Below are 56,876 nucleotides of genomic sequence, written 5' to 3' on the forward strand. Positions count from 1 at the left end.
GCGTGCGAGATCCGGGTCATCTCGCGCAGCGCGCCCTCGGGCAGGACCTGCTTGCCGTACTTGAGTTCCAGGGCGGCGACGACCGGGAAGAGGTTGGCGTTGCCGACGCGCTCGCCGTAGCCGTTGGCCGTGCACTGGACGTGGGTGGCGCCCGCGTCGACGGCGGCGAGGGTGTTGGCGACCGCGCAGCCGGTGTCGTCCTGGGCGTGGATGCCGAGCCGGGCGCCGGTGTCGGCGAGGACGGTGGAGACGACGGCCTGGACCTGGGCGGGCAGCATGCCGCCGTTGGTGTCACAGAGGATGACGACGGACGCGCCGGCCTCCGACGCGGCCCGTACGACGGCCTTCGCGTACTCGGGGTTGGCGCGGTAGCCGTCGAAGAAGTGCTCGCAGTCGACGAAGACCCGGCGGCCCTGCTCACGCAGGTACGACACCGTGTCGCGGACCATCTCCAGGTTCTCGTCCAGCGTGGTGCGCAGCGCCAGTTCCACATGCCGGTCGTGGGACTTCGCGACCAGGGTGATCACCTCGGCGCCCGAGTCCAGGAGCGCCTTGACCTGCGGGTCCTCGCTCGCCTTGGCGCCCGCGCGGCGGGTGGCACCGAAGGCGACGAGCTGGGCGTGCCGGAAGTCGATCTCCTGCCGGGCACGGGCGAAGAACTCGGTGTCCCGCGGGTTGGCGCCGGGCCAGCCGCCCTCGATGAAGCCCACGCCGAAGTCGTCCAGGTGCCGTGCGATGGCCAGCTTGTCCGCGACGGTGAGGTTGATTCCCTCGCGCTGCGCGCCGTCGCGCAAGGTGGTGTCGAAGACGTGGAACGAATCGTCGAGCTCGCTGGTTGCGGTCATGGTGTTCAAGGCTCCTGCTGTTGGATCCCGTCGGATCACGGTCGTTACCGGAATGACCGGCTCCACCGTCCCCAATGATCCCTCGCGCTTTGCTCCCGGCTGAAGGTGGGCCAGAAAAGCGAAAAACCTCTCGCGGGTGCGAGAGGTCTGCGCGCGGGTCGAGGACGACGGTGTCCACCCGTACCTGGTCGTACGTGGCGGTCACTGCGGACCGGCGCGCCTGCTGCCAATAATCATGGCGAACGAGAGCACGGGGGCAGTCTGGCACAACCCGCCCCCGTGTTCACTGTCCGTCTCAGGATGCGAGCACTGTGCTGATCACGGCAGGCGTCGTACGAAGCCGTCGTAGAAGCCGTTGGTGTCGCCCGCGACGAGTTGGCTCGACTCGCTGCCGAGGCCGATGCGGTGGGCGCCCGCGCTCACCGCGTAGACGGCGACGGACGCGTCCGTGACTGGTCCGCCCGCGACGGACTCGCTGACCAGCCGGGTGGAGCCGGTGCGCAGGTCGCGGAGGTAGACGTTGTCGGGCCCGAGGCGGCCGCCGGCCGGCCGCGGCTGCGCCTGATAGGTCACGTAGCGGCCGTCCGGGCTGAGCACGGGCTCGCTGATCCCGTCCTCGCCCGCGGGGCCGGCCTTGACCCGGCGGGTGACGTCCTGGCGCAGGTCGCGGACGTAGACCGTGGAGCCGGTGCCGGGGTCCTCGCCCGGGACCAGTTCCTCGTCGCCCCAGTAGGAGAAGGCGATGGTGCGGCCGTCCGCGGAGAGCGAGGCGGGCAGCGCGTACCGCTGGGCAGGGGTGCCGTCCGGCTTGACGTTGACCTGTTCCTCGGTGCCGGTGCGGCGGTCGTGCACCCAGGTGCGGCCGTAGGAGCTGCGCGGCACCAGCTGGGTGTACGCCACATAGCGGCCGTTGTCGCTCAGGCCCTGCAGCAGGGAGGGGTTGTCCGGGCGGTCCCGGTTGCTGATCCGCTCCACGGTTCCGGTACGGCGGTCGAGGAGGTAGACGATCCCGAAGAGGTCGCGGGGGTTGGTCTCCATCCGGTCGGCCTTGGCGTTGAAGGCGATGTAGCGGGCGTTCGGTGTCATCGTGGCGTTGCCGGTGAAGGCGGAGCCCCCGTCGAGGGCGACGCTGATCCGCTCGGTGCGGCCGGTGCGGCGGTCGTGCAGATAGATGTCCTGGGCCGCCTCGTTCGTGGGCGGGTGGTCCCAGTGGACCAGGTTTCTGGCGTTGGAGCTGAACAGCACGTACCGGCCGTCGGCGCTGATGGCCCGCGCCTCCGAATCGCCGCCGGCCGCCTGGGCGCCGTCCGAGGCGACATCGACCCGCTCGACCGTCCCCTTGCGCAGGTCGCGCACGAAGACGTCCGCGCTGCGGTTGGTGTCGCCGGGCACCAGATTGGAGGCGTACGCCGTGAAGAGAGCGAACCGGCCGTCCGCGCTGAACTGCGGTCCGTACGCGTTCGCGTCGGCCTGCTCCCCCGTCGCCGACAGCGTGACCCGCTCGGTCGCGGGCCTGGCAGCCGCTGCCCCGGACGAGGAGGTCGCCGTCAACGCGACCATGGCTCCCGCGACCACCGCGACGGACATCCCCCGCATGACTCTGAGCACGATTCCCCCTGTGTTCCCCGTTGTGTTCCCCGTGTGACGCTTGTCCCCGGCCCAGCGCCAAGGGCTCCTTTCGAGGCAAACGCACCACACGGCACAGCGTCAATCCCCCGAATTGAGTACAACCGGGGCACAGGCTCAGACGTCCGCGAGCAGGCTCTCGTCCAGGAACTCCCGTACGTGGCCGAGAACTTGCGTCCGGTCCGTCCCGCGCAGCCCGATCGCCACATGAATGGAGAAGCCGTCCAGCAGGGCCCGCAGCCGGGTCGCGTAACGCTCGGGGTCGACGCGGCGGAACTCCCCGCGCGACACCCCCTCCGCGATCAGCGCCACCAGGTCGCGGTGCCAGACGCCCTCGATGGCGGCCTGCCGGTCGCGGGCGTCCTCGTCGGCGTTCTGCGAACGGTTCCAGACCTCGAGCCAGAGGGTCCAGTGCGGGTCGCGGTGGCCGTCGGGGACATACAGGTCGACGTAGGCGTCGAGCCGCTCGCGGGCCGTGCCGCCGCGCGCCAGCAGCCGTCCCCGCGCGGCGCCCAGCCGGCCCTCGCTCCACTCCAGGGCCTGCAGCAGCAGCTCGTCCTTGGTGCGGAAGTAGTAGAGGAGGTGCCCGCTGCTCATCCCGACCTCGCGACCGAGCGCCGCCATGGTGAGCTTCTCCAGACCGCGCTCGGCGATCATCTCCATCGCGGCCGCCAGGACGTCCTCGCGGGGCGGGGCGGGGGTGCGTCGGCGGGTGGTCACGGGGCCGCCTCCACGCGCACGGCATCCGGGACGAGCCGTGTCTCGTAGCGGCTGCAGCAGTCGGCGGCCACGATGGCCACCTCGGCCCCGCACCCGCAGACGTGGTTGACCCCGTCCTCCCCGGTCGGACCGCAGCAGCCGATGAGGCGCCGGTAGTCGGAGTGGGGCGCGATGCCCAGGACGTCGTCCGGGTGCAGGACATACGTGCCGCGCGGCCCGGCGGAGACCAGGGCGCCCCGCTCGTCGGACATCCACTTGCCGCCGGGCACCACCCCGTCGTACTCCTGCGCGGGGTCGGCCGGTACGAACGGCGCCCCGAAGGGCAGCGGGTCGACGACGTAGGTCCCGCGGGGGACGCTCGGCGGGCCGTGCCGCCTGCCGTCGGGGCCCGGGAGCCCGTCCCAGCCGGGGTACTCGGGCATCTCGTCCAGTTGCCGGACGGGCTCGGTCAGCCGGCTTCCGCAGGCGGCGCAGATCAGCACGTTCACCCGTACGTTCTACCTGACGGTCCTGCCCCGCGGGCCGTCAGCGGACCTTCGGCTGCTGCTGGGTGATGCAGTGGATGCCGCCGCCGCCCGCGAAGATGGTCCGGGCGTCCACCAGGGTCACCGTCCGCTCCGGGAAGAGCCGGCGGAAGATCCCGGCGGCGATCTCGTCGCGCGGGTCGTCGAAGCCGCAGAGCACGACGCCGCCGTTGCAGAGGTAGTGGTTGATGTAGGAGTAGTCGGCCCAGTGCCCGTCGGCCTCCAGCACGGTGGGCGCCGGGACCTCGACGACCTCCAGGCTGCGGCCCCGCGCGTCCGTCTGCGCCCTCAGCAGCCCGATGACCTCCTTCGTCACCTCGTGGTCCGGGTGCGCCGGGTCCGGCTGCGCGTGCGCGACCACGACACCGGGGCGCGCGAACGCGGCGACGATGTCGACATGGCCGAGGGTGCCGAAGCCGTGCGGGGGGTAGTCGCCGGTGAGGCCGCGGGGCAGCCAGATCGCCTTGCGGGTGCCGAGCTGGGCGTGGATCTCCGCCTCGACCTGCTGCTTCGTCCAGTCCGGGTTGCGCTCGGGGCCGAGCTGCACGGTCTCTATGAGCAGGACCGTCCCCTCGCCGTCGACGTGGATCGCACCGCCCTCGTTGACCAGCTTCGAGGCGTACGTCCTCGCGCCCGCGAGGTCCGAGACATACGCGGCGATCTTCGCGTCGTGCTCCCAGCGGGCCCAGCCCTGGGCGCCCCAGCCGTTGAACGTCCAGTCCACGGCGGCGAGTTCACGTCCGTTCGTGAGGAACGTGGGCCCGATGTCCCGCATCCACGCGTCGTCCAGCTCACGCTCGACCGTGTCGACGTCCGGGCCCAGCAGCGCCTGCGCGTGCGCCGACTGCCCCGGCCCGCACACCACCGTCACCGGCTCGAAGCGGCGGACCGCACGGGCGACCGACGCCCAGGCGGCGCGCGAGGCGGCGAGGTCCTCCGGATCGTCGAAGGTCGTGTTGGGCCCCGGCCACGCCATCCAGGTGCGCTCGTGCGGGGCCCATTCGGCGGGCATGCGGAAGCCGTCGGCAGTAGCAGCCATGGAGGCAGTCCTTTTCAAAAGTGTGTCACTTTTCGCGGAAGTGTCACAGAAAGTAGAGGCGGTTCAGGGAGACGGAGTCGGCCGGCTGCGAGCGGACCGGCTCTCCGTCGAGGGTGACCAGACCGGTCCGCTGGTCGACGTCCACCGCTCCGGTACGGGAGTTGAGCCGCAGGTCGGCCGGTCCGATGCCGCGGGTGCCGCGCACGGCGACCCTTCTGCGCCGGGTCGGCATGGTGTCGTTGCCCTGGTCCAGGGCGGCCTGCGCGACGAAGGCGACGGAGATCTCGGCGGGCGTCGCCCCGTGCGCCCCGAACTGCGGTCCGAGGACCAGCGGTTCACAGGTGTCCGTCGCCGCGTTCGGGTCGCCGACCACGCCGTACGCCGGGAAGCCGGACTTGAGGACGAGCTGCGGCTTCGCCCCGAAGTACTCCGGCCGCCACAGCACGATGTCGGCGAGCTTGCCCACCTCGATCGACCCGACCTCGTGCGAGAGCCCGTGGGCGATCGCCGGGTTGATGGTCAGCTTGGCCATGTAGCGCAGGACGCGCTCGTTGTCGTGCTCCTCCGGGGCGCCGAACTCGGCCTTCATCTTCCCGGCCATGGCGAAGGTACGGCGGACGGTCTCGCCGGCCCGGCCCATGCCCTGCGCGTCGGACGAGGTGATGCCGATGGCGCCCAGGTCGTGCAGCACGTCCTCGGCGCCCATGGTCCCGGCGCGGATGCGGTCACGGGCCATGGCGGCGTCGCCCGGCAGGTCCGTCTTCAGGTCGTGGACGGAGACGATCATGCCGTAGTGCTCGGCGACGGCGTCCCGCCCGAAGGGGAGGGTCGGGTTGGTGGAGGAGCCGATGACGTTCGGGACACCCGCCATCTTCAGGACGTTCGGGACGTGCCCGCCGCCGCACCCCTCGATGTGGAAGGCGTGGATGGTCCGGCCCTCCAGCACCCGCAGGGTGTCCTCCACCGACAGGCACTCGTTCAACCCGTCGCTGTGCAGGGCCACTTGGACGTCGTGCTCCTCGGCGACGCGCAAGGCCGTGTCCAGGGCGCGCGTATGGGCGCCCATGTCCTCGTGCACCTTGAAGCCGCTCGCGCCGCCCTCGGCCAACGCCTCCACCAGGGGCGCGGAGTGCGAGGACGAACCGCGCCCCAGGAAGCCGATGTTGACCGGCCAGGCGTCGAAGGCGTTGAAGGCGTGCCGCAGCGCCCACGGCGAGTTGACGCCGACCCCCCACACGGGCCCGAACTCCTGCCCGATGATCGTGGTCACGCCGGACGCCAGCGAGGCCTCCATGATCCGCGGCGACAGCAGATGGACGTGCGTGTCCACGGCACCGGCGGTGGCGATGAGCCCCTCACCGGACACGATCGAGGTGCCCGTGCCGACGACGACGTCGACCCCGTCGAGGGTGTCGGGGTTCCCGGCGCGCCCGATCGAGCAGATCCGTCCCTCCCGGATGCCGATCGACACCTTCCGGATCCCCTGCACGGCATCGATCACCACCACATTGCTGATGACGACGTCACAGGTCTCCCGGACGGCCGCCGCCTTGAGGTGCAGCCCGTCGCGGGCGGTCTTGCCGAAGCCGGCGAGGAACTCGTCGCCGTACCGCTGGGAATCGGACTCCACGCGGACGGTCAGCCCGGAGTCGCCGAGCCGGACCCGGTCGCCGGCGCGGGGCCCGTGGGTGGCGGCATAGGCCCGGGGGTCGATGCTCGCGTAGGAATCGTTGCTCATCGGTCTGCTCCCAGATATCCGCAGGCGGCGGCCCTGCGCAGGGCCTCTTCCTTCGCCCCCGGCGCGTCCAGCGCCCCGTCGACGAGCCCCGCGAACCCGATCGCGACCCGATCGCCCCCGATCGGCACCAGCCCGACCTCGACGCTCTCCCCCGGCCCGAACCGCACCGACGACCCGGCGGGCACGGCGAGCCGCATCCCATAGGCCTGTTCGCGTACGAAGTCGAGGCGCGGGTTGGCCTCGAAGAAGTGGAAGTGGGAGGTGACCGAGACGGGCACGGTGGCGGTGTTGGTCACCGTCAGCCGCACGGCCGCCTCGGGCTCGGCATGCTCGGGCCCGGGCAGCAGCGCGCCCGGCGCCTGCTCCCCCAGCCCGCCCCCGCCGATCGGATCGCTCACCACCGCGAGCCGCGAACCGTCGTCGAAGACGGCCTCGACATGCACCTCGGTGACGACGTCCGCGACACCGGGCAGCACATCGTCCGGGCCGAGGACGGACCGGGCGCGCTCGATGGCCTCGGCGAGCCGGGCGCCGTCGCGGGCGGCCTCGCAGACGGTGTCCGCTATGAGCGCGGTGGCCTCGGGCACGTTGAGCCGAAGGCCCCGGGCGCGCCGCGCCCGGGCCAGCTCGGCGGCCCCGAAGAGCAGCAGCCGGTCGCGTTCGGTCGGTGTCAGCCGCATATCCATCCCTCCATTTAGAGCGACACTCTAAACGCGGGGTTGCCAAGGGGGAAGGTCTTGACGCCTACAGCGTCACGGGTCACATTGAGTGCCGCTCTAACCGCCGCTCACCAACCGAAAGGGCCGCCATGCCGATCTCGATAGAACAGCGCGGAGTGGACACCATCCCCGAAGAGGAACGCACCAGCGGGCCCCGCGACCTCGTCTCGATCCTGCTGGGCTCCAACCTCTGTCTGGGCGTGATCATCTTCGGCTGGCTGCCGCCGTCGTTCGGCCTGGACTGGTGGTCGTCGCTGAGCTCGATCGTGGTCGGCACCGTGGCGGGCACGGCCCTGACGGCGCCCCTGGCCCTGATCTCGCTGCGCACCGCGACGAACCTCTCCACCTCCTCCGGCGCCCAGTTCGGCGTGCGCGGGCGGCTGGTCGGCTCGGTGGTCGGTCTGCTCCTCGCCCTCGGCTACACGGCGCTGACCGTGTGGATCGGCGGGGACGTGATGGTCGGCGTGCTCAGGCGGCTGTTCGGGCTGCCGGTGGACGGAGTGGCGTACGCCCTGGTCTACGCCGTCCTCGCCGGGGCGACGGTCGCCGGCGCCGTGTACGGGTACCGGGTGCTGCTGGCCATGTCCCGGGTCCTGGCGATCGGCATGACGGCGCTGCTGGCACTGGGCGTCATCGCCTACGCCCCGCACTTCAGCACCTCGGCGATCCCGGAGACGGGCGGCTATCTGCTGGGCGGCTACTGGCCGACCTGGTTCCTGGCGACGGTGGCCGCGGGACTGTCCGGCCCGATCGCCTTCATCACCCTGCTCGGCGACTACACCCGCTACATCTCCCCGGCCCGCCACTCCTCCCGCCGGGTCCTGCACGCGACCTGGCTCGGCCTGATCCTGGGCCTGCTGGTCCCCCAGCTCTTCGGCACCTTCACGGCGTACGCGGCCCGCGCGGCGGCGGACTACGCGGGCCCGCTGGTGACGGCGTCCCCCGCCTGGTACCTGATCCCGCTCCTGCTCTCCGCCTCCGCGGGCTCGGTCGGCAACGCGGGTCTGATGCTGTACTCCATGGGCCTCGACCTGGACGCGATCCTGCCGCGGGCGTCCCGCGCCCGGGCCACCTACACCGTCGCGATCGTCGCCACGGCCTGCGTCTTCATCGGCCACTACACCTGGAACGCCCAGTCCGCGATGACGTCCTTCGTCCTCCTCCTGACGGCCATCGGCACCCCGTGGGCGGTCATCACCCTGATCGGCTTCGTGCGCTGCCGCGGGGTGTACGACGCTGACGCCCTGCAGGTCTTCAACCGCCGCGCCCGGGGCGGGATCTACTGGTACCGGGCGGGCTGGAACGTGCGCGCGACGGTGTCCTGGGCGGTGGGCGCCGGGTGCGGCCTGCTGGGGGTGTCACTGCCGTCGTACCAGGGCCCACTGCTGTCGCTGACGGGCGGGGTGGACTGCAGCTTCGTGCTGTCGGGGCTGGTGGGCGGCGTGACGTACTCGGTGCTGCATCCGAGGGTGCTTTTCAAGCCCCGGCCGGCCACCCCAGCCCGTCCGGCGTTTGAGGACGAGGCCGTTCAGGCCGAAACGGGGGGCCTGGGGGGCAGAGCCCCCCAGTAGGGCCCCTAGGCGAGAGGGTGCATCCAACCGTGCTTGTCCTCGGCCGTCCCACGCTGGATGTTCAGCAGCGCCTCACGAAGGCGGAGCGTCACCTCGCCCGGCTCGCCACCCGCCTGCTGCCACTCGGCGCTCTCGCGCTTGACGGTGCCGACCGGGGTGATCACGGCGGCGGTACCGCAGGCGAAGACCTCGGTCAGCGTGCCGTTCTCGGCGTCGCGCTGCCACTGGTCGATGGAGACGCGGCCCTCCTCGGACTCGTAGCCGAGGTCGCGGGCGACGGTCAGGAGCGAGTCACGCGTGACGCCCTCCAGGATGGAGCCCGTCAGCGAGGGCGTGATGATCTTGTCTCCGTACACGAAGTACAGGTTCATGCCGCCGAGTTCCTCGACCCACTTGTGCTCGACCGCGTCGAGGTAGCAGACCTGGTCGCAGCCCTTGGCGGCGGCCTCGGCCTGGGCGAGCAGGGAGGCCGCGTAGTTGCCGCCCGTCTTCGCGTCACCCATGCCGCCGGGGACGGCGCGGACGCGGTCCTCGGAGAGCCAGATGGAGACCGGCCTGACGCCGCCGGGGAAGTAGGCACCGGCCGGGGAGGCGATGACCAGGAAGAGGTACTCGTTGGCGGGCTTCACGCCCAGGCCGACCTCGGTCGCGATCATGAACGGGCGCAGATAGAGGGACTCCTCGCCGCCGTGCGCGGGCACCCATGCCTTGTCCTGCTGGACGAGGACGTCACAGGCCTCGATGAACGTCTCGACCGGAAGCTCGGGCATGCCGAGGCGGTGCGCCGAGCGCTGGAAGCGGCGGGCGTTCATCTCGGGGCGGAAGGTGGCGACCGAGCCGTCCGGGCGGCGGTAGGCCTTGAGGCCCTCGAAGATCTCCTGGGCGTAGTGCAGGGTCATGTTCGCCGGGTCGAGCGAGAGCGGGCCGTACGGGACGAGCTGGCCGTCGTGCCAGCCGCGGCCCTCGGTCCACTTGATCGTCACCATGTGGTCGGTGAAGTGGCGGCCGAACCCGGGGTTCGCCAGGATCGCCTCGCGCTCCGCGTCGGAGAGCGGCGAGGCCGAGGGCTTGAGCTCGATCGTGGGCGTCGTCATGAGTGGTTGTCCTTCACCGGTTGTGTGTGACGGGCCGCGCTCACGTCCGTACGGCCGGTGGCCAGTGCTAGGACGTCCGAGCATTCCCTCAATCCGCGGCTCCGCGTCCGATTATCGCAAGGCGGGGGACCGTGGAAGAAACGGCGTGAAATGCGGCCCAGGGGATGATGGTGGCACCCGGCGGGGACACAGCGGAAGCCGCCGGGTGCTGATGCGACCCGGCGGCTTCGAATGGGGGTCCCCCCGCTCGAGCGAAGTCGAGAGTGGGGGATTCGAGGAGCGCGGGGTCAGCCGGCTACTCGTACGGCCAGCGCGTCACCGATCTCCGACGTGGAGCGCGCGGGCTTGCCGGTGCGCTCCGCGAGGTCGGCGGAGACCGCCTCCTCGATGCGGGCGGCCTCGGCCTCGTAGCCGAGGTGGCGCAGGAGCAGCGCGACGGACAGGACCGTGGCGGAGGGGTCGGCCTTGCCCTGGCCCGCGATGTCGGGAGCCGAACCGTGCACGGGCTCGAACATCGAGGGGAACTCGCCGGACGGGTTGATGTTCCCGCTCGCGGCGACGCCGATGCCGCCGGAGACGGCCGCGGCGAGGTCGGTGATGATGTCGCCGAAGAGGTTGTCGGTGACGATCACGTCGAAGCGCGCCGGGTCGGTGACCAGGTAGATGGTCGCCGCGTCGACGTGGATGTAGTCGGTGGTGACCTCGGGGAACTCCTCGGCCACCTTGTTGAAGATGTTCGTCCACAGGTGACCCGCGAAGGTCAGCACGTTGTTCTTGTGGACCAGCGTGAGCTTCTTGCGGGGGCGGGCCTGGGCGCGGGCGAAGGCGTCGCGGACCACGCGCTCGACACCGAAGGCCGTGTTCACGGAGACCTCGGTGGCGACCTCGTGCTCGGTGCCCTTGCGGATGGTGCCGCCGTTGCCGGTGTACGGGCCCTCGGTGCCCTCGCGGACCACGACGAAGTCGATGCTCGGCTCGCCGGCCAGCGGGGTGGCCACACCCGGCAGGAGCTTCGACGGACGCAGGTTGACGTGGTGGTCGAAGGCGAAGCGGAGCTTGAGCAGGAAGCCGCGCTCCAGGACGCCGGAGGGGACACTCGGGTCGCCGATCGCGCCGAGCAGAATGGCGTCGTGCTTCTTCAGCGCGTCGAGGTCGGCGTCGGTGAGGGTCTCACCGGTGGCGTGGTAGCGCTTGGCTCCGAAGTCGTACTCCTTGGTCTCCAGCTTCACATCCTGCGGAAGGACGGCGGAGAGGACCTTCAGACCTTCGGCCACGACCTCCTGGCCGATGCCGTCACCGGGAATCACTGCGAGATTGATGCTGCGAGACATGTCGGCACCCTACTCCCCGTCCCATGGGATGACACCGGCAGTCCGCCATACGGACATCCGATCGGGCGGCGGCGCCGTTCCGACACCCTCCATTCACCCGTACGCATGGCGGGCGTTGGGATTCGCTGGGAAATTCCCTCTCATGGAGATACCCGACTTCGGCATCCCGCCGCAGCTCGCAAGCCGGATGAGCATGGCCGAGCAGCACGAGTACCTGCGTACGAAGCTGACGCGGCGCCGCACGCTGGTGACGGCGGGCGCGGTGGCGGCGGGCGGGGTGCTGGCCGGCTGCGGCGGCGGACCGGGAGCGCCGGGCACGAGGAGCTCGGCGCCCGCGACCCCGACGGTGCACGGCTCGGTCGTCTCGCCCTTCGGTCGGCATCTGGCCTTCGGCGCCGACCCGAAGTCACAGATGCGGGTCTCCTGGCAGGTCCCGCTGGCGGTGCGGAAGCCATACGTCCGCATCGGCCTCGAGCCCGACGGCCTGAGCCGGAAGATCGAGGCCGAGGTCCGCGATCTGCACACGCCGGGCGTGACGGGCGTGCGTGCGGCGCTGGAGCAGTACTACCTCCACGCTGCCCTGGACGGCCTGCGCCCCGGCACGACGTACTACTACGGCGTGGGCCACGAGGGCTTCGATCCGGCGGATCCGAAGCACCGCTCGACGATCGGCACCTTCCGCACGGCGCCGGCGTCCCCGGAGAAGTTCGTGTTCACGGCCTTCGGTGACCAGGGGGTCAGCCAGGCAGCGGCCGCCAACGACCACGTCATCCTGCGCCAGAAGCCCGCCTTCCACCTGCACGCGGGTGACATCTGCTACGCCGACACCAATGGCCGGGGCGAGAAGTCGGACGGCTACGACCCCGCGTTCTGGGACCTGTTCCTCAAGCAGAACGAGCCGGTGGCGAGGTCGGTGCCGTGGATGGTGACGACCGGCAACCACGACATGGAGGCCTGGTACTCACCGGAGGGCTACGGCGGCCAGCTGGCCCGCTTCTCCCTCCCGGACAGCGGCTTCGACGCGCGCACGGCGCCCGGGGTGTACGCGTTCACGTACGGCAACGTCGGCTTCGTGGCACTGGACGCGAACGACGTCTCGTACGAGATCCCCGCCAACTTCGGCTACAGCGGCGGCAGGCAGACGAAGTGGCTGGACGAGAAGCTGGCCGAGCTGCGGTCGGCGAAGGGCGTCGACTTCGTCGTCGTCTTCTTCCACCACTGCGCCTACTCGACCTCCGCGCACGCCTCCGACGGCGGGGTACGGGCTCAGTGGCTGCCGGTGTTCGCCAGGCACCAGGTGGACCTGGTGATCAACGGCCACAACCATGTCTACGAGCGGACGGACGCCATCAGGAACGGCGGGGTCGGCAGGCCGGTCCCCATCGGCGCGTCGACCGACCCGACACGGGACGGGACCGTGTACGTCACGGCGGGCGGCGGCGGCCGTGATCTGTACGGCTTCCCGGCGGGCGTGAAGGAGAGCTACGAGGGACACGTCACGCACCACGACTCCGTCGACACCTTCCAGTGGACGAAGTCGATGGCCTCCGCGGCGGAGACCGTGGAGTGGTCACGGGTGCGCTACCGGGGCTTCTCGCTGCTCACGGTGGAGGCGGAGAGCGGTGCGAGGCCCACCCTGAAGGTGTCGGCGCTCACGGACAGCGGCGAGCGCATCGATCACTTCGAGGTGCGGCGCGGGGTGTGAGTCCGCGCCGCACCTCATACGGGTGCGGCTCCCGGCTCAGTGGTGATGCCCGGCTCAGTGGCCGGTCGAACCACCGTTGTCCCTGCGGTCCAGGGCGCGCTGGAGGGCGGCTGCGGCGTTCTTGCGGTCGGACTCGCTCGTACGGGAGATGTGACGGACTCGGCGGCGTGCGGTCGTCTCGGCCATGGGAAATCGACTCCTTCGACATCCGGGAGTGCGGAAAGGGGTTACGAGACGCCGGATGGGGCGGGGAGCGGCGCCGCAGGGGTTGCCTGCACGGGGCGCACTCACGACCGCCATTCGCTTGGTCGAGCGAGACGTTCGGCTCCTACAAAAGTAAGCGAGCGGGCCCGGTCTGTCTCCACAATTACTCGGACTTCCTACTATCTGAGACGGTGGATGGGGTCACACGGCTCTGATCAGGTGTAATGTCGTTTTTTGCCGGATTCCAACCGAGGGAAGGGTGAGGTCATGCCCGACACGGTCAAGGCACTTCTCGAGGGCGGCCCGCAGGATCTGCCCGCACGGATCGTCCCGGTCGACACCTCCGGACCGGACCTGAAGATCGAGCTCCGGAACGGCTACGAGCACTTCAGGGTGACCTCGCGTCACGCGAACACCCCGGAAGGCAGCCTGCCGGTGTACGAGTGGTGGGAGCGGACGGAGATGCCCGGCTAGGCCGTCGCCGGCCCGACCGCCTCCCGGAAGCCTTTCGGGTCGTCCGTCCACACCATGTGCCCCGCGTCCGGCAGGATCACCCGGCGCACGCGGGGCAGGGCGCTTTCCAGGGAGTCCACGGCGCAGCGGGGGCGGATGTCCCGGGCGCCGTCGAGGATCAGGACCGGCAGGTCGAGGGCGCGGCAGGCGTCGTAGAGCTCCGGCGTGCCCCAACTGCGCCTGCGTTCCTGGTTGAGGGCCCTGCCGCACTCGTGGTTGATCCCGAGCCAGGGGTCGGCCATCCGTTCGGCGCGCGCCGGCGCCCGCTCCTGGTCCTGGAACTCGGCCGACCACTGGAGGACCGCCGACTCCCGGTCCTCGTCGTCGGATCGCACCGGCCGGTCGTCCAACTCCCGCCAGCGGGCAAGGCGTTCGGGCTGCTCGCCGAGGCGGGCGAGGAGGTTGGCCAGGAAGGCGGGGTGCCAGTCGCAGTCCGGTCCGATGCCCGTGCCGGCCACGTACACGAGCGCGCTCACCCGCTCCGGGTGCGCCAGGGCGTAGCTCAGCGCGAGCTGCGCGCCCCACGAGTGGCCCAGCAGCCGTATCCGCTCCAGACCGAAGTGCCGTCGTACGGCGTCGAGATCGGCGACGAAGCGGTCGAGCGTCCAGGGACCGGCGACCTCCCGCTCCGAACGCCCGCAGCCCCGCTGGTCCCAGCGGACCACCGGGGTCAGGTCGGCGAGCAGCTCCGCCAGGTCCTCGAAGTAGTCCCACAGGCCCGGCCCGCCGTGGCAGAGCACCAGGGGATCGCCAATGCCCGACCGCGCGGCCCACAGACGTACGCCGTCGTCGGCCACCACGGTCGGGCTCTCGTTCTGCGTCACCGTCATGAGGGGCAGTCTGCCCCGGCGGCGGGTCAGCCCATGTGCGGGTACGTGTAGTCCGTCGGCGGGACCAGCGTCTCCTTGATCGCGCGGGTCAGGGTCCAGCGCATCAGGTTCTGCGGGGCGCCGGCCTTGTCGTTGGTGCCGGAGGCGCGGCCGCCGCCGAAGGGCTGCTGGCCGACGACGGCGCCGGTCGACTTGTCGTTGATGTAGAAGTTGCCGGCCGCGTAGCGGAGCCTGTCCATCGTGTACGCGGCCGCCGCGCGGTCGCCCGAGATGACCGAGCCGGTCAGCGCGTAGTCGGACACCGACTCCATCTGGGTCAGCATCTCCTCGTACTTGTCGTCCTCGTAGACGTACACGGCGAGGAACGGGCCGAAGTACTCGGTGCGGAAGACCTCGTTCTCCGGGTCGTCGCACTCGACGACCGTCGGACGGACGAAGTAGCCGACCGAGTCGTCATAGCTGCCGCCCGCGACGATCGTGCAGGCCGGGTCGGACTTCGCGCGGTCGATGGCGGCCTTGTTCTTGGCGAAGGAGCGCTCGTCGATGACGGCGCCGACGAAGTTGGTGAGGTCGGTGACGTCACCCATGGTCAGATAGTCCACCTCGGCGGCGAACTCCTCCTTGAAACCGGAGTTCCAGATGGAGGCGGGGATGTAGGCGCGGGAGGTCGCGCTGCACTTCTGGCCCTGGTACTCGAAGGCACCGCGGGTGAGCGCCGTCTTCAGGACCGCGCGGTCGGCGCTGGGGTGCGCGACCAGGAAGTCCTTGCCGCCGGTCTCGCCGACCAGGCGCGGGTAGGAGCGATACTTCTCGATGTTGTTGCCGACCGTCTTCCACAGGTACTGGAAGGTCTTGGTCGAGCCGGTGAAGTGGATGCCGGCCAGGTCGCGGTGCTCGAGCGCCACCTTGGAGACCTCGATGCCGTCACCGGTGACGAGGTTGATGACGCCCTTGGGCAGACCCGCCTCCTCCAGCAGCTGCATCAGCAGGACGGCCGCGTGGGTCTGGGTCGGGGACGGCTTCCAGACGACGACGTTGCCCATAAGCGCGGGGGCGGTGGGCAGATTGCCCGCGATCGCGGTGAAGTTGAACGGCGTGATCGCGTAGACGAAGCCCTCCAGCGGGCGGTGGTCGAGGCGGTTCCAGACACCCGGGGAGTTGGCCGGGGGCTGCTCGGCCAGGATCTGGCGGGCGTAGGCGACGTTGAAGCGCCAGAAGTCGATCAGCTCGCAGGGACAGTCGATCTCGGCCTGCTGGGCGGTCTTCGACTGACCGAGCATGGTGGACGCCGCGAGGGTCTCGCGCCACGGGCCGGACAGCAGCTCGGCCGCGCGCAGGATGATCGCGGCACGGTCGTCGAAGGACATCGCGCGCCAGGCGGGCGCGGCGGCGAGGGCCGCGTCGATGGCGTCCTGCGCGTCCTGCTGGGTGGCGTTGGCGTACGTGCCCAGGCGGGCCTTGTGGTTGTGCGGCTGCACGACGTCGAACCGCTCGCCGCCGCCCATCCGCTTCTCGCCGCCGATCGTCATCGGCAGGTCGACCGGGTTCTCGGCCAGCTCCTTGAGCTTGGCCTCGAGCCGGGCGCGCTCGGGCGAACCGGGGGCGTAGCCGTGCACCGGCTCGTTGACGGGGGTGGGGACCTGGGTCACAGCGTCCATGGGATCCGTAACTCCTTGATGTTGAGCGGGTGTTGCGAGCGGGGGTGCGGGCTCAGCCCTTGCTGATCATGCTTCGCACGAAGAACCGCAAGTTGGCGGGCTTCTCCGCAAGCCTTCGCATGAAGTAGCCGTACCAGTCGGTGCCATAGGCGGTGTAGACGCGCATGCGGTGGCCCTCGGCGGCCAGCCGCAGGTGCTCGTCGCTGCGGATGCCGTAGAGCATCTGGAACTCGTACTCGTCGAGCTTGCGCCCGGCCCTGCGGGCGAGTTCCTGCGCTATGGAGATGAGGCGCGGGTCGTGGGACCCGATCATCGGATACCCCTCGCCCTGCATCAGAGTCCTCAGGACCCGGACGTACGCCTTGTCGATCTCCTGCTTCTGCTGGTACGCGACCTCGGCGGGCTCCTTGTACGCGCCCTTCACCAGCCGCACCCGGCTGCCGACCGCGGCGAGACGGCGGGCGTCGGCCTCGGTACGGAACAGATAGGCCTGGATGACGCAGCCGGTCTGCGGGAAGTCCTTCCGCAGCTCCTCGTGGATGGCGAACATCGAGTCGAGGGTGGTGTGGTCCTCGGCGTCGAGCGTGACCGTCGTACCGATGGCGGCGGCGGCCTCGACGACGGGCCGGACGTTGGCGAGGGCCAGCTCGTGGCCGCCGTCCAGCGCTTGCCCGAACATCGACAGTTTGACGGACATCTCGACCCGCTCACCGAGGCCGAGGTCGCTCAGCCGGTCGATCAGCGTCAGGTAGGCGTCGCGGGCCGCGGCGGCCTGCTCGGGGGTGGTGATGTCCTCGCCGACGACGTCCATCGTCAGCTCCAGGCCGCGACCGGTGAGGTCCTTGATGATCGGCAGGATGTCGTCGACGGTCTCACCGGGGATGAAGCGGTCGACGACCTGCTTGGTCACCGGGGCCGCCGAGATCAGGCGTCGCATCCGGTCGCTGCGCGACGCGGCAAGAATCACGGGACCCAGCACGGGGCACCTCCACAAACCAGCAGATAGAACCACCGTGAAACCTAAGGATCCCTCCGATCCTCAGCCATCGACAGCTGTCACGCATCCGTGCCGCAGATCTCAGACAGATGTATGAAGCGGGCTCGGAAATGCGGGAGAATGCCCGAGTGACGTCCGAAAGTTTCAGGCACGCGGGTGACTACCAGGAGCTGGTCGACGAGATCTCCGAGCTCCTCGGCGCCCCCGCGACCCTGGAGAACCGGGACTTCGAGCTGATCGCCTTCGGTGCCTACGACAGTGAGGGCGACCTCGACGCCTCCGCGCTGGACCCCGTGCGCACCCGCTCGATCCTGACGCGGCGCTCCACGTCCGCGGTCCGTTCGTGGTTCGAGGGCTTCGGCATCACCCGGGCGACGGGCCCGGTCCGTATCCCGCCGACGCCCGAGGCGGGCGTGTACCGGGGACGCATCTGCCTTCCGGTGCGCCATCGGGGTGTCGTCCTCGGCTATGTCTGGCTGCTGGACTCCGACCCGGGCCCGACCGAGCGGCAGCTGACCGCGGCCATGGAGGTGGCGGCCCGCATCGGCGCGCTGCTGGCGGACGAGGCGCAGCACGGCGCCGACCTCACCCGGGAGCTGCGGGCCGTGCTCACCGCCGAGCGCGGCTGGCCGCAGGACATGGCGGTGGCGGAGCTGCGCACCGCGCTGGGCCCGCGCGCGGACGGCCTGCACACGGTGGTCTGCGTGACCCCCTGGCCGTCCGCCGACCCGGACGACGCCCCTTCCGTGCGTACGGTGCCGGGGGCGACGGCGCTGTGCACGGTGCCGTGGGGCGCGGCCTCCCACTCCCTCGCCCTGCTGGTACGGCTGCGCTCGGCGGACGTCCTGACGCCGGCCACCTCGGCGGCGGGGCGGCTGCTGGAGCGGGCGCGGCAGCTGGAACGGGGCGGCACGGCGGCGTGCGGCATCGCGGCCGCGCGCACCGGGCTCGCGGAGCTGGCGACGGCCTGGCGCGAGGCCCTGGCGGCGGCGCGGGCCGCGCTGGCGGAGCCCCGGCTCGGCCCGGTCGCCGAGTGGGCCCACATCGGCCCGTTCCGTCTGCTGACGGCGCTGCCCCCGGAAGTGGCCCACGACCCCGCCGTACACACCCTGCTTTCCCCTGCCCACCGCGAACTCGCCCGCACCGCCGAGATCTACCTGGACTGCGCGGGCCAGGCCGCCCGCACGGCCGCCGAGTTGGGCATCCACCGCCAGACCCTGTACTACCGCCTGTCCCGCGTGGAGAAGCTGACGGGCCTCGACCTGGACGACGGCGAGGACCGGCTGCTGCTGCACATGGCGTTGAAGGGAGCGCGGTTGTAGGAGAGCACGGTTGTTGCCGTGCCCCTGCGGGAAGACGGTGAACCCCGGTCGGGCACCGGGTCAGCCCTCCTTGACGCCCGCGATCACGCGGCGCAGGCCCTCGGTGAGCTGCTCGGCGCTGGTCGCCGAGTCGGGGTCGAAGAGCCACTGCACCATGAGGCCGTTGAGCAGCGTCTGGTAGAAGCGGCCCTCGGTGTCGACGGTCTCCTTGTCCAGCTCGCCCTCCGGGACGCCGTTGAACATGGGCACGATCCCCGAGCGGCCCTGCTCCTGCGCCTCGGCCAGCAGCTTGCGCACCTCCGGGAGCCGGTCCCCCTGGAAGATGAGCTCGAAGCTCAGCAGCCAGATCGCACGCGTCTCGGGCAGCGAGCCGATGATGTTCGCCCACACCTCCTGGAAGCGTTCCAGCGAGCCGGGGGCCGCCGCCACCTCGCCGCCCGCGCCCCACCCGGGATCGAAGTCGTCACCGGCCCCCTCCACCAGGGAGACATAGGCCTGCACCAGCAGCGCGTCCTTCGACCCGTAGTGGTAGCCGATCGACGCCAGGTTGGTCCCCGACTCCTTGACGATGTCCCGCGCGGTCGTGCGCAGGAACCCCTTCTCCAGCAGGCAGCGCTTGGCGCCCTCGAGCAGATCCTCACGATGTCCCATGTCCGCCACCCTACCGCCGATCCATACAGCCGTCCTAGACGCATGAATTATACAATCGTTCTAGACAACCGTTTAAGACGCTCGTACAGTCACTGCCATGACGAACTCGACGGGCACCACCACCACTGCGGCCGGCGTCCTGGCCGGCCGCCGCGAATGGACCGCACTGGGCGTGCTGATGCTCCCGCTGCTGCTGGTCTCCATGGACGTCTCGGTCCTCTACTTCGCCGTCCCGGCGATCAGCGCCGACCTCGAGCCGAGCGGCACCCAGCAGCTGTGGATCTTCGACATCTACGCCTTCGTCCTGGCCGGCCTGCTGATGACGATGGGCTCGCTGGGCGACCGCATCGGCCGCCGCAAGCTCCTCCTGATCGGCGCGGCGGCCTTCGGCGTCGCCTCCCTGGTCGCGGCGTACGCGAACAGCGCCGAGACCCTGATCGCGGCTCGCGCGGTGCTCGGCATCGGCGGCGCGACCCTGATGCCGTCGACGATGGCGCTGATCCGCACGATGTTCACCGACCCCGGCCAGCGCGCGAAGGCGATCGGCATGTGGTCCGGCGTGATGACGGCCGGCATCGCGCTCGGCTCGGTGATGAGCGGTGTGCTGGTCCAGTACTTCTGGTGGGGCTCGGTCTTCCTGGTCAACCTGCCCGCGATGGCACTGCTGCTGGTCCTCGGCCCGTTCCTGCTGCCGGAGTCACGCGACCCGAACCCCGGCCGCTTCGACTGGCTGAGCGTCCCGCTGTCGATGGCCGCGGTGCTCCCCGTCATCTACGGCCTCAAGGAGATCCCGTCCGAGGGCTGGAACGTCCGCTACGTCGTCTCGATCACCGCAGGCCTGCTCTTCGCGGCCCTCTTCGTGCACCGTCAGCGCACCGCGGCATCGCCGATGATCGACCCGGCCCTGTTCCGCGGCCGCGGCTTCGCCCCGTCCGTGGTCCTCAACCTCGTCGCCTCGTTCGCCATGCTGGGCTCCGCGTTCTTCACCACGCAGTACCTGCAGTCGGTGCTCGACAAGAGCGCGCTGGAGGCGGCCCTGTGGGCGCTGCTCCCCTCGGTGCCGATCGGCATGGCTGCGCCGATGGCGACCGCGCTGGTCCAGAAGGGTGTCGACCGCGCCTACGTCGTCACCGCGGGCTTCGCCATCGGCGCGGCCGGCTACGCCCTGCTGGCCTTCGCGGACACGGACTCCCTCGTCCTGGTCCTCATCGCCTGCGGCGTCCTCGCCTCCGGCATCGTCATGGTCATCTCCCAGATCACGGACCTGGCGATGAGCAGCGCCCCGGTGGAGCGGGCGGGCTCGGCGTCCTCCCTGATGGAGACGGGCGCGGAGTTCGGCGGCGCGCTGGGCATGGCGGTCCTCGGCTCCATCGGTACGGCGATCTACCGCCACGACATTCCGGCTTCGGCCCCGGCCGCGGCACACGAAACCCTGGGCGGCGCGCTGGCGGTCGCCGGTCAGCTGCCGGGGCGCGCGGGAGACGCCCTGGCGACGGCGGCCCGCGAGGCGTTCACCAGCGGGATGCAGGGCGCGGCGATCGCGGGCACCGTACTGCTGGCGGGGGCAGCAGTGCTGGCGGTACGGGCGCTACGGGGGATTCAGGTGGCCGACAAGTAGGGCGACGCGAAGGGGCCGGACCGACTCACGTCGGTCCGGCCCCTTCGCGTTCTGCTCTGTCAGACCAGGTTCACGGAACGGGCGAACGTCGCCCCGATCTCCGCCTCGACCTCGACCAGCACCGCGGGGGGTACCGTGTCGTCGACGGTCAGCACGGCCAGCGCCTCGCCACCGGCCACGGCACGCGAGACCTGCATACCGGCGATGTTGATCCCCGCCTCGCCGAAGATGCGGCCCACCGTGCCGACGACACCGGGACGGTCCTCGTACCGCAGCACGACCATGTGGTCGGCAAGGGCGAGGTCGACGTCGTACTCGCCCACGGCCACGATCTTCTGCAGGTGCTTCGGGCCGGCCAGCGTGCCGGACACCGACACCTCGTCGCCGCCCGAGAGCGTGCCGCGCACGGTGACGACATTGCGGTGGTCGGCCGACTCCGAGCTGGTGGTCAGCCGCACCTCGACGCCGCGCTCCTGCGCGAACAGCGGGGCGTTGACGTACGACACGGTCTCGTCGACGACGTCCTCGAAGACACCCTTGAGCGCGCTGAGCTCCAGCACCTTCACGTCGTGCTGGGTGATCTCGCCGTACACCTCGACGTCGAGGCGGACCGCGACCTCGCCCGCGAGCGCGGTGAAGATGCGGCCGAGGCGCTCCGCGAGCGGGAGGCCCGGCTTGACGTCCTCGGCGATGACACCGCCCTGGACGTTCACCGCGTCCGGCACGAGCTCACCGGCGAGGGCGAGGCGCACCGAGCGGGCGACGGCGATACCGGCCTTCTCCTGCGCCTCGTCGGTGGAGGCGCCCAGGTGCGGGGTGGCGACGACCTGGTCGAACTCGAACAGCGGGGAGTCCGTGCAGGGCTCCTTCGCGTACACGTCGAGACCGGCGCCGGCGACCCGGCCCTCCTTGAGGGCGGAGTACAGCGCCTCCTCGTCGACGATCCCGCCGCGCGCGGCGTTGACGATGCGCACGCTCGGCTTGACCTTGCGCAGCGCCTCGTCGCCGATGAGGCCGACGGTCTCGGGGGTCTTGGGCAGGTGGACGGTGATGAAGTCGGAGACCTCGAGCAGCTCGTCCAGCGACAGCACCTTGACGCCCATCTGCGCGGCGCGCGCGGGCTGGATGTACGGGTCGTAGGCGACGACCTTCATGCCGAACCCGGACATGCGCTGGGCGACCAGCGCACCGATCCGGCCGAGACCGACGACACCGAGGGTCTTCTCGGCGAGCTCGACACCCGTGTACTTGCTGCGCTTCCACTCGCCGTTCTTCAGCGCGGCGTTGGCCTGCGGGATGTGGCGGGCGGTGGCGACGATGAGACCGCAGGCGAGTTCGGCGGCGGTCACGATGTTCGAGGTGGGGGCGTTGACGACCATCACGCCGGCCTTGGTGGCGGCGGAGACGTCCACGTTGTCCAGGCCGACGCCGGCTCGTGCGACGACCTTCAGCTTGTTCGCGGCGGCGATCGCCTCGGCGTCCACCTTGGTGGCCGAGCGGATCAGGATCGCGTCGACGTCGGCGATGGCCGGGAGCAGTTCGGCTCGGTCCGCTCCGTTGCAGTGCCGGATCTCGAAGTCGGGGCCAAGCGCGTCCACGGTCGCGGGCGACAGCTCTTCAGCGATGAGTACGACAGGTTTCGAGCTCACGTGAGTCCTCACAAGTCCAATGCGGACGGCCGTCCCGACGGCCGCAGGCGGTGGAGGGTACTGGCCGCGTGGAAGACGCACGACGCTGTGGGCCTGACGCGTATGTACTACGGCAGTGTAGTGGCGCGGCGCTGGTCGTCCTGCGCCTCTGCGGAAGGATCACCCGTCCGTGATTCGACGGGCTGGACAACGGGGCCGGAGCAGTCCGCTCCGGCCCCGTCCCCTGAGGCTTACGCCTCCTCGTCGACCCAGCTCATCAGCTTGCGCAGCTGCTTGCCGGTGGTCTCCAGCAGGGACTCGGCATCCTTCTGCTTGTACTCGTTGTACTTCTTCAGACCGCCGTGGTACTCGGCCATCCACTCACGCGCGAAGGTGCCGTCCTGGATCTCGGCGAGGACCTTCTTCATCTCGGCCTTGGTGGCGTCGGTGATGATCCGCGGGCCGGTGACGTAGTCGCCCCACTCGGCGGTCTCGGAGACCGACCAGCGCATCTTCTCCAGGCCACCCTCGTACATGAGGTCCACGATCAGCTTCAGCTCGTGCAGGCACTCGAAGTACGCGATCTCCGGCTGGTAGCCCGCCTCGGTCAGCGTCTCGAAACCGGCCTTCACCAGCGCGGCCGTACCACCACAGAGAACGGCCTGCTCACCGAAGAGGTCGGTCTCGGTCTCCTCGGTGAAGGTGGTCTTGATGACGCCGGCGCGGGTGCCGCCGATGCCCTTGGCGTACGACAGCGCCAGCGCGAAGGCGCCTCCGGTAGCGTCCTGCTCGACGGCCGCGATGCACGGGACGCCGCGGCCCTCCTCGTACTGGCGGCGCACCAGGTGACCCGGGCCCTTCGGGGCGACCATGCAGACGTCGACGCCCGCCGGGGGCTTGATGAAGTCGAAGCGGATGTTCAGGCCGTGGCCGAAGAACAGCGCGTCGCCGTCGCTCAGGTTGTCCTTGATGGACTCCTCGTAGACCTGGGCCTGGATCGGGTCCGGCACCAGGATCATGATGACGTCGGCCTCAGCGGCGGCCTCCGACGGCGTCACCACGCGCAGGCCCTGCTCCTCGGCCTTCGCCTTGGACTTGGAGCCCTCGTGCAGACCGACACGGACGTCGACACCCGAGTCACGCAGCGACAGCGCGTGGGCGTGGCCCTGGCTGCCGTAACCGATGACCGCGACCTTGCGGCCCTGGATGATGGACAGGTCGGCGTCGGCGTCGTAGAACAGCTCGGCCACTTTGGGTTCTCTCCTTGAGTGCAGATGTTGCGTCCCACCGTATGACGGCGGGCTGAAGTGAAGTTCCGGGGTCTCGGTATACGGGCGGCCGGTGTCACCCGGCCGCCCCAACACGTCGTTACGCCGACCGGTCGAGAGCGCGCAGCGACCGGTCCGTGATCGAGCGGGCGCCGCGGCCGATCGCGATCGTGCCGGACTGGACGAGCTCCTTGATGCCGTACGGCTCCAGCATCTTGAGCATGGCGGACAGCTTGTCGCTGCTGCCCGTGGCCTCGATGGTGACGGCCTCCGGGGAGACGTCGACGGTCTTGGCGCGGAACAGCTGGACGATCTCGACGATCTGGGAGCGCGTCTCGTTGTCGGCGCGCACCTTCACCAGGACGAGTTCGCGCTGGACGGCCTGGGCCGGCTCCAGCTCGACGATCTTCAGCACGTTGACGAGCTTGTTGAGCTGCTTGGTCACCTGCTCGAGCGGCAGGTCCTCGACGTTCACCACGATGGTGATGCGGGAGATGTCGGGGTGCTCGGTGACGCCGACCGCGAGCGAGTCGATGTTGAAGCCGCGGCGGGAGAACAGGGCGGCGATCCGGGCCAGGATGCCCGGGGTGTTCTCCACCAGGACGGAGAGCGTGTGCTTGGACATGGTCTGGTTGCGTCTCTCTCGCTCAGTCGTCTTCGTTGTCGCCGAAGTCGGGGCGGACGTCCCGTGCGGCCATGATCGTGTCGTTGGAGGTGCCGGCGGCGACCATCGGCCACACCATCGCGTCCTCATGGACGATGAAGTCGATGACGACGGGGCGGTCGTTGATGGAGTTCGCCTCTTCGATGACCTTGTCGAGGTCGGCCGGGTCCTCGCAGCGGATGGCGTAGCAGCCCATGGCCTCCGACAGCTTCACGAAGTCGGGGACGCGGGTGCCGGCGCTGGGCTGCTTGCCGTCGGCCTCGGGGCCGGAGTGCAGCACGGTGTTGGAGTAGCGCTGGTTGTAGAAGAGGGTCTGCCACTGGCGGACCATCCCGAGGGCGCCGTTGTTGATGATGGCGACCTTGATCGGGATGTTGTTCAGGGCGCAGGTGGTGAGCTCCTGATTGGTCATCTGGAAGCAGCCGTCGCCGTCGATCGCCCAGACCGTCCGGTCGGGGGCGCCGGCCTTGGCGCCCATCGCGGCCGGGACCGCGTAGCCCATCGTTCCGGCGCCGCCGGAGTTCAGCCAGGTGGCGGGCTTCTCGTACTGGATGTAGTGCGCGGCCCACATCTGGTGCTGGCCCACGCCCGCGGCGAAGATCGTGCCCTCCGGTGCGAGCTGTCCGACGCGCTCGATGACCTGCTGCGGCGAGAGCTGGCCGTTCTCGGGGTGCTCGTAGCCCAGCGGGTAGGTCTCGCGCCAGCGGTTGAGGTCCTTCCACCAGGCGCTGTAGTCGCCCTGGTGGCCCTCGCTGTGCTCCTTCTGGACCGCCTGGATCAGGTCGGCGAGGACCTCGCGCGCGTCCCCGACGATCGGCACGTCCGCGGCGCGGTTCTTGCCGATCTCGGCCGGGTCGATGTCGGCGTGGACGATCTTGGCGTACGGGGCGAAGCTGTCCAGCTTGCCGGTGACGCGGTCGTCGAAGCGGGCTCCGAGGGCGACGATCAGGTCGGCCTTCTGCAGCGCGGTGACGGCGGTGACCGCACCGTGCATGCCCGGCATTCCCACGTGCAGCGGGTGGCTGTCGGGGAATGCGCCGAGCGCCATCAGTGTGGTGGTGACGGGCGCTCCGGTGAGCTCGGCGAGAACCTTGAGCTCGGCGGTGGCGTGTGCCTTGATGACACCGCCGCCGACGTAGAGGACGGGCCGCTTCGCGGAGGTGATGAGCTTGGCGGCCTCGCGGATCTGCTTGGCGTGCGGCTTGGTCACCGGGCGGTAGCCGGGCAGATCCATGACCGGCGGCCAGGAGAAGGTCGTCTGCGCCTGCAGCGCGTCCTTCGCGATGTCGACCAGGACCGGGCCGGGCCGGCCGGTGGAGGCGATGTGGAAGGCCTGCGCGATGACGCGCGGGATGTCCTCCGCCTTGGTGACCAGGAAGTTGTGCTTGGTGATCGGCATGGTGATGCCGACGATGTCCGCCTCCTGGAAGGCGTCCGTGCCGATCGCCTTGGACGCGACCTGGCCGGTGATCGCCACGAGCGGCACCGAGTCCATGTGCGCGTCGGCGATCGGGGTCACCAGGTTGGTGGCGCCCGGTCCCGAGGTCGCCATGCAGACGCCGACCTTGCCGGTGGCCTGCGCGTAACCCGTGGCCGCGTGGCCGGCCCCCTGCTCGTGGCGGACCAGGACGTGGCGCACCCGGGTGGAGTCCATCATCGGGTCGTACGCGGGAAGGATGGCACCGCCGGGAATGCCGAATACCGTGTCGGCCCCGACCTCCTCGAGAGAGCGGATGAGGGACTTCGCACCCGTGACGTGCTCGGGTGCGGACTGCTGTCCTCCGGATCGGGGCCGCGGCTGCGGATGGGCCCCGGTGGCCTGCTCGGTCATCGTCAGTCTCTTCTCGATGCTGAGGGTTTTTGCGAGGTTTGTACGGTGTTCGGCTGCTGCACGAAAAGTGCCTGTGCAACAAAAAACCCCTCGTGCCGTAAGGCAAGCGAGGGGAGCGCGCCGGGTGGAGATCGCTGAGCGGTGGTGGGCTCAGCGTCAGCCGACGCGCTTTCCAAGTACGAGAATTCGGGTGCGCATGGCACAGACCCTCCCCCCGGCACGCACCACGTGTCAAGTGGGTGGGACGGGAGTCTCATTATGTGAGCGCAGGGCACTTCCGCCTCCCAGAACGGCGGGTACACCACTGGTGTACACCCCTCCGCCACCGCCCGCGAACGCGGGCTCGATCGGGCCGTGCGGCACCGGGTAGTGGCCGGATCCGAGCGCTCGCCGGAGCCGGTACTCGTCCAGCGGGCCGGAGAAGGCCATGCCCTGTCCGTGGGTGCAGCCCATCGCGCGCAGGGCGACGACCTGTTCGGGCAGGTCCACACCCTCGGCCACGGACTGCAGCCCGAGGTCGGTCGCGATCCGCAGCAGTCCACTGGTGATCTTGTGCAGCCGCGCCGACTCGACGACGCCCTCGACCAGGCCGCGATCGAGTTTCAGCACGTCGACGGGGAGTCTGCGCAGCGCCGTGATCGCCGCGTGGCCGCTGCCGAAGCCGTCCAGGGCGATCCGGACACCGAGCCTGCGCAGGGCGGCCAGGCGTCGCTCCAGTTCGTCCAGGGAGACCCGTGGGTCGGTGTCGGACAGCTCGATCACCAGGGACCCGGAGGGCAGTCCGTGCCGGGTCAGCAGGGCCTCGATCGAGGCGAGCGGCATCGAGCGGTCGAGCAGTCGCCGGGCGCTCATCGGGACCGCGACGGGCACCGACAGCCCCGTGCCCGTGCGCTCGGCGGCCTGTTCCACGGCCTCCTCCAGCATCCAGCGGCCGAGTTCGGCGGTCTTGTCGCTGTCCTCGGCGACCCGCAGGAACTCGGCAGGGGTGAACAGCACCCCCTGCGAGGACCGCCAGCGCGCCTGGGCCTCGACCGATGCGATCCGGCCGTCCTCCAGACAGACGACGGGCTGGTGCAGCAGCGTGAACTCGCCGTCGTGCAGTGCGGCACGCAGCCGCGTGGCCAGCTCCGCCTTGCGTACGACGTCCTGCTGCATCTGCGGGGCGTACAGCTCGACGCGGCCCTTGCCGGCCGCCTTGGCGCGGTACATGGCGAGGTCGGCGTTGCGCAGCAGCTCGCCCGCGCCGAGGCCGGACTCGGCGAAGGCGACGCCGATGGAGGCCGCCACCCGGACATCGTTGCCGTCGATGAGGTACGGCTGCGAGAGCGTGATCCTCAGGCGGTCGGCGAGCTCCAGGATGTGCCGTTCGCGCGCGGAGCGGTCCCGGGTGCCGTCCCCCACGATCAGGGCCGCGAACTCGTCGCCGCCGAGCCGGGAGGCGGTGTCCCCGTGCCGGACCGCGTCCTGCAGTCTGCGGGCGGCCTGGACGAGCAGCTCGTCCCCGGCCTGGTGCCCGATCGTGTCGTTGACGGCCTTGAAGCCGTCGAGATCGATGAAGAGGACGGCCGTCCCGCGCAGGGACACCCGGTCGGCGGCCCGGCGGCCGGACAGGGCCTGCTGGACGCGCTTGGTGAACAGGGCGCGGTTGGGCAGGTCGGTGAGCGGGTCGTGCTCGGCGTTGTGCTGCAGCTGGGCCTGCAGGCGCACTCTCTCGGTCACGTCCCGGCTGTTGAAGATCAGGCCGCCGTGGTGGCGGTTGACCGTGGACTCGACGTTGAGCCAGCCGCCGTCACCGGACCGGAAGCGGCACTCGATGCGCGTAGTGGCTTCCTCGATCGGGCTGGCGGCGAGGAAGCGGCGCACCTCGTGCACCACACAGCCCAGGTCCTCCGGGTGGATGAGATTGGCCAGTTCCGTACCCACGAGGTCCTCGGCGGGCCGTCCGTAGACCCCGGCGGCGGCCGGGGAGACGTAGCGGAGGATGCCGTTGGGCGCGGCGATCATGATGACGTCGCTGGAGCCCTGCACCAGGGAGCGGAAGTGGTTCTCCTTCTGGGCCAGTTCCTGGGTGAGGGTGATGTTGTCGAGCAGCATGATGCCCTGGCGCACCACGAGGGCGAGCACCACCGTGCCGCCGGTCAGCAGCACGACGCGGTCGACCCGGTGGCCGTTCAGGACGGTGTAGAGGATCCCGAGCGTGCACACGGCTGCCGCGAGATAGGGCGTGAGCGCGGCCAGGGAGCCGGCGATGGGCCGGGCGGCCGGATACCGGCTGTGATCACCTGCCTGCGGTGCCGGGTGATGCTGGTGCGCGCCGCCCCGCTGGCCCGGCACGTGTTCGTGCACCACGCGTGTGTGCCCGTCGAGGTCGCAGCGGTCCGCTCCGGGCTGCTGCCCCTGCCGGGGCGCGGCCCAGGGGGCGTACGCGAGGAGCAGGGAGCCGGCGAACCAGCCCGCGTCGAGCAACTGGCCCGAGTGGTAGCTGTTGTGCAGCAGCGGCGAGGTGAACAGGGCGTCGCACATCACCGTCAGCGCCAGCGCGCCGATGGCGGTGTTGACCGCCGTGCGGTTCACCGCGGAGCGCCTGAAGTGCAGCGCGAGGACCATGCTGACCAGGGCGATGTCCAGCAGCGGATAGGCGAGCGACAGCGCGGTGTGCGCAACGCTCGGCCCGTCGAACTTGGCCGCCTGGGCGAGCGCGAGGCTCCACGACAGCGTGAGCAGCGAGCCGCCGATCAGCCAGGCGTCGAGCGCGAGGCACACCCAGCCGGCCTTGGTCACCGGCCGCTTGGCGAGCACCAGGAGCCCCACGATCGCGGGCGGCGCGAAGCACAGGAAGAACAGGTCGGCATAGCTGGGAGTGGGCACCTGCTCCCCCAGGACGACCTCGTACCACCCCCAGACGCCGTTGCCCAGGGCGGCCATGGCCGAGGAGAGGGCGAACAGCAGCCAGGCGGGTCGAAAGCGGACACGGCGGCCACGGGCGTACACGAACAGCGACACCGCGGCGGTGCCGGCCGCGGCGCTCAGTCCGAAGTCACCCATGATCAGCGAGAGTTCTTCCGAACCCCAGCCGAACGCGGAACCGACGGCGTATCCCGCGCAGACGAGGGCCAGAACGAGTTGGGGGACCAGGCCGGGTCCGCGGCCGGCGGCCGGCGGACGGGGCAGCAGCGTCCCCGGCGAGGACTGCACCCGCACCGCTGCGCCGAGGGTGGTCGTGGGGGGCATGGGCGAGCTCACCGGGCCCACCCGGTCCGCATCGCTCCCAGGTCCCGCGGCACCCGGTGCGCTGGGTGCGCATGCTCCCGGCGGCTGTGCCTGCGGTGGTGATGGCTGTGACGGCAGCCGTGACTGCCGTGGTGACCGCGTCTGCGCGCGGCCGTACGCCAGAGTCGCCTCCGGCGGCCCCGTCGCGTCGGATCGCTCGCCCATAGGCCGTGCATCGCCCGTCGCCCCCCTCACAGTCTGAATGTCCATCCCCGGCGCCGAACGGTGCGGCGCAGCCCCTGCTCGGGACGATACACCAGTCCCGTCACTCAGGGACATAGTTCCTCTACGCTCCGTGACGACCAGCGGGAATGTGAGCACGGACCGCGTCCGCAAGGTTGCGGAGGGTACCGGAAGCGGATGACACGCCCGTTGCGCCCGTCACGCGGGGCGCGCACGGGATGCTCAAGCCGTCGGGATCACGCGCCGTTCGCGCCTGTCGTAAGGATCACGTTGCGCAGCGGCTCCCGGTTCACGAACCGGGTCAACTGGTCCACCAGCAGTCGCTTGGCGCGGGGCAGGAACGCGGACGTGGGGCCGCCGACATGGGGGCTGATCAGGACGCCGGGCGCGCGCCACAGGGGGTGTTCGCGGGGCAGCGGCTCCGGGTCCGTGACGTCCAGGGCGGCGGTGATGCGGCCGGTTTCCACCTCGGTGAGGAGGGCCTTGGTGTCGACGACGGGACCGCGGGAGACATTCACCAGGAGAGCGCCGTCCTTCATCCGCGCGAGGAAGTCGGCGCCGGCCAGGCCGCGAGTGGCCTCGGTGAGGGGCGTGACGAGGACGACGACGTCCGCTTGTGGCAGCAGGGCGGGCAGATCGGTGAGCGGATGCACCGGGCCGCGCGCCGTGGTGCGCTCAGAGCGCGCGACGCGCGCCACCCGCGCCACCTCGAACGGAACGAGCCGGTCCTCGATGGCGGATCCGATCGCCCCGTAACCGACGATGAGGACGTTCTTGTCGGCCAGCGCGGGCCGGACACCGCCGAGCCACTCCCCGCGGCCCTGGGCGCGCACGAAGTCGGGGACGCCGCGCAGCGAAGCGAGGATCAGGGTGAGCGCGAGCTCCGCGGTGCTCGTCTCGTGCACCCCGCGCGCGTTGCACACCTGTACGCCGGGGCGCAGGTGCTTCAGCCCAGGCTCCAGGCTGTCGATTCCGGCCGTGAGGGTCTGTACGACCTGTACGCCGCTCAATGCGGGCAGCGGACGTACGCCCACGTCACCGGGCTTCATGTAGGGGACGACGTAGAAGACGCAGTCGGCGGGATCCGCGGGGAAGTCCTCGGCGCCGTCCCAGAAGCGGTAGTTGGGGCCTTCGGGAAGCCCCTCGATGGTGTCGGGCGGGATGGCAAGCCACACGTCAGCAGTCATGTCAGGAGGCTATGTCAGGGCCACGGCAGTGCAGAGGTTAGGTTGGGGGGCCAGGAGAGGGAGGGTCACGAGCAGGTGGAGCGCAGGACGATCGGCGCGGGGGCACTCGCGGTGGGGGCCGTCGGACTCGGGTGCATGCCGATGAGCTGGGCGTACAGCGGGTCGCGGCAGCGGGGCGACGCGTCGCTCAGGGCGGTGCACCGGGCGCTGGACGTGGGCTCGACGCTCCTGGACACGGCCGACATGTACGGACCGTTCACCAACGAGCTGCTGGTGGGGCGGGTGTTGAAGGAGCGCCGCCGGGACGCCTTCGTGTCGACGAAGGTCGGCCTGCTGGTGGGCGAGCAGCACATCGTGGCCAACGGCCGCCCCGGCTATGTGAAGCGCGCCTGCGACGCGTCCCTGAGGCGCCTGCAGACGGACGTCATCGACCTCTACCAGCTGCACCGCGAGGACCCGGAGGTCCCGGTGGAGGAGACGTGGGGAGCGATGGCGGAGCTCGTCCGGGCCGGAAAGGTACGGGCGTTGGGGTGGTGCGCGGTGGGCGCCCGCGGCGGCCGGCGCTCCGGCGGCCGACTGCACGACGCGACGATCAGGCAACTCCAGCGCGTCCAGCAGGTGTTCCCGGTGAGCGCGGTGGAGGCCGAGCTGTCGGTGTGGTCGCCGGAGGCGCTGGAGTCGCTGCTGCCGTGGTGCGAGGCGCGTGCCGTCGGCTTCCTGGCGGCGATGCCGCTCGGCAACGGCTTCCTGACCGGCACGCTCACCCCGGGACAGGGCTTCGAGCCGGACGACGTGCGCGCCCGCCACCCCCGTTTCACCGCGGAGATGATGGCCGCGAACCAGCCGATCGTGGCCGGCCTGCGCCGGGTCGCGGCCCGGCACGGCGACGAGGTCACGCCCGCCCAGGTGGCCCTGGCCTGGGTGCTGGCCCAGGGGCGGCACGTGGTCCCGGTCCCGGGCACCAAACACGAGCACTGGGCAACGGAGAACGCCGCGTCCGCGGCCCTCCGCCTGAGCCCGGAGGACCTCGCCGAGGTGGCGGGACTGCCGGGGGCGCGGGGGTCCTGGGACTGAAGCCGGCGGTGGCGCCCCCACCGCAACCGGCAACCGGCCGACCGCACACGATCTGCAACAGATCGCAGCTCACCACGGCCACGGGCGCGCGGGGATCCCGGGACCGACGGCAGCGGTCGTGAGACCGGAAGCGGGCGGGCGGCCGCGGCGACGGAGATTCGGGATTCGGGGACCGGGAACCTGTGAGGCGCGGGCGGAGTAGGACAAGGAGAGCCTGCCGCTGGACCGCCGCCCGAAGGGACCAAGATCGTGCTACGACGAGCTGTGCCGGCCGTGCTGGCCACGACCGCGCTCCTGCTGACGGCGGGCTGTTCCTCCGGCGGAGGGCCGGGGGGCGGAGGTGACCGTACGGGGCCGGGGAGCACTGCCGCGACCTCGTCCTCGTCGCAGCAGGCCGCCGAACAGGCCCCGCCCGCCAAGGGCTCCGTCAAGGTGCTGCGCACGGTCGCCACGGGCCTGAAGACCCCGTGGGGCCTCGCCCGGCTGCCCGGCGGGGGCCTGCTCGTCTCCTCCCGGGACGAGGGGACGATCACGAAGGTCGACGAGAAGACCGGCAGCAGGACGGAGCTGGGCAAGGTCTCCGGAGTCTCACCCGCCGGAGAGGGCGGCCTCCTCGGCATCGCGCTCTCCCCGGACTTCGCCGCGGACCACATGATCTACGCGTACTTCACCTCGGCCTCGGACAACCGCATCGTCCGCCTGCTGTACGACGCGAGGAAGCCGGCCGGCGAACAGCTGGGCGCGCCGGACACGATCTTCAAGGGCATCCCCAAGGGCCACATCCACAACGGCGGCCGGATCGCCTTCGGCCCGGACAGGATGCTGTACGCGGGCACGGGCGAGAGCGGGAACCGGGGCCTGGCCCAGGACAGGAACTCCCTGGGCGGCAAGATCCTCCGTCTCACCCCAGAAGGCGACCCGGCTCCCGGCAACCCCTTCCCGGGCTCCCCCGTCTACTCCTACGGTCACCGCAACGTCCAGGGCCTGGCCTGGGACCCCGAACAGCGCTTGCTCGCCTCGGAGTTCGGCCAGGACACCTGGGACGAGCTGAACGCGATCAAGCCGGGCGGCAACTACGGCTGGCCGAACGCCGAGGGCAGGTCGTCCGACCCCAAGTACCAGGACCCGCTGGCCCAGTGGCATACGGACGACGCCTCCCCCAGCGGCATCGCCTACGCCGAGGGCTCGATCTGGATGGCGGCTCTGAAGGGCGAGCGCCTGTGGCGCATCCCCCTGAAGGGCACGGCGGCCTCGGCCGATCCGCAGCCGTTCCTGCGGGGCGAGTACGGCCGTCTGCGCACCGTGGTTTCGGCCGGCGGCGACAAGCTGTGGCTGACGACGAGCAACACGGACGGACGAGGAGACCCGAAGTCCGGCGACGACCGAATCCTGGAGCTGCGGGTCGGCTGAGAGTTCACTCCTCGGCAGCGTCCGTCCCGTCCTCCTGGCGAGGCGGCCGTACGACGACCTTCCCGGACTCGAGGTCTATCGGCCCCCGTCCGGGGTCGTTGTCACCGACGTCCTCGCGGGTCAGTTCCAGCCTCTTCTTCTCGTCACGGGTGTGTTTGCGGCCGGGTGCGAAGAGTTCCTCGAAGACGTTGAACATCGCTTTCCCTTCAGCTGCTGCGTCATCCGGCGATCAGCCGGTCGCCATCCCCCGGCGGGAAGAGTCCCCGTCGATGCGCCACCGCCGCCGCCTCTCCTCTTCCTGAGACGCCGAGCTTGCCCAGAATGTTCGACACATGGACGCTGGCGGTCTTCGGGGAGATGAAGAGTTCCTCGGCTATCTGGCGGTTGGTGCGGCCGGCGGCGACCAGGCGCAGGACGTCGCGTTCCCGTCCGGTGAGGCCGAGCGCCTCCGCGGGGTCGGCGGGCTCGGCGGGCCTCCGGTCGGGGACGCGCTTCAGGGCGAGGCGGGCCCGCTGGGCCAGCAGGGCGACGGCGTCGGCAAGGGGGCGGGCGCCGAGGTGGTCGGCCACGGCGTGGGCCAGACGCAGCAGTTCGGCGGCGCGGTCGCGCTCGTCGTCGCCGCCCGAGGCGAGAAGAGCCTCGGCCAGCCGGTGGCGGACGCGGGCGAGGTCGTAGGGGCGGTCCAGGGCTTCGAAGGCGGTGACCACGTCCGACCAGGTGTCGGTGGTGTCGCGGCCCTCGGCGCGGGCGAGTTCGGCGCGGACCCACTGCTCGTGGGCGAGCCAGATGGGGGTGTCGGTGGTGGTCTTCTTGACGGCCTCGCGGAGCCGTTCGAGGGCGTCGGCGCGGCCCTGTGCCGCCGCGGGCAGGGTCCGGGCGTCGGCCTCGGCGGTGGCGGCGGCCAGCAGCAGGGGCCAGCCGTAGCGCTGGGTGCCGGGCGGGATGTCGGAGACCAGGGCGCGCGCGAGTTCGGCCCGGGCGTCGAGGAGGCGACCCTCGCCGGCGGCCACGCCGATCTCGATGCGGGAGAGGGGCAGGGTCTGCTGCGGCATGGGATCGTGGGTGCCCAAGTAGCTTCGGGCGGCGGCGAGTTGGCGGGCGGCCTCGGGCAGGTCGCCACGGCCGAGGGCGACGTGCGCGAGACAGCTGGCGCCGCTGCCCCGGGGCTTGGCGCCGTGCCCCACGCGCAGGGCGCCGGCCGCCGCGTCGGCGGCCTCGTCCCAGCGGCCCAGGGAGTAGAGCGCCTCGGAGAGGTTGGCCCACACCCAGGCCTCGGAGTCCAGCTGGCCGAACTTCCTGGTGTAGACGAGGCCTTCCTGGAGCAGGGGCACGGCTTCCCGGGTACGGCCGACCGCGTCCAGTTCGGAGGCCAGGTTGACGTAGGCGCGAGCGGCGACGTACGAGACGCCCTCCTCCAGGGCCCGGTCCTTGACCTCGTGCATCTCGGCGAGGCCCGCCTCGACGGAACCCGCGTCGACCATCAGGCCGCCGTAGGTGAGGCGGGCGTTGAGCTCGATCTCGCGGGCGCCGACCATGCGCGCGTACTCGACGGCACGCTCGGCCGACGAGAGGGCTTCGGGGCCGGGTTCGTGGAGCATCGACCAGTTGGCGGCGGTGGAGAGCACCTCGGCGTGGACCTCGGAGGGCGGCAGGCCGCGGACCAGCTCCTGCGCGGTGGCCAGTTCCTTCCAGCCGTCGCCCCGGGCCAGGGCCTGCACGAGGCGGGAACGCTGGACCCAGAACCAGGCCGCGCGCAGGGGATCGCCCTCGTCCTCCAGCAGATGCAGTGCCCGCTTGGTGATCTTCAGGGCGCGTTCGCGTTCCCCGGACAGCCGGCCGGCGACCGCGGCCTCGGCCATCAGGTCCAGATAGCGCAGGGGTGTGGTGGCCGGGTCGCAGCCGCAGGGCGGGTAGACCTCGGTGTAGTCGATGGGGCGCAGCCGGTCCCGTACGTCCTCGGGGGCGGTGTCCCACAGCTCCATCGCCCGTTCCAGGAGCCGCAGTTGCTCGCTGTAGGCGTGGCGGCTGCGGGCCTCGACGGAGGCGTCCAGGACGGCGGGGAGGGCCTTGGCCGCGCTGTGGGCGTGGTACCAGTAGCTGGCCAGGCGCATGACGCGCTGGTCGGCGGGGACGAGCGCCGGGTCGGCCTCCAGGGCCTCGGCGTAGCGGCGGTTGAGGCGGGAGCGCTCGCCGGGCAGCAGGTCGTCGCTGACCGCCTCGCGGACCAGGGAGTGGCGGAAGCGGTAGCCGTCGCCGGTGGGCGTGGCCAGCAGGATGTTGGCGTTCACGGCGGCCCGCAGCGCCTCGATGAGGTCGTCCTCGGCGAGCTGGGCGACGGCGGCGAGCAGCCGGTACTCGACGGTGGAGCCGCCCTCGGCGACGATCCGGGCGACCCGCTGGGCGATCTCCGGCAGGCCCTCGACACGGACCAGGAGCAGGTCGCGCAGGGAGTCGGTGAGGCCGGTGCCGCAGCCCTCGCTGGCGCAGACGGCGAGTTCCTCGACGAAGAAGGCGTTGCCGTCGGAGCGTTCGAAGATGTCGTCGACCTGGGCGGGGTCCGGTTCGGTGGCGAGGATGCCGGCGATCTGGCGGCCGACCTCCTCCCGGTTGAAACGGCCGAGTTCGACGCGGCGGACGGTGCGCAGCCGGTCGAGTTCCGCGAGCAGGGGGCGCAGCGGGTGCCGGCGGTGGATGTCGTCGGCGCGGTAGGTGGCGAGGACGACCAGGCGGCCGGTGCGCAGGGTGCGGAAGAGGTAGGCGAGGAGGTGGCGGGTGGAGGCGTCGGCCCAGTGGAGGTCCTCGAGGGCGACGACGACGGTCCGGTCGGCGGCGACGCGCTCCAGGACGCGGGCGGTGAGTTCGAAGAGGCGGGCCATGCCCTCCTCGTCGTGCCGCCCTCCGGAGGCCTCGCCCAGTTCGGGCAGGAGCCGGGTGAGTTCCTCCTCCTGGCCGGCGGCCGCGGCGGCGAGCTGGTCGGGCAGTTCGCGGCGCAGGGCGCGCAGGGCGGTGGAGAAGGGGGCGAAGGGCAGCCCGTCGGCGCCGATCTCGACACAGCCGCCGAGCGCGACGACGGCGCCCTCACGGCAGGCCGCGGTGGCGAACTCCTCGACCAGCCGGGTCTTGCCGACCCCGGCCTCGCCGCCGATCAGGAGGGCCTGAGGGGTGCCTGCGGCGGCTTGGGCGAGGGCGTCGTTCAGGGTGTCGAGTTCTTCTGTTCGGCCGACGAACACGGGGCTTACGGACCTGGTCTCCACGATGCCGAGCATCGCATGAGGGTCCGACAGCGGGGGAACGGTTTTCGTCTCGGGGCTGCCGCCCCCAGACCCCCGCTTCGGCCCTGAAGAGGCCTCGCCCTCAAGCGCCGGACGGGCCGCTTGCGGCCGCCCGGCGCTTGCCGCGCTCACGCCGCGCGGGCGGACCGGAGCCGGCGAAGAGCCCGGCTATGGCTTTCGTCCTCGGCGGCATGGCGGGTGGCCTCGTGGCGGGCGGCTCGGCGGCCGCGGACGACCTCGCGGGCCAGCCGCTCCTGCTCGGCCTGGCGGATCAGTTCGGCGGAGCGGAGCTGGGAGATCTCGTACTCGTACATGGTGTGTCCCTTGTGAGAGGCGGTTGGGCTTCGCTTGTTGCGATGCCTCAACCTTCGTCTCCAAGGGGGGTGCGCCACATCGGGAGAGTTCCGCATCTTCAAGACCGCCGGGGGCCTTAGATGTGCGTGAGGGGCCTCAGGAACTCCGTAAGGTGCTCACGGATGCCCTAAGACCCCTCAGGACCTGCGGTGATGCGGTGGTGGTTCAGCCGGTCGACGGCAGGCCGAGCAGGAGGTCGGTGTACTTCAGGACGGCCAGCAGCAGGCCGATGACGCCGAGCGCGACACCGCCCCAGGCGACCGACTTGATCCAGACCGGCTGCGGCTTGCCGGGGGCACCGAACGCGGGCCGGGCGAGCACCACGACGCCGACGATCAGCGCGAGGAGCGCGAACGCGCCGCCCCAGAACGCGGTGGCCTTCCAGGCGTCGCCGTAGCCCTCCTTGAGGAGCTTGGCGACATTGGAGGACTGCGCGGTCTGTGCGTGCATCTGCCCGACGAGCTGCTGGCGCGCGGAGGCGATGGTGCCGACCCAGCTGCCGGTCAGCGAGACGACACCGAGCGCGGCGGAGACGACGGCCCCGGCGCCCTGGCCGACGCCGGAGGGCTCCCGGTCGCCGCCGTCGCTCTCGACAAGGTCCGCCTCGACGGTCGCCTCCTCGGGGGTCTCCTCGGCTGCGGTGGTGTCCACCGTCTGCTCGTCGGGCTTCACTTCGGCGGACTCGGTCGTGCCGGCCTGGTCATCAGTCTTGGTGGTTCCCATACCTCGCACCGTACGGACGCTGTCTGAGAAGTCTCTTAATGATCGTCGAGGCGATCGCGGAGGCCTCTGCTTACGGATTGTCACTGATCGTTGTGTGCGGCACGCGCGCGTGCTGCGCGCCACTCCGGGGCGAGGATCGACCACACCTCGAGGTCGTGCCGCACCCCACCATAGGGGTGCGCCTGGCGCCGTACACCGTCGCGGGTCATTCCGAGGCGCCGGGCGACGTTCAGGCTGGGTACGTTCCCCGAGGCGGCGACCCATTCGACGCGGTGGATGCCGCGCTCCTCGACCGCCCAGTCGATGAGCACCCGCATCGCCCGGGTGATCAGTCCGCGGCCCGTCGCCGCGGGCTCCAGCCAGCAGCCGACCTCGGCGTTGCCGGTCTGCGCGTCGAAGTTGAGCGTGAGCACGCCGCCCACGAGCTTTCCGTCCAGCCAGATGCCGTGGTACGAGCCGGTGTCGGCGGCGCGCATGTCGGCGTAGCGCTGGAGCGTCTCCCGCGCGGAGGGCACGTCGACGGCCTGGGAGCCGAAGGCGATGAACTGCCCGATGAAGTCCCGTCCGCGCTCCAGATGCGCCAGGAACTCCTCGGCGTGCCAGGGCTCCAGGGGACGCAGTTCGGCGCCGTCACCCAGAGGTATCGCGTACATCCTCGTCCTGCCCCTTCGCCAGTACGTCCGCCACCTCGGCGTCCGTCGCCGCGGCCAGCCTCTCATGGGCCGCGCGGGCCTCGGGGGGTTCGATGCTGATGCGGGGCAGGCGCTGGTCGAGCCAGCGGGGCAGCCACCAGTTGGCGCCGCCGAGCAGGTGCATGAGGGCCGGCACCAGCAGGGTGCGCAGTACGAAGGCGTCGAGGGCGACGGCGGAGGCGAGCGCGATGCCGAACATGGCGATCACCCGGTCGCCGCTGAGGACGAAGGCGAGGAAGACCGAGATCATGATGACCGCGGCGGAGTTGATCACCCGGCTGGTCTCGGCGAGGCCGACACGGACGGCGCGCCGGTTGTCGCCGGTCTCCAGCCACTCCTCGTACATCCGGCTGACCAGGAAGACCTGGTAGTCCATGGAGAGCCCGAAGAGGACGGACACCATGATCACGGGGAGGAAGGGCTCGATGGGACCCGCGCGGCCGAGGCCCAGCAGCTCGCTCCCCCAGCCCCACTGGAAGATCGCGACGACGACTCCGAAGGCGGCGGCGACGGCAGCGACGTTCATCGCGGCGGCCTTCACCGGGATGCCGACGGACCGGAAGGCGAGCAGCAGGAGCAGACAGCCGAGGCCGATGACGACGCCCACGAACAGGGGCAGCTTGCCGACGATGACGGCGGCGAAGTCGTCGTAGCTCGCCGTCACACCGCCGACGTGCAGGTCGAGCGAGGTGCCGGTCTCGGCGCGCGGCAGCACCTCGGTGCGCAGCCGGTCGACCAGGTCGCTGGTCTTCTGCGACTGGGGTGCCGACTCGGGGACGATCGTGAAGTACGCGGTGTCGCCGCCGGTGTTGTAGGTCACCGGAGTCACCGACGCGACACCCTCGGTGGTGCGGATGGTGGCGTCGAGGTTGTCGAGGGCCAGCTTGTCCTCGGCGCCGTCGACGCGCGTCACCACGGTCAGCGGGCCGTTCACGCCGGGGCCGAAACCTCCCCCACGCTCCGCGCGGGAGGTGCCCCCAGCGAGGAGGTCGTAGGCCTGCCGGGTGGTGGACCTCTTAGGGTCGTTGCCCTGGTCGGAGGTGCCCAGGTGGAGGGAGAGCGTGGGCAGCGCGAGGACGGTCATGACGACCAGCGCGACGATGCCGAGCACCTTGGGGTGGCGTTCCACGAACGCCGACCAGCGGTGGGCGAAGCCGGTCGGCAGCTCGGGCTGCGGGCCGTGCTCGTCCAGGTGGCGCCGCTCGCGCCGGCTCAGGGCGCGCGGGCCGATGAAGGACAGCAGGGCGGGCAGCAGGGTGACGGAGGCCGCGACCGTCAGGACGACCGTCAGACAGGCGGCGATCGCGACGCCGTTGAGGAAGCTCAGCCTGAGGATCAGCATTCCCAGCAGGGCGATGCACACCGTGGCACCCGCGAAGACCACGGCGCGTCCCGTGGTCGCCACCGCGCCCGTGACCGCCTCGGTGACGGACAGCCCGCGTTTGAGTCCGCGCCGGTGTCTGGTGACGATGAACAGCGCGTAGTCGATGCCTACGCCGAGCCCGATCAGCATGCCGAGCATGGGCGCGAAGTCGGCGACGGTCATGGCGTGCCCGAGCAGCACGATCGCGCCGTACGCGGTCCCGACGCTCACCAGCGCGGTCGCGATGGGCAGCATCGAGGCGGCGAGCGAGCCGAAGGCGAGGAACAGGACGGCGGCGGCGACGACCACGCCGACCACCTCGGCCAGGTGTCCGCCCGCGGACTCGGTGAGCCCGATGGCGCTGCCGCCCAGCTCCACCTGGAGACCGTCGGCCCGGGCCGCCTCGGCCGTGCGTACGACGGCCTCGGCCTCGGGTTTCTTGATGTCCTCGGCCCGGTCGTCGAAGGTGATCGTGGCGTACGCGGTGTGCCCGTCGGCGCTGATCCGGCCCGCGCCCTGGCCGTCGTAGGGACCGGCGACGGACGCGATGCCCGGCAGGTCCGCGATCTTGTCCAGGGTCTCGGTCATCGTCTGTTCGACGTCGGCGGCGCGGACCGTGCCGGAGGTGGTGTGCCAGACAACGGTGTCGCTGTCGCCGCCGAACCCGGGGAAGCCGTCCTGCAGCAGTCGCATGGCCCGGCCGGACTCGGTGCCGGGAGCCTCGTAGTCGTTCGAGTACGCCGAGCCCGTGACGGCGGCAGCCGCACTCACCCCGCCGAAGGCGAGGAGCCACAGCAGTACCGCGACCAGGCGGTGCCGAACACACCAGCGTGCAAGGGCTGCCACGAACGTGCTCCCAGGTGGATTTGTGGATCTTTGACCGGGAACAGTCGTTCACAAGATGAACAGCCCGCAAAGAACGCATGAGCAATGCGAAGAACACTCTTACAGGCAGAAGTGATCGTTTATGCCAATCATGGAGTTATTCACGCGAGTGGGAGCCAGATCACAGGACAGTAACGAGAACTCTGTCACCTCATGGAAACCAGGTGCGTGGTGTCCACGAGGGCTGCTAGCTTCCGCCCGTCGACCGTCCCCGGCTCCTCGCCGACGACCGAAGAGGGTGCATTGTTTGAAGGTCCGACCGAGCTCCTGCGCATCGACTTCCCCTACGAAGATCACAAGGAGCCCGTTCACCGATGTCCGACACCAGGACCACGAACGACGACCTGACTGACCGCCTCACCCACCCCCGCTGGTCCCGCAGCAACCGCTACGACGCCCGCTGGACCGTCGAGAACCAGATGGGCCCGCACGCACTGTGGCTGCTGGAGTGGCTGGCCCCCGCGCTCGGCCTGGAGGAACTGCGCCCCGGCGCCCGCGTCCTCGACCTCGGCTGCGGCCGCGCGATGACCTCCGTCTTCCTCGCCAGGGAGTACGACGTCCAGGTCACCGCGGCCGACCTGTGGGTGAAGCCCGACGAGAACGCCGTACGCATCGCCGAGGCCGGCGTCGCCGACCGCGTGCTGCCCGTGTACGCCGAGGCACACGACCTGCCGTTCGGCCAGGGCACGTTCGACGCGATCGTGTCCGTCGACGCGTACCAGTACTTCGGCACCGACGACCTGTATCTGCCCACGCTGACCCGGCTGTTGAAGCCGGGCGGCCGGATCGGGATCGTCGTACCGGCACTCCGGCGGGAACCGGAGGGCGACGAGCCGCCGGAGCACCTCAAGGAGTACTGGGAGAAGGACCCCGGTTTCTGGGCGTTCCACACCCCCGAGTGGTGGCGCCGGCTGTGGACCCGCAGCAGGGCCGTGGAGGTCGAGACGGCCGACTGGCTCGAGGACGGCTGGCGCGACTGGCTGCTGTGGAGCGAGGTGTGCGCCGAGGAGAGCCCCAGCGAGTTCATGGCGAACATGGCGCGCTGGTCCGTGGACCTCATGCACGCCGACGTCGGGCATCTGCTCGGCTTCGCGCGGATCGTGGCACGCCGGCTGTGAGGTGACATGCCTCGGGGGCTGCACCGGTACGCCGGCGCAGCCCCCGAGTCGCGTGCTCAGCCCTCGCTGACGCCCAGCTTCTGCAGGATCAGCTCCTTGACGCGGGCCGCGTCGGCCTGACCGCGGGTCGCCTTCATGACCGCGCCGACCAGGGCGCCGGCCGCGGCCACCTTGCCGCCGCGGATCTTGTCGGCGATGCCCGGGTTGCCGGCGATGGCCTCGTCGACCGCCGTACCCAGCGCCGAGTCGTCGGAGACGACCTTCAGACCGCGCTTGTCGACGACCTCGTCCGGGGTGCCCTCGCCCGCGAGAACGCCCTCGATGACCTGGCGGGCCAGCTTGTCGTTCAGATCACCGGAGTTGACCAGCGCGGTGACCCGGGCGACCTGCTCCGGCGTGATCGCCAGCTCGTCGAGCGAGGTGCCCGACTCGTTGGCGCTGCGCGCCAGTTCGCCCATCCACCACTTGCGGGCGGAGGCCGCGTCGGCACCGGCGTCGATCGTGGCGACGATCGGGTCCAGCGCACCGGCGTTGAGGATCGCCTGCATGTCGGTGGCGGAGATGCCCCACTCGGCGAGCAGCCGGGTGCGGCGGGCCAGCGGCAGCTCGGGGAGCGCCGCCCGGATCTCCTCCACCCACTCGCGCGAGGGGGCCACCGGCACCAGGTCCGGCTCGGGGAAGTACCGGTAGTCCTCGGCCTCTTCCTTGACCCGGCCCGAGGTCGTCGACCCGGTGTCCTCGTGGAAGTGGCGGGTCTCCTGGATGATCGTGCCGCCGCTGTTCAGCACGGCCGCGTGCCGCTGGATCTCGAAACGGGCCGCGCGCTCCACGGACCGCAGCGAGTTGACGTTCTTCGTCTCGGAGCGCGTGCCGAACTTCTCGCTGCCCTTGGGCATCAGCGAGAGGTTCACGTCACAGCGCATCTGCCCCATTTCCATGCGGGCTTCCGACACGCCGAGCGCCTTGATGACCTCGCGCAGCTCACGGACGTACGCCTTCGCCACCTCGGGGGCACGGTCGCCCGCGCCGACGATCGGCTTGGTGACGATCTCGATGAGCGGGATGCCGGCCCGGTTGTAGTCGAGCAGCGAGTGCGAGGCGCCATGGATACGGCCGGTCGCGCCGCCCACGTGGGTCGACTTGCCGGTGTCCTCCTCCATGTGGGCGCGCTCGATCTCCACACGGAAGGTCTCGCCGTCCTCCAGCTGTACGTCGAGGTAGCCGTTGAAGGCGATCGGCTCGTCGTACTGGGAGGTCTGGAAGTTCTTCGGCATGTCCGGATAGAAGTAGTTCTTCCGGGCGAAGCGGCACCACTCGGCGATCTCGCAGTTCAGCGCGAGACCGATCTTGATCGCGGACTCGACGCCGGTCGCGTTGACGACCGGGAGCGAGCCGGGCAGGCCGAGGCAGGTGGGGCAGGTCTGCGTGTTGGCGTCCTGACCGAGTTCGGTCGAACAGCCGCAGAACATCTTGGTCTTGGTGCCGAGTTCGACATGGACCTCGAGGCCCATGACGGGGTCGTACGACGCCAGCGCGTCCTCGTACGACTCCAGGTCGGTCGTGGTGGTCACGGTGAAACTTCCCTCTCAGCCCAGCAGGACGTCGTCGTCGCCCAGCCGCTTCAGCTCGCGGTACAGGACGGCGAGACCGGTGACGATCCCGACGGCGGCCACGGTCGCGTCGATCAGCCGCAGCGTGTCCTGCTCGGAACGTGCCTTCTTGATCCGCTTGGCGACACCGAACGCGCCGAAGGCGGTGGTGGCGATGGACACGTACGTACCGGACTTGGACTTCTTGAAGTCCTTGGCCTTGGTCAGTGTCTTGGTCACAGCGACGGAGCCTCCTCGAGGAGCGGGTGCCCCCACCTTTCCACGAAGGCGGCCTCGACGGCTGCGCCGACCTTGTAAAGACGGTCGTCCTTCAGCGCGGGGGCGATGATCTGCAGACCGACCGGGAGGTTGTCCTCCGGGGCCAGACCGCAGGGCAGCGACATGGCCGCGTTGCCCGCGAGGTTCGTGGGGATGGTGCACAGGTCGGCGAGGTACATCGCCATCGGGTCGTCGGCGCGCTCGCCGATCGGGAAGGCGGTGGTCGGGGTCGTCGGCGAGACGATGACGTCGACCTGCTCGAAGGCCTTCTCGAAGTCGCGCGTGATGAGCGTGCGGACCTTCTGGGCGGAGCCGTAGTAGGCGTCGTAGTAGCCGCTCGACAGGGCGTACGTGCCGAGCATGATGCGGCGCTTCACCTCGGGGCCGAAGCCCGCCTCACGGGTGAGGGAGGTGACCTCCTCGGCGGAGTGCGTGCCGTCGTCGCCGGTCCGCAGGCCGTAGCGCAGGCCGTCGAAACGGGCGAGGTTCGAGGAACACTCGCTCGGCGCGATCAGGTAGTACGCCGACAGCGCGAGGTCGAAGCTCGGGCAGTCCAGCTCGACGATCTCGGCGCCCAGTTCCTTCAGCAGCGCGACGGACTCGTCGAACCGCTGGATGACGCCGGCCTGGTAGCCCTCGCCGCGGAACTGCTTGACGACGCCGACGCGCAGGCCCTGGACGCTGCCGTTGCGGGCGGCCTCGACGACCGGCGGGACGGGCGCGTCGATGGACGTCGAGTCGAGCGGGTCGTGCCCGGCGATCACCTCGTGCAGCAGCGCCGCGTCCAGGACCGTACGGGCGCAGGGCCCGCCCTGGTCGAGGGAGGAGGAGAAGGCGACCATGCCGTACCGGGACACGGCACCGTACGTCGGCTTCACGCCCACCGTGCCGGTGACGGCGGCCGGCTGGCGGATGGAGCCGCCGGTGTCGGTGCCGATGGCGAGGGGCGCCTGGAAGGAGGCGAGCGCGGCGGAGGAACCGCCGCCGGAGCCACCGGGGATGCGGGTGAGGTCCCACGGGTTGCCGGTCGGCCCGAAGGCGCTGTTCTCCGTCGACGACCCCATGGCGAACTCGTCCATGTTGGTCTTGCCGAGGATGACGACGTCGGCGGCCTTCAGCTTCTTGGTGAGGGTCGCGTCGTACGGCGGGATCCAGCCCTCGAGGATCTTCGAGCCGACGGTCGTCGGGATGCCCTCGGTGGTGAAGATGTCCTTGAGCGCGAGCGGCACACCGGCGAGCGGGCCGAGCTTCTCGCCCCGCTCCCGCTTCTCGTCGACGGCACGGGCCTGGGCCAGCGCGCCCTCGCGGTCGACGTGCAGGAAGGCGTGCACCTTCTCGTCGACGGCCTCGATACGGGCCAGATGGGCCTCGGTGACCTGGACGGCCGTGAGCTCGCCGGAGGCGATCTTCGCGGCGGTCTCGGCGGCCGTGAGCTTGATGATGTTGACGTGTTCCGTCATGGCGGTTAGTCCTCCCCCAGGATCTGCGGCACCTTGAAACGCTGCTGCTCCTGGGCCGGGGCGCCGGAGAGCGCCTGCTCGGGGGTGAGCGAGGGACGGACCTCGTCCTTGCGCATGACGTTCGTCAGCGGGAGCGGGTGCGAGGTCGGCGGTACGTCTTGGTCGGCGACCTCGCTGACGCGAGCCACCGCGCCGATGATGTCGTCCAGCTGGCCTGCGAAGTGTTCGAGTTCTTCGGGCTTCAGCTCCAGACGCGCCAGCCGGGCGAGGTGGGCGACCTCCTCGCGCGTGATGCCAGGCATGCAGCGTTCCTCTGGGGTGAGTGTGTGTGGTTTGGGCCGGGGCTAGTCGTCACATTCCCGTCGTCCGCCCGAAGGGCGGGCCTCGCGGCGTCTGGTGCGTGCGATCGCAAGGCGCCGGAGCGTCCTCGTGGCGGAGCCACGTGGACGATTCGGCAACGCGGCGAGCGTGCGTGCCAGGCGTCGCGAGGCAGGCGGGAATGTGACGACTAGCCCCAATCCTATGGGGCGGGGGCCGCTGACCGTGAAACGGTTTCCCCGACCCCACACCCAAGGGGCCGGCGGCAGTCAGCGGCGCCCCTCCCAGGCCTCGCTCTTCATGAAGTGGTTGTCATACAGCTCCTGTACTTCCAGCAGGCTTTCGGGGGTGACGTCACCGAGGGCGATGCGCTGGAGGTGGCGGAAGTACTCGAAGCGTTCGACGCCGGGCGTCAGGACGATGAGGAGGTCGGCGTCGGCACCGGGCACGGCGGCGAAGGCATGCGGCTTGCCCGGCGGGACGACGACGAGGTCCCCCGGTCCTGCGGTGAGGACGTCCTCGCCGGAGAGGATCTCAGCGGCGCCGTCGAGCAGGAAGAACATCTCGGCGGAGTTGTCGTGCCAGTGCGGTTTGGCGCCGTCCGCGCCGTCGGTGAGGGTGACGCGCTGGGTGGAGAGCGCCCCGCCCGTCGAACTGCTGTCGGCCAGCAGCCTGATGGTGGTGGGAGCAAATCGGACCACCTCGGCCTCGGCCTCGCGGACGATCACGGACTCATCGAACTTCGGCACGAACAGCGACATTCCTGAATCCCCTTGTGACGACGGTACGGGCCACGGACCTGATCAAACCGGGCAGAGCAGCACAGCGCACCGCCGGCCCGCACGGGTGGGCCGGTGGGCCGGTGGGAGTGCTACTCGTCGGTCGCCGCGGCCGGCAGGGCCGCTCGAGGCCGCTGCCAGCCCCGCGACCCGCGCGCCCGCAGCCACGCCGTCGTCTCCTCCGGCGGCATCGCGGCCGCGACCAGCCAGCCCTGTACGGCGTCGCAACCGAGGTCGCGCAGCCGCTCCCAGGTCTCGTCGTCCTCGACGCCCTCCGCGACGACCAGCAGACCGAGGGAATGGGCGAGGTCGACGGTGCAGCGGACGATCTCCGCGTCCTCCGCGTCGACGGCGAGGCGGGCCACGAAGGAGCGGTCGATCTTCAGCTCGCTCACCGGAAGCCGCCGTAGATGCACCAGGGAGGAGTAACCGGTTCCGAAGTCGTCCAGGGACATCTTCACGCCGTGTCCGGTGAGGCCGGCCAGTGTGTCGGCGGCGCGCTGCGGGTCCTCGAGCAGGACGTGTTCCGTTATCTCCAGTTGGAGCGCTCCCGCCGGGACTCCGTGCCGGGCCAGCCGGGCGGCGACGGAGCCCGCGAAACCGGGGGTGTGGACGTCACGCGGGGAGACGTTGACCGCGACCGGCACATGCAGGCCCTGGGCCCGCCACCGGGCCACCTGCGCCAGCGCCGTCTCCAGGACGTACTCCGTGAGATGGGGCATCAGCCCCGAGGACTCGGCGATCGCTATGAACTCGTCCGGCGGCACCTTCCCGCGCTCGGGGTGCACCCACCGGACCAGGGCCTCCAGGCCCGCGACCTGTCCGTCGAAGCGGACCTTGGGCTGGTAGTGCAGCTGCACCTCCTGCGCGTCCAGCGCCCGGCGCAGATCGCCCAGCAGGCCCAGCCGGTCCGGTGTGTTCGAGTCCCGCTTGGACTCGTACACCTCGACGCCCGTACGGTCCCGCTTCGCCTGGTACATCGCCACGTCCGCCCGCCGCAGCAGCCCCTCCGCGTCCAGCGCGTGGTCCGGGAAGACGGCGACCCCCGCGCTGGCCTCCAGGACGAGGGTGAGCCCGTCAAGGTCGAGCGGGGAGCTGAGCGCGGCGACGAGGCCCCGGGCGACCCGGGTCGCCGAGGTCGTGGAGTCGGCGACCGGCAGTAAGACGGCGAACTCGTCACCGCCGAGCCGCGCGGCCTCCGCTCCTCGCGGGAGCGCCAGGCGCAGCCGGTCGGCTATCTGCAGGAGCAGCCGGTCACCGGCGAGATGCCCCAGGGTGTCGTTGACCGAGCGGAAGCGGTCCAGGTCGATCAGCATCAGGGCGGCGCGGGCACCGATGCGTTCGGCGTCGTCCAGCGCGGTCCAGATGCGCTCAAGGAGCCACTGCCGGTTGGGCAGCCCGGTCAGGGGGTCGCGCAGCTGCTCCTCGGCCCGGGCGCGGGCTATCCACAGGGTGGAGTCGAGGGCGATCAGCGGGATGGCGAACAGCGGCAGCAGCACCGGCTGGGCGTCGGCGACCACGCAGACCAGCGGGGCGATGCCGAGCAGCGCGACCGCGACCAGGCCCTGTCTGGCCAGGGCGGTGCGGGCGACGGTGGGCAGCCCGCCGAGGCGCGGGGCGTGCAGATACCAGAGGAGGGTGCGGGTGACCAGGAGGTACCCGACGGCGACCAGCATCACCTCGGGCGCCGTGTAGAGGGTCCAGGTGTCGGGGTTCCAGGGTTTCTCCACGGACGGCACACGGCCGAAGGCGCCCAGCACCAGGGCTCCGGCTCCGATGCCGAGGATGTCCACCGAGCCGTGCAGCACGCCCTGGCGCCAGCGGTTGCGCCGGGCTATGCCGACCAGCACGACCACGGTGAGGCTGACCATGCCGGCGGGCACCCAGCCGTACAGCATCAGGACGGCGAGGGTGAGGGCGGCGCCCGAGCCGGTGCCGCCCCACCAGCGGGAGCGGCCGAGCATGACCAGGTGGCCGACGATGATCCCGGTCAGCACGGCGAAGGACCAGCCGACGGTGCCGGCCGGGAAGAGCGCGTGGGTCCCGGTGAAGCCGCGGTAGAAGCCGGCGCCGAGGACGAAGGCCGCCGCCGCGACGACCGCCGCGGGCAGCGCCGGCCAGGACATGTGCCGTTCGTGTTCGGGGTCCGGCAGTCCGGGAGGGTGGTCGGCGGTGAGGTGCGGGGCGCGCCCGTCCGACACGGTGTACTGTCCGGTGGCGCGCCCCTCCGCACCCGGACGCTCCGACGGCCGCCCGGCCCACCGGCTCGCCCGCCATGCGCCGGTGACCCGGCGCAGGCGCAGCCGTGAGTCAGGGGCGGCGCTCTCGGTCGGTTCCATTCCCGTCCCTCTCACAGCCGGCGGTGCCCACGCCACGCGGCCCGTTGCCCGACATCCATCAACGGCGCCGCGTTGGAAAACCCTTCCCCTTGCTCGTCATGAGCAAGGGGATGCCCCAACCGCAGCTGGGCACGGCAGGTGCACACCTCAACAGTAGGCCGCAGAAGGCTTCCACGGGCAGCGGTCGTAGACGGTTGCCCGAATGCACCCCGGCCACCCGTATGCATCTGGTATGCGCCGATCGGGTGGTCTTCAATCGCTATTCCGCTGCGGGAAGCGCAACTTCGGCCGCCGCGTCCGGTCCCTGTTCCAGCAGGACGTTGAAGCCCTCCTCGTTCAGAACTGGCACTTTGACCTGCATCGCCTTGTCATATTTCGACCCAGGATTGTCACCTACCACAACGAAGGATGTCTTCTTCGAAACAGAACCGGTCACTTTCGCTCCGCGGCTCTGCAGCGCCTCCTTCGCTCCGTCGCGGGTGAAGTGCTCGAGAGTGCCGGTGACCACGACGGTCAGACCTTCGAGCGGGCGCGGGCCCTCGTCCTCGCCCGAGATCTCCTCCTCCATGCGCACCCCCGCGGCGCGCCACTTGCGGAGGATCTCCTGGTGCCACTCCTCGGCGAACCACTCCTTGAGGGAGGCGGCGATGATTCCGCCGACGCCGTCGGTGTTCGCCAGCTCCTCCTCGGTGGCCTGCTCGATGCGCTCGATCGAGCGGAACTCACGGGCCAGCGCCTCGGCGGCGACCGGGCCGACGTGACGGATCGACAGGCCCGTGAGGATGCGCGCGAGCGGGCGCTCCTTGGCCGCGGCGATGTTCTCCAGCATGGCAACCGCGTTCTTCTTCGGCTCGCCCTGCTGGTTGGCGAAGACCGTGGCGACCTTCTCCTCGCCGGTCTTCGGGTCGCGCTTGGGCAGGCCGCTGTCCTGGTCCAGGACGTACGCCTTGATGGGCAGCAGCTGCTCGATGGCGAGGTCGAAGAGGTCGCCCTCGTCCACGAGGGGCGGGTCCTTCGGCTCCAGCGGCTTGGTGAGCGCGGCCGCGGCGACATAGCCGAAGTGCTCGATGTCCAGCGCCTTGCGGCCCGCCAGATAGAACAGCCGCTCACGCAACTGGGCCGGGCAGGTGCGGGCGTTGGGGCAGCGCAGGTCGACGTCGCCCTCCTTCATCGGCCGAAGCGCCGTACCGCACTCGGGGCACTCGGCCGGCATCACGAACTCGCGCTCGCTGCCGTCGCGCAGGTCGACGACCGGGCCGAGGATCTCCGGGATGACGTCACCGGCCTTGCGCAGCACCACGGTGTCGCCGATGAGGACGCCCTTGGACTTGACCACGTCCTGGTTGTGCAGGGTGGCGAACTCGACCTCGGAGCCGGCCACCGTGACCGGTTCGACCTGGGCGTACGGAGTGACCCGGCCCGTGCGGCCGACGCCCACGCGGATGTTGATGAGCTTGGTGTTGACCTCCTCCGGCGCGTACTTGTACGCGATCGCCCAGCGCGGGGCGCGGGAGGTGGAGCCGAGACGTCCCTGGAGCGGGATCTCGTCCAGCTTGACGACGACTCCGTCGATCTCGTGCTCCACGGAGTGGCGGTTCTCGCCGTAGTAGGCGATGAACTCCCGTACGCCGTCGAGGTCGTCGACCACCTTGTTGTGCCGGGAGGTGGGCAGGCCCCAGGTCTTGAGGAGGTCGTAGGCCTGGGAGAGGCGGGTGAGGCCCTCGAAGCCCTCCAGGGCGCCGATGCCGTGGACGACCATGTGGAGCGGGCGGGTGGCGGTGACGCGGGGGTCCTTCTGGCGCAGTGAACCGGCCGCCGCGTTGCGCGGGTTGGCGAAGGGCTTGTCGCCGGCCTCCACCAGACGGGCGTTGAGCTCCTCGAACTTCTCCATCGGGAAGTAGACCTCGCCGCGGATCTCCACGAGGTCGGGGACGCGGTCACCGCCCAGCCTGTCCGGAATCTCCGCGATCGTACGGACATTGGGAGTGATGTCCTCGCCCGTGCGGCCGTCGCCGCGGGTCGCCGCGCGGGTGAGGCGGCCCCGCTCGTAGGTGAGGTTGACGGCGAGGCCGTCGACCTTGAGTTCGCACAGGAGGTGGTAGCCCGGGCCGCCGACGTCCCTGGCGACGCGCTCGGCCCAGGCGGCCAGCTCCTCGTCGCTGAAGGCGTTGTCCAGGGAGAGCATGCGGGAGCGGTGCTCGACGGAGGTGAACTCCGTCTCGTACGCCCCTGCGACCTTCTGGGTCGGGGAGTCCGGAGTGCGCAGCTCGGAGTACTCCTCCTCCAGCGCCTCCAGGGAGCGCAGGAGCTTGTCGAACTCCGCGTCGCTGATGACCGGAGCGTCCTTCACGTAGTACCGGAAGCGGTGCTCCTCGATCTGCTCAGCGAGCTTCGCGTGCTTCTCCCGTGCCTCGGCGGGCACCGTCGTCTCCGCTTGCTTGTCGCCGGCCACCGTGTTGTCCTCCCGTTACTCTGGGTTGTCCGCGAGGGATCTCGCCGCCCGGACGCAGTGGGCGAGGGCCTTGCGCGCGTAGTCCGGGGAGGCCCCCGCGAGTCCGCACGTCGGCGTGAGGGTGACCGCTTCCGCGAGAAGTCCCGGTTGCAGCCCCAGCCTGCGCCACAGCGTCCTGACACCCATGACGCTACCGGCAGGGTCTGACAATGGGCCGTCCGTGCCCGGTACGACACCTGCGAAGAGCCGGGTACCCGCTTCCACCGCCTCTCCGATCGTGTCGTCGTCACGCTCGGTGAGGAGCGAGAAGTCGAAGGAGACCGCCGTCGCGCCCGCCCTTCGCAGGAGGGCGAACGGGACGTCCGGTGCGCAGGAGTGGACCACGGCGGGGCCGTCGCCGTGAACCCCGAGGACGTCGCGGAGGGTGGCCTCGACGAGCTGGCGGTCGACGGCGCGGTGGGTGCGGTAGCCGCTGGCGGTCTTCACCCGGCCGCGCAGGACGGCGGTGAGGGAGGGTTCGTCGAGCTGGAGGACGAGGCGGGCGCCTGGGATGCGGCGCTGCACCTCGGCGAGGTGCAGGCGGATTCCCTCGGTGAGTGACGCGGCGAGGTCGCGGCAGGCGCCCGGGTCGGAGAGGGCCGCCTCGCCGTTCTTCAGTTCCAGGGCGGCGGCGAGGGTCCAGGGGCCGACGGCCTGCACCTTGAGCGGGCCCTCGTACCCCTGCGTGAACTCCTCGATCGCATCGAGGTCCTCGCCGAGCCATGACCTGGCCCGCTTGGTGTCCCGTCCAGGACGGTCCCCGATCCGCCAGCCGCTGGGTTCCACGCGCGCGTACAGCTCGACGAGCATTCCCGCGGTTCTGCCGATCATGTCGGCGCCGGGGCCGCGGGCCGGGAGCTCGGGCAGGAAGGGGAAGTCCTCGAAGGTCCCGGTGACGGTCTTGGCCGCCTCGCGGGCGTCGCCGCCGGGCATGGATCCGATGCCGGTGGCGGGGCCGAAGGAAAGGTCTGCGTTCACACGAGAAGCCTATGTTTCCGCCCCCGCCGCCCCTACCCGTCCCGTCCCGGGGGGCTGCCGCCCCCAGACCCCCGCTTCGGCCTGAACGGCCTCGTCCTCAAACGCGGGACGGGCTGAAAGATCAAGCCCCGGCCGGCGAAAGAGCGCGGGCGAAAACGTCCCTCAGCGCCCCGGCCGCACCGTCAGGTCGTTGACCTCCGCGTCCCGCGGCAGGTCCACCGCCAGCAGGATCGTCGTCGCGACCGACTCGGGGTCGATCCACTTCGACGCGTCGTACTCCTTGCCCTCCTGCTGATGGACCTTCGCCTGCATGGGGCTGGCCGTACGGCCGGGATAGACCGACGTGACCCGGACGCCGTTGCCGTGCTCCTCGTGCCGCAGCGAGTCCGCCAGTGCCTTCAGGCCGTGTTTGGAGGCCGCGTAGGCGGACCAGTCGGCATGGGCGTTCAGGCCCGCCCCGGAGTTGACGAAGACCACGTGCCCGCGGGCGGCGCGCAGTTGGGGCAGGAAGTGCCGGGTCAGCTCGGCCGGGGCGATCAGGTTGACATTGAGCTGGTGGCGCCAGGACTTGGGCGTCAGCTCGCCGACCGGCCCGAGGTCGACCACACCCGCGATGTGGAGCAGGGAGTCCACGCGGTCCGGCAGCGTCTGGTGCGAGAAGGCCCAGGACAGCTTGTCCGGGTCGGCCAGGTCGCCGACGAGCGTCCTCGCGCCGGGAAACTCCGCCGCGAGCTCCTTCGCGCGGCCCGCGTCGCGCGCGTGCAGGACGAGTTCGTCCCCGCGCGCGTGGAGGCGGCGGGCGACGGCCGCGCCGATGCCGGAGCCCGCTCCGGTGATCACATGGGTAGCCATGCCCGCCATGCTCGCACCCGCGGGCATCCGCGCAACGCCCCGCCCCGTCCCGCAGCCCGCATCATGCGCGCCTCACTCGACGCCCTGGCTCTCCTCCAGATACGCCAGCGCACCCACGGGCTCCTCCGCGAAGAACACCAGGTCGGTGAGGGGCCGGGGCAGGAACCCCTCGTCCTCCATGCGCCGGAACTGCTCCTTGAGACCGTCGTAGAAGCCCGCCGTGTTGAGCAGGACCACCGGCTTGTCGGTGTGGCCGTGCTTCTTCAGCTCCAGGATCTCGGTGGCTTCGTCCAGGGTTCCCGTCCCGCCGACCATGACCACCACCGCGTCGGACTTCTCCAGGAGCAGCTTCTTCCGCTCGGCCAGGTCACGGGCGATCACCATCTCGTCCGCACCCTGCCGCGCCTTGGCCGCCAGGAAGTCCACGGAGACCCCGCACAGCCGTCCTCCGGCCTCCTGCACTCCGTCGGCGACCACCTTCATCAGGCCGACGTCCGAACCGCCCCACACCAGAGTGTGACCGCCCTTGCCCAGCAGCTTCGCGAACTCGCGCGCGGGGCGCGTGTAGCGGTCGTCGAGGTCGGCGGCGGAGAGGAAGACGCAGATTCGCATGCCCTCACCGTACGCGGGAACAAAGGCGCCCCCGCGAGTGCTTTTCCGGTATGGCCGAAGGACACACGATCACCATCGAGCAGAGTGACCGGCACGTGCGCGTGGTGCACGGCGAGCAGGTCCTGGCGGAGAGCGGACGGGCCCTCGTCCTCAGGGAGACGGGCTGTCCGCCGCGGTACTACCTGCCCGCCGAGGACGTACGGTTCGAGCTGCTGACCCCGTCCGACACCCACACCTACTGCCCGTTCAAGGGCACCGCGAGCTACTGGTCGCTGCCGGACGCGGCGGACCTGGTGTGGTCCTATCCCGAGCCGAAGCCCGAGGTCGCCCAGATCAAGGACCACCTCTGCTTCTACGAAGTCGAGGTGTCGTGAGCGAGGTCTTCAGCGCGTAAGGGCGATTATTTCCCCGCCTTGGGGCAGTCTCCACAGGCATGGACAAGAAGACCATTTCGCACGACGGCACCTCTCTCGCCTATCAGCGCACCGGACAGGGGCCGGCGGTCATCCTGGTCAGCGGAGCGATGTCGACGGGCGCCACGGTGGCACCCCTCGCCGGGCCGCTCGCCGGCCGATTCAGCGTCGTCTCCTACGACCGCCGGGGCCGCGGCGAGAGCGGCGACACCCTGCCGTACGCGGTGGCCCGCGAGGTCGAGGATCTCGCCGCGCTCATCGACGCGGCGGGCGGCGAGGCCTCGCTGTACGGCATCTCGTCGGGCGGCGCGCTGGTCCTGGAGGCGGCCGCGAGCGGGCTGCCGGTCCGTCGGGTCGCCGTGTACGAGGTGCCGTTCGCCGTGTACGAGGGCGGCGCGAAGGAGCGCGCCGAGTACACCGAGCGGCTCGAGGAGGCGCTCGGGCAGGGCCGGCGCGGGGACGCGGTCGAGCTGTTCCTCAGGCTCACCGGGCTGGCCGAGGAGATGATCCAGGGCGCCCGCAACTCCCCCATGTGGTCCGGCATGGAGGCGATCGCGCCGAGCCTTGCGTACGACAACGCCGTGATGGGGGACGGTCTGGTGCCGCGGGACCGGCTGGCCGGGATCGATGTGCCCGTTCTGTCCCTTGCCGGCAGCGTGAGCCCCGCCTGGATGCGCGAGGCCGCCCGGGCCGTGGCCGAAACCGCACCCCAGGGAACGTATCGGATCCTGGATGGACAGACCCACATGGTGGATCCGAACGTCCTCGCGCCGGTACTGGCGGAGTTCCTCTAGACGGGGACCTAAATGGGCGGGCTCCCACCTCAAGACTTGATGAAGCCGAAAACCCACCGGGGCACTGCCCCCGGTGGGGCGACCTGGCGGTCGCGGTGGCCCTCCTGGGGGCGCTCAGGTTCGTCCGCAGCGGCCGGATGAGCGAGATGCCGGACCGGCGCGGGGCGCTGCCGGGGGCCCGCTGGTGGGCTGCACTCGGTCTCCTGCTGGTCAGCACGGCTCTGGTCACGCCCGCCTTCCAGCTGCATCTGCACACCGACGTCTCGCTGCACAAGCACTTCGACTACGGGCTGTTCTTCTCGGCATCGCTCGCCGGGGTCGGCGTCACCCGGCTGATGGGCACGCACTTCAAGTACCCGCAGTGGGCGATCTTGCTGGGCATGGTGCTGTTCTCCAGCGGCATGTCGCAGGCGTACGACAACGTACGCATGGCCCGACTCCAGAGGCCTGGTCGCTGCCGTATGGCCCTACCTGAGCATGCACGGCCGATACCTGGCCGACACCTCCGAGGTGCCGGTCCACGCGCTGGGCCGGGACACCTCGTACCGCCAGTGGAAACACGACCTGCACGATCGACTGCACGAGCCGCTCCGGACGGCACACCACCGGGGCTGCGGGCTTCAAGACGCCGTCGCCGAGCGGCACTTCACGCTGATCGTGCTCGACCGGGGCAACCCGGCAGGCTGGAGCAAGACCGTGCGCGACGCGCTCGTCCACTCGACCGACCACAGCCTCATCGGGGCGGTGCCTTACGCAACGGCCGGGGGCAGCAGCCGGTTCGAGCTCTGGGCGCCGCAGAGCAACCGCTAGCCAAAGCCAAGCAGGGAAGTCACACAAGTAGGCACGTAAGCCCCGCGTCGGCCGTCATCGGCCAATGCGTGGCCGGACCTGCCCGCGCCACAACATCGGCTCGTCCACCGCAAACCACCTCTCACGATGGTCGGCGTCCTGGAGCACCAGCCGCATCTCCCTCCGGAACGCGGGGCCGTGCCCGGGCACCTTGAGATGGCACAGCTCGTGCACCAGCACGAAATCGAGCAATGGTGGCGGCAACTGCATGACCGCCCAGTGGAGCGTGACCACACCGTCGGGCCCGCAGCTGCCCCAGTGGTCCGGCAGCGCCCTGACCTCGATCGCCTTCGGCGTCACACCCACGCGGGACTGCAGAGAGGGCAGTCTTGCACGCATCCACGCGGTGCCTCGCTCGGTGTACCAGGCGGCGATGGCCTGAACGCTCTTTTCAGGGCTTGCGTAGTCGGGCAGTTCGAGCCATCCGCCGTACAGCCGCACTCGTCGCCCATCCTCCACCGGGATCAGCCTCAGCCGGTAACGGCGGCCCAGATACGCGAAGCTGCTGCCGCTGACCAGTTCCTTGACCGGCTCGGGTGGCCTCTCGCCGCGCCGTCTGACCTCCTCCGCGAGGCGTGGCAGACGCTTGCGCACGGCCAGGGCCACGTCCGTCGGGTCGGCGTCCGCGGGCACGGCGAACAGCACCCGGCCGTCCGGTGCGACCTCGATCCCGAGCGTCGAGCGCCGGCGCCGCACGTCCACATGCCACCGCCACTCCGGAGGGAGCGAAAGGGCGGCGATGGCCTGCTGGACGGAATGACTCACCGGCCACTTCTACCATTTCGCCACCGGCAGCATCCCTCAGGCGGCACCATCATGGGGAGTCCAGCCCTCACCCCGCCGTCCGTAACGCAGGAAGTCCTCGTGACGCTCGACGGCCAGCTCCAGGAGCAGGTTGGCCAAGGGACCCGTCACCTCCCAGTCAACGTGTACCTCGTCCTCCAAGAAGTTGCGCAGGTGCTTGCGCACCCGGTTTCTCGCCTCGGGAAGCCGCTGGAAGTTCGGGGACTTGACGAGGACGGCCACACAAGCCGCGATGTCCCGCGCGGCCTTGACCCTGTCCACCGACTCCGGCACCGCCGACCCGTCGGCCTCCTCGTAGTCACGGCACAGCAGGCCGTGAATGGGCTGCTCGGTCCACGGGTCGAGGCCTCCCTCCCCGGTCGCCCGCTCGCTCTCCGCCTCGCGCACGTCGCGCGCCAGGCTCTCCAGCGAGGCTGCGGCCTGCTCGAAGTCCTCCTCCATGCGCCGGATGACCTCTTCGAGCCGCTCGCTGAACCTCTCGTAGCGGGCACGATCGGCGTTCAGGCGGGCGGTGATGTGGGTCCGCAGACGGCTGCTCAGGTACGACACCCGGGCGCGGGGATCCGGGTTCGACAGGACGCGTTCCAGGAAGTCGGCGGCGGTGAGCTGTACGGGCGGCACCCGTTCCTCGATGCCCGAGATGGTGATGTGCCGGGCGATGAGGTCGCGCACCTTGGCTCCGTACCGCCGCG

Annotated in this window: 50 protein-coding genes (2 of these 50 running past the window's edge); 11 read left to right on the forward strand and 39 right to left on the reverse strand. The window is 70.7% G+C overall.

The window, feature by feature from the left end:
• From cimA to ureA, 7 genes are all read right to left on the reverse strand, one after another.
• Positions 1-845: the 5' portion of a citramalate synthase gene (cimA, locus tag ACFY1U_RS40390; RefSeq protein ID WP_390699020.1), read on the reverse strand. 760 nt of this gene lie to the left of the window's left edge; only the first 845 of its 1,605 coding nucleotides appear in the window; its start codon is at positions 843-845; the stop codon falls past the left edge of the window.
• A 318-nt stretch (positions 846-1,163) separates the two neighbouring features.
• Positions 1,164-2,453: a TolB family protein gene (locus tag ACFY1U_RS40395; RefSeq protein WP_390699021.1), complete on the reverse strand. Its 1,290-nt coding sequence runs from the start codon at positions 2,451-2,453 to the stop codon at positions 1,164-1,166.
• A gap of 135 nt (positions 2,454-2,588) precedes the next feature.
• A complete protein-coding gene (locus tag ACFY1U_RS40400; protein WP_390699129.1) occupies positions 2,589-3,134 on the reverse strand; it encodes a TetR/AcrR family transcriptional regulator in 546 nt (181 codons plus the stop codon).
• Between the two features lie 53 nt (positions 3,135-3,187).
• Positions 3,188-3,679 (reverse strand): hypothetical protein, encoded by a 492-nt coding sequence (locus ACFY1U_RS40405; RefSeq protein WP_390699022.1) that lies wholly within the window; start codon positions 3,677-3,679, stop codon positions 3,188-3,190.
• Positions 3,680-3,716: 37 nt separating this feature from the next.
• Positions 3,717-4,754: an agmatine/peptidylarginine deiminase gene (locus tag ACFY1U_RS40410; protein ID WP_390699023.1), complete on the reverse strand. Its 1,038-nt coding sequence runs from the start codon at positions 4,752-4,754 to the stop codon at positions 3,717-3,719.
• Between the two features lie 43 nt (positions 4,755-4,797).
• Positions 4,798-6,492, reverse strand: a complete 1,695-nt coding sequence (locus ACFY1U_RS40415; RefSeq protein ID WP_390699024.1) for an urease subunit alpha — start codon at positions 6,490-6,492, stop codon at positions 4,798-4,800.
• Positions 6,489-7,172, reverse strand: a complete 684-nt coding sequence (gene ureA / locus ACFY1U_RS40420; RefSeq protein WP_390699025.1) for an urease subunit gamma — start codon at positions 7,170-7,172, stop codon at positions 6,489-6,491. The genes ACFY1U_RS40415 and ureA overlap by 4 nt, the downstream gene beginning before the upstream one ends.
• Before the next feature lie 134 nt (positions 7,173-7,306).
• On the opposite strand from ureA, the gene ACFY1U_RS40425 reads away from it, so the two are divergent.
• A complete protein-coding gene (locus tag ACFY1U_RS40425; protein WP_390699130.1) occupies positions 7,307-8,782 on the forward strand; it encodes a cytosine permease in 1,476 nt (491 codons plus the stop codon).
• 5 nt (positions 8,783-8,787) lie between these two features.
• Here ACFY1U_RS40425 and ACFY1U_RS40430 read toward each other — a convergent pair whose 3' ends face one another.
• On the reverse strand, positions 8,788-9,876 hold the full coding sequence (locus tag ACFY1U_RS40430) for a branched-chain amino acid aminotransferase (protein WP_390699026.1): 1,089 nt from the start codon (positions 9,874-9,876) through the stop codon (positions 8,788-8,790).
• 287 nt (positions 9,877-10,163) lie between these two features.
• On the reverse strand, positions 10,164-11,207 hold the full coding sequence (locus tag ACFY1U_RS40435) for a 3-isopropylmalate dehydrogenase (protein ID WP_390699027.1): 1,044 nt from the start codon (positions 11,205-11,207) through the stop codon (positions 10,164-10,166).
• Positions 11,208-11,349: 142 nt separating this feature from the next.
• On the opposite strand from ACFY1U_RS40435, the gene ACFY1U_RS40440 reads away from it, so the two are divergent.
• On the forward strand, positions 11,350-12,912 hold the full coding sequence (locus ACFY1U_RS40440) for a purple acid phosphatase family protein (RefSeq protein ID WP_390699028.1): 1,563 nt from the start codon (positions 11,350-11,352) through the stop codon (positions 12,910-12,912).
• Positions 12,913-12,966: 54 nt separating this feature from the next.
• On the opposite strand, the gene ACFY1U_RS40445 is transcribed toward ACFY1U_RS40440, so the two are convergent.
• Positions 12,967-13,098, reverse strand: coding sequence for a hypothetical protein (locus ACFY1U_RS40445; RefSeq protein WP_107056436.1), 132 nt, complete (start codon positions 13,096-13,098; stop codon positions 12,967-12,969).
• A 285-nt stretch (positions 13,099-13,383) separates the two neighbouring features.
• Here ACFY1U_RS40445 and ACFY1U_RS40450 point away from each other — a divergent pair, with 285 nt between their 5' ends.
• Positions 13,384-13,590, forward strand: a complete 207-nt coding sequence (locus tag ACFY1U_RS40450; protein ID WP_390699029.1) for a DUF5988 family protein — start codon at positions 13,384-13,386, stop codon at positions 13,588-13,590.
• On the opposite strand, the gene ACFY1U_RS40455 is transcribed toward ACFY1U_RS40450, so the two are convergent.
• The 3 genes from ACFY1U_RS40455 to ACFY1U_RS40465 are packed head-to-tail and all read right to left on the reverse strand — an operon-like array spanning position 13,587 to position 17,096.
• A complete protein-coding gene (locus ACFY1U_RS40455; protein ID WP_390699030.1) occupies positions 13,587-14,459 on the reverse strand; it encodes an alpha/beta fold hydrolase in 873 nt (290 codons plus the stop codon). The genes ACFY1U_RS40450 and ACFY1U_RS40455 overlap by 4 nt on opposite strands.
• Before the next feature lie 26 nt (positions 14,460-14,485).
• The gene (gene pruA, locus ACFY1U_RS40460) at positions 14,486-16,117 is read right to left on the reverse strand and encodes an L-glutamate gamma-semialdehyde dehydrogenase (RefSeq protein WP_390699031.1); all 1,632 of its coding nucleotides are present in this window, start codon (positions 16,115-16,117) and stop codon (positions 14,486-14,488) included.
• Positions 16,118-16,169: 52 nt separating this feature from the next.
• Positions 16,170-17,096, reverse strand: a complete 927-nt coding sequence (locus tag ACFY1U_RS40465; RefSeq protein WP_390699032.1) for a proline dehydrogenase family protein — start codon at positions 17,094-17,096, stop codon at positions 16,170-16,172.
• Between the two features lie 128 nt (positions 17,097-17,224).
• Here ACFY1U_RS40465 and ACFY1U_RS40470 point away from each other — a divergent pair, with 128 nt between their 5' ends.
• Entirely contained in the window at positions 17,225-18,436 is a 1,212-nt protein-coding gene (locus ACFY1U_RS40470; RefSeq protein ID WP_390699033.1) for a PucR family transcriptional regulator, read from the forward strand.
• A gap of 60 nt (positions 18,437-18,496) precedes the next feature.
• Here the strand turns inward: ACFY1U_RS40470 and ACFY1U_RS40475 are convergent, their stop codons facing one another.
• Positions 18,497-19,087, reverse strand: coding sequence for a TetR/AcrR family transcriptional regulator (locus ACFY1U_RS40475; protein WP_390699034.1), 591 nt, complete (start codon positions 19,085-19,087; stop codon positions 18,497-18,499).
• Positions 19,088-19,184: 97 nt separating this feature from the next.
• On the opposite strand from ACFY1U_RS40475, the gene ACFY1U_RS40480 reads away from it, so the two are divergent.
• Complete coding sequence (locus ACFY1U_RS40480) at positions 19,185-20,705, forward strand: MFS transporter (protein WP_390699035.1); 1,521 nt, start codon at positions 19,185-19,187, stop codon at positions 20,703-20,705.
• Positions 20,706-20,764: 59 nt separating this feature from the next.
• Here the strand turns inward: ACFY1U_RS40480 and serA are convergent, their stop codons facing one another.
• The 6 genes from serA to ACFY1U_RS40510 form a co-directional block, all read right to left on the reverse strand.
• On the reverse strand, positions 20,765-22,354 hold the full coding sequence (serA, locus tag ACFY1U_RS40485; protein WP_390699036.1) for a phosphoglycerate dehydrogenase: 1,590 nt from the start codon (positions 22,352-22,354) through the stop codon (positions 20,765-20,767).
• A gap of 230 nt (positions 22,355-22,584) precedes the next feature.
• Positions 22,585-23,583, reverse strand: a complete 999-nt coding sequence (ilvC, locus tag ACFY1U_RS40490; protein ID WP_390699037.1) for a ketol-acid reductoisomerase — start codon at positions 23,581-23,583, stop codon at positions 22,585-22,587.
• A 118-nt stretch (positions 23,584-23,701) separates the two neighbouring features.
• The gene (gene ilvN, locus ACFY1U_RS40495) at positions 23,702-24,226 is read right to left on the reverse strand and encodes an acetolactate synthase small subunit (protein WP_059128941.1); all 525 of its coding nucleotides are present in this window, start codon (positions 24,224-24,226) and stop codon (positions 23,702-23,704) included.
• A 22-nt stretch (positions 24,227-24,248) separates the two neighbouring features.
• Complete coding sequence (locus ACFY1U_RS40500) at positions 24,249-26,102, reverse strand: acetolactate synthase large subunit (protein WP_390699131.1); 1,854 nt, start codon at positions 26,100-26,102, stop codon at positions 24,249-24,251.
• 225 nt (positions 26,103-26,327) lie between these two features.
• A complete protein-coding gene (locus ACFY1U_RS40505; protein ID WP_390699038.1) occupies positions 26,328-29,327 on the reverse strand; it encodes a putative bifunctional diguanylate cyclase/phosphodiesterase in 3,000 nt (999 codons plus the stop codon).
• A gap of 458 nt (positions 29,328-29,785) precedes the next feature.
• Entirely contained in the window at positions 29,786-30,736 is a 951-nt protein-coding gene (locus ACFY1U_RS40510; RefSeq protein WP_390699039.1) for a 2-hydroxyacid dehydrogenase, read from the reverse strand.
• Between the two features lie 75 nt (positions 30,737-30,811).
• On the opposite strand from ACFY1U_RS40510, the gene ACFY1U_RS40515 reads away from it, so the two are divergent.
• Positions 30,812-31,810, forward strand: a complete 999-nt coding sequence (locus ACFY1U_RS40515) for an aldo/keto reductase (RefSeq protein WP_390699040.1) — start codon at positions 30,812-30,814, stop codon at positions 31,808-31,810.
• A 264-nt stretch (positions 31,811-32,074) separates the two neighbouring features.
• A complete protein-coding gene (locus ACFY1U_RS40520; protein WP_390699132.1) occupies positions 32,075-33,220 on the forward strand; it encodes a PQQ-dependent sugar dehydrogenase in 1,146 nt (381 codons plus the stop codon).
• Positions 33,221-33,224: 4 nt separating this feature from the next.
• Here the strand turns inward: ACFY1U_RS40520 and ACFY1U_RS40525 are convergent, their stop codons facing one another.
• The 6 genes from ACFY1U_RS40525 to ACFY1U_RS40550 all read right to left on the reverse strand — a co-directional run bounded on the left by ACFY1U_RS40525 (position 33,225) and on the right by ACFY1U_RS40550 (position 40,470).
• Entirely contained in the window at positions 33,225-33,416 is a 192-nt protein-coding gene (locus ACFY1U_RS40525) for a DUF6191 domain-containing protein (RefSeq protein WP_365844114.1), read from the reverse strand.
• Between the two features lie 22 nt (positions 33,417-33,438).
• Positions 33,439-36,486 (reverse strand): AAA family ATPase, encoded by a 3,048-nt coding sequence (locus ACFY1U_RS40530; protein WP_390699041.1) that lies wholly within the window; start codon positions 36,484-36,486, stop codon positions 33,439-33,441.
• A gap of 134 nt (positions 36,487-36,620) precedes the next feature.
• The gene (locus ACFY1U_RS40535; protein ID WP_390699042.1) at positions 36,621-36,806 is read right to left on the reverse strand and encodes a hypothetical protein; all 186 of its coding nucleotides are present in this window, start codon (positions 36,804-36,806) and stop codon (positions 36,621-36,623) included.
• Positions 36,807-37,011: 205 nt separating this feature from the next.
• Positions 37,012-37,569: a hypothetical protein gene (locus ACFY1U_RS40540; RefSeq protein WP_390699043.1), complete on the reverse strand. Its 558-nt coding sequence runs from the start codon at positions 37,567-37,569 to the stop codon at positions 37,012-37,014.
• 80 nt (positions 37,570-37,649) lie between these two features.
• Complete coding sequence (locus ACFY1U_RS40545) at positions 37,650-38,222, reverse strand: GNAT family N-acetyltransferase (RefSeq protein ID WP_390699044.1); 573 nt, start codon at positions 38,220-38,222, stop codon at positions 37,650-37,652.
• On the reverse strand, positions 38,200-40,470 hold the full coding sequence (locus ACFY1U_RS40550; protein WP_390699045.1) for an MMPL family transporter: 2,271 nt from the start codon (positions 40,468-40,470) through the stop codon (positions 38,200-38,202). Before ACFY1U_RS40550 ends, ACFY1U_RS40545 begins: the two co-directional genes overlap by 23 nt.
• A gap of 353 nt (positions 40,471-40,823) precedes the next feature.
• On the opposite strand from ACFY1U_RS40550, the gene ACFY1U_RS40555 reads away from it, so the two are divergent.
• The gene (locus tag ACFY1U_RS40555) at positions 40,824-41,627 is read left to right on the forward strand and encodes an SAM-dependent methyltransferase (protein ID WP_390699046.1); all 804 of its coding nucleotides are present in this window, start codon (positions 40,824-40,826) and stop codon (positions 41,625-41,627) included.
• Between the two features lie 56 nt (positions 41,628-41,683).
• On the opposite strand, the gene gatB is transcribed toward ACFY1U_RS40555, so the two are convergent.
• The 10 genes from gatB to ACFY1U_RS40605 all read right to left on the reverse strand — a co-directional run bounded on the left by gatB (position 41,684) and on the right by ACFY1U_RS40605 (position 53,324).
• Positions 41,684-43,198: an Asp-tRNA(Asn)/Glu-tRNA(Gln) amidotransferase subunit GatB gene (gene gatB / locus ACFY1U_RS40560; RefSeq protein WP_390699047.1), complete on the reverse strand. Its 1,515-nt coding sequence runs from the start codon at positions 43,196-43,198 to the stop codon at positions 41,684-41,686.
• A 15-nt stretch (positions 43,199-43,213) separates the two neighbouring features.
• Positions 43,214-43,456 carry a hypothetical protein gene (locus tag ACFY1U_RS40565; protein ID WP_389079147.1) on the reverse strand — a complete coding sequence of 81 codons (243 nt, stop codon included), beginning with the start codon at positions 43,454-43,456 and terminating at the stop codon, positions 43,214-43,216.
• On the reverse strand, positions 43,453-44,955 hold the full coding sequence (gene gatA / locus ACFY1U_RS40570; protein ID WP_390699048.1) for an Asp-tRNA(Asn)/Glu-tRNA(Gln) amidotransferase subunit GatA: 1,503 nt from the start codon (positions 44,953-44,955) through the stop codon (positions 43,453-43,455). Before gatA ends, ACFY1U_RS40565 begins: the two co-directional genes overlap by 4 nt.
• 5 nt (positions 44,956-44,960) lie before the next feature.
• On the reverse strand, positions 44,961-45,257 hold the full coding sequence (gatC, locus tag ACFY1U_RS40575) for an Asp-tRNA(Asn)/Glu-tRNA(Gln) amidotransferase subunit GatC (protein WP_030851400.1): 297 nt from the start codon (positions 45,255-45,257) through the stop codon (positions 44,961-44,963).
• A gap of 285 nt (positions 45,258-45,542) precedes the next feature.
• Positions 45,543-46,034: a cupin domain-containing protein gene (locus ACFY1U_RS40580; protein WP_390699049.1), complete on the reverse strand. Its 492-nt coding sequence runs from the start codon at positions 46,032-46,034 to the stop codon at positions 45,543-45,545.
• A 110-nt stretch (positions 46,035-46,144) separates the two neighbouring features.
• Positions 46,145-48,391: a putative bifunctional diguanylate cyclase/phosphodiesterase gene (locus tag ACFY1U_RS40585; protein WP_390699050.1), complete on the reverse strand. Its 2,247-nt coding sequence runs from the start codon at positions 48,389-48,391 to the stop codon at positions 46,145-46,147.
• 259 nt (positions 48,392-48,650) lie between these two features.
• Positions 48,651-50,843: an NAD-dependent DNA ligase LigA gene (ligA, locus tag ACFY1U_RS40590; protein WP_390699051.1), complete on the reverse strand. Its 2,193-nt coding sequence runs from the start codon at positions 50,841-50,843 to the stop codon at positions 48,651-48,653.
• Positions 50,844-50,858: 15 nt separating this feature from the next.
• Complete coding sequence (locus ACFY1U_RS40595; protein WP_390699052.1) at positions 50,859-51,860, reverse strand: methionine synthase; 1,002 nt, start codon at positions 51,858-51,860, stop codon at positions 50,859-50,861.
• Between the two features lie 162 nt (positions 51,861-52,022).
• Positions 52,023-52,721 carry an SDR family oxidoreductase gene (locus ACFY1U_RS40600; RefSeq protein WP_390699053.1) on the reverse strand — a complete coding sequence of 233 codons (699 nt, stop codon included), beginning with the start codon at positions 52,719-52,721 and terminating at the stop codon, positions 52,023-52,025.
• 63 nt (positions 52,722-52,784) lie between these two features.
• Positions 52,785-53,324, reverse strand: a complete 540-nt coding sequence (locus tag ACFY1U_RS40605) for a TIGR00730 family Rossman fold protein (RefSeq protein ID WP_390699054.1) — start codon at positions 53,322-53,324, stop codon at positions 52,785-52,787.
• A 50-nt stretch (positions 53,325-53,374) separates the two neighbouring features.
• Between ACFY1U_RS40605 and ACFY1U_RS40610 the strand changes: the two genes are divergently transcribed.
• Together ACFY1U_RS40610 and ACFY1U_RS40615 are read left to right on the forward strand one after the other, a co-directional pair.
• The gene (locus ACFY1U_RS40610; protein ID WP_390699055.1) at positions 53,375-53,698 is read left to right on the forward strand and encodes a DUF427 domain-containing protein; all 324 of its coding nucleotides are present in this window, start codon (positions 53,375-53,377) and stop codon (positions 53,696-53,698) included.
• Between the two features lie 59 nt (positions 53,699-53,757).
• Positions 53,758-54,531, forward strand: a complete 774-nt coding sequence (locus tag ACFY1U_RS40615; RefSeq protein ID WP_390699056.1) for an alpha/beta fold hydrolase — start codon at positions 53,758-53,760, stop codon at positions 54,529-54,531.
• 283 nt (positions 54,532-54,814) lie between these two features.
• On the opposite strand, the gene ACFY1U_RS40620 is transcribed toward ACFY1U_RS40615, so the two are convergent.
• Positions 54,815-54,961 carry a hypothetical protein gene (locus ACFY1U_RS40620; RefSeq protein ID WP_390699057.1) on the reverse strand — a complete coding sequence of 49 codons (147 nt, stop codon included), beginning with the start codon at positions 54,959-54,961 and terminating at the stop codon, positions 54,815-54,817.
• Between the two features lie 47 nt (positions 54,962-55,008).
• On the opposite strand from ACFY1U_RS40620, the gene ACFY1U_RS40625 reads away from it, so the two are divergent.
• Entirely contained in the window at positions 55,009-55,341 is a 333-nt protein-coding gene (locus tag ACFY1U_RS40625) for a hypothetical protein (RefSeq protein WP_390699058.1), read from the forward strand.
• Between the two features lie 54 nt (positions 55,342-55,395).
• On the opposite strand, the gene ACFY1U_RS40630 is transcribed toward ACFY1U_RS40625, so the two are convergent.
• On the reverse strand, positions 55,396-56,145 hold the full coding sequence (locus tag ACFY1U_RS40630) for a M48 family metallopeptidase (protein ID WP_390699059.1): 750 nt from the start codon (positions 56,143-56,145) through the stop codon (positions 55,396-55,398).
• 36 nt (positions 56,146-56,181) lie between these two features.
• On the reverse strand, positions 56,182-56,876 hold the final stretch of the coding sequence (locus ACFY1U_RS40635; RefSeq protein WP_390699060.1) for a type I restriction endonuclease subunit R. Its footprint extends 2,893 nt past the window's final position; only the last 695 of its 3,588 coding nucleotides appear in the window; the start codon falls outside the window, past its right edge — the gene reads right to left on this strand; it ends in the stop codon at positions 56,182-56,184.

This window comes from Streptomyces sp. NPDC001351 (assembly GCF_042896045.1).
Classification (GTDB): domain Bacteria; phylum Actinomycetota; class Actinomycetes; order Streptomycetales; family Streptomycetaceae; genus Streptomyces.

Excerpts from the sequence above, each read along its gene's own strand:
- ACFY1U_RS40400 (WP_390699129.1), bottom strand. The coding sequence starts at position 3,134 with ATGGAGATGATCGCCGAGCGCGGTCTGGAGAAGCTCACCATGGCGGCG.
- ACFY1U_RS40410 (WP_390699023.1), bottom strand. The coding sequence starts at position 4,754 with ATGGCTGCTACTGCCGACGGCTTCCGCATGCCCGCCGAATGGGCCCCG.
- ACFY1U_RS40415 (WP_390699024.1), bottom strand. The coding sequence starts at position 6,492 with ATGAGCAACGATTCCTACGCGAGCATCGACCCCCGGGCCTATGCCGCC.
- ureA (WP_390699025.1), bottom strand. The coding sequence starts at position 7,172 with ATGCGGCTGACACCGACCGAACGCGACCGGCTGCTGCTCTTCGGGGCC.
- ACFY1U_RS40430 (WP_390699026.1), bottom strand. The coding sequence starts at position 9,876 with ATGACGACGCCCACGATCGAGCTCAAGCCCTCGGCCTCGCCGCTCTCC.
- ACFY1U_RS40435 (WP_390699027.1), bottom strand. The coding sequence starts at position 11,207 with ATGTCTCGCAGCATCAATCTCGCAGTGATTCCCGGTGACGGCATCGGC.
- ACFY1U_RS40440 (WP_390699028.1), top strand. The coding sequence starts at position 11,350 with ATGGAGATACCCGACTTCGGCATCCCGCCGCAGCTCGCAAGCCGGATG.
- ACFY1U_RS40445 (WP_107056436.1), bottom strand. The coding sequence starts at position 13,098 with ATGGCCGAGACGACCGCACGCCGCCGAGTCCGTCACATCTCCCGTACG.
- ACFY1U_RS40450 (WP_390699029.1), top strand. The coding sequence starts at position 13,384 with ATGCCCGACACGGTCAAGGCACTTCTCGAGGGCGGCCCGCAGGATCTG.
- ACFY1U_RS40455 (WP_390699030.1), bottom strand. The coding sequence starts at position 14,459 with ATGACGGTGACGCAGAACGAGAGCCCGACCGTGGTGGCCGACGACGGC.
- pruA (WP_390699031.1), bottom strand. The coding sequence starts at position 16,117 with ATGGACGCTGTGACCCAGGTCCCCACCCCCGTCAACGAGCCGGTGCAC.
- ACFY1U_RS40470 (WP_390699033.1), top strand. The coding sequence starts at position 17,225 with ATGCGGGAGAATGCCCGAGTGACGTCCGAAAGTTTCAGGCACGCGGGT.
- ACFY1U_RS40475 (WP_390699034.1), bottom strand. The coding sequence starts at position 19,087 with ATGGGACATCGTGAGGATCTGCTCGAGGGCGCCAAGCGCTGCCTGCTG.
- ACFY1U_RS40480 (WP_390699035.1), top strand. The coding sequence starts at position 19,185 with ATGACGAACTCGACGGGCACCACCACCACTGCGGCCGGCGTCCTGGCC.
- ilvN (WP_059128941.1), bottom strand. The coding sequence starts at position 24,226 with ATGTCCAAGCACACGCTCTCCGTCCTGGTGGAGAACACCCCGGGCATC.
- ACFY1U_RS40505 (WP_390699038.1), bottom strand. The coding sequence starts at position 29,327 with ATGCCCCCCACGACCACCCTCGGCGCAGCGGTGCGGGTGCAGTCCTCG.
- ACFY1U_RS40510 (WP_390699039.1), bottom strand. The coding sequence starts at position 30,736 with ATGACTGCTGACGTGTGGCTTGCCATCCCGCCCGACACCATCGAGGGG.
- ACFY1U_RS40525 (WP_365844114.1), bottom strand. The coding sequence starts at position 33,416 with ATGTTCAACGTCTTCGAGGAACTCTTCGCACCCGGCCGCAAACACACC.
- ACFY1U_RS40530 (WP_390699041.1), bottom strand. The coding sequence starts at position 36,486 with ATGCTCGGCATCGTGGAGACCAGGTCCGTAAGCCCCGTGTTCGTCGGC.
- ACFY1U_RS40535 (WP_390699042.1), bottom strand. The coding sequence starts at position 36,806 with ATGTACGAGTACGAGATCTCCCAGCTCCGCTCCGCCGAACTGATCCGC.
- ACFY1U_RS40540 (WP_390699043.1), bottom strand. The coding sequence starts at position 37,569 with ATGGGAACCACCAAGACTGATGACCAGGCCGGCACGACCGAGTCCGCC.
- ACFY1U_RS40545 (WP_390699044.1), bottom strand. The coding sequence starts at position 38,222 with ATGTACGCGATACCTCTGGGTGACGGCGCCGAACTGCGTCCCCTGGAG.
- ACFY1U_RS40555 (WP_390699046.1), top strand. The coding sequence starts at position 40,824 with ATGTCCGACACCAGGACCACGAACGACGACCTGACTGACCGCCTCACC.
- gatA (WP_390699048.1), bottom strand. The coding sequence starts at position 44,955 with ATGACGGAACACGTCAACATCATCAAGCTCACGGCCGCCGAGACCGCC.
- gatC (WP_030851400.1), bottom strand. The coding sequence starts at position 45,257 with ATGCCTGGCATCACGCGCGAGGAGGTCGCCCACCTCGCCCGGCTGGCG.
- ACFY1U_RS40580 (WP_390699049.1), bottom strand. The coding sequence starts at position 46,034 with ATGTCGCTGTTCGTGCCGAAGTTCGATGAGTCCGTGATCGTCCGCGAG.
- ACFY1U_RS40585 (WP_390699050.1), bottom strand. The coding sequence starts at position 48,391 with ATGGAACCGACCGAGAGCGCCGCCCCTGACTCACGGCTGCGCCTGCGC.
- ACFY1U_RS40600 (WP_390699053.1), bottom strand. The coding sequence starts at position 52,721 with ATGGCGGGCATGGCTACCCATGTGATCACCGGAGCGGGCTCCGGCATC.
- ACFY1U_RS40605 (WP_390699054.1), bottom strand. The coding sequence starts at position 53,324 with ATGCGAATCTGCGTCTTCCTCTCCGCCGCCGACCTCGACGACCGCTAC.
- ACFY1U_RS40610 (WP_390699055.1), top strand. The coding sequence starts at position 53,375 with ATGGCCGAAGGACACACGATCACCATCGAGCAGAGTGACCGGCACGTG.
- ACFY1U_RS40615 (WP_390699056.1), top strand. The coding sequence starts at position 53,758 with ATGGACAAGAAGACCATTTCGCACGACGGCACCTCTCTCGCCTATCAG.
- ACFY1U_RS40620 (WP_390699057.1), bottom strand. The coding sequence starts at position 54,961 with ATGCGTACGTTGTCGTACGCCTGCGACATGCCGCTGGAGAACAGCACC.
- ACFY1U_RS40625 (WP_390699058.1), top strand. The coding sequence starts at position 55,009 with ATGCACGGCCGATACCTGGCCGACACCTCCGAGGTGCCGGTCCACGCG.